The sequence below is a fragment of the Bradyrhizobium sp. Rc3b genome (assembly GCF_900114915.1).
Taxonomy (GTDB): domain Bacteria; phylum Pseudomonadota; class Alphaproteobacteria; order Rhizobiales; family Xanthobacteraceae; genus Bradyrhizobium.
The window spans coordinates 113196-170866 of sequence record NZ_FOUS01000016.1; the positions used below are offsets into that span (position 1 = coordinate 113196).

Genomic DNA, 57671 nt, shown 5'->3' on the forward strand with positions numbered 1-57671 from the left:
CCATTCCTCTTTCAGCCGCTCGTCGAAGCGGCGGCGATTGGCAAGGCCGGTGAGGCTATCCTCGATCGCAAGCGTCTCGAGCCTGGTTTCCAGCTTCTTGTGCTCGGTGATGTCGCGGGAGATCGCGACCACGCCGTCGACGCGGCCATTGTCCTTGCGCGTCACCCGCATGGTCGATTCCAGCCAGACTTCACCGTTCTGCCGGTGCGAGTTGCGGTAGGTGAGACGCGCCTCCTCCCGCTCGCCACGCTTCATGGCGTCGACGATCGCCTGGACCTCCGGCAGATCCTCCGGATTGATGCCCGCCAGCGCCGGCGTGCCGATCAATTGATTGGCGCGCCAGCCGACGACGCGCGCGGACGAGGGCGAGACATAGCGCAGCCGCTCGTCGAGCCCGATGCGGGTCACCATGTCGCTGGAGCCTTCGGCGAGCAGGCGGAAATGCGCCTCTTTCTCGACCAGGGCCGCGGCCATGCGCTGGCCCCGCTGCAACTGCCGCACCAGCACGGCGCCGATGACCGCAATCAGCATCACTAGCGCGGTGACGTAGAGCATGCGGGAGATTGCCGCGGCGCGCCAGGGCGCGAGCAACTCGTCCTTGTCGACTGTGGCAAGCAGAAGGAGCGGGAAACGGCCGCTGCGCTTGAAGAAGCTGACGCGCTCGGCGCCGTCCAGGGGAGACTTGAAATAATAGGCCCCGCTCGGCCGTTGCAGGCTCGCGTCGCGGAATAACGGCTTGTCGGAAACGCTGCGTCCGACAAATGTCTCGTTGCTGGGGTTGCGAGCGATGATCAGGCCATCGCCATGCGTGAGCGACACCGAGCTGTTGCGGCCGATCTCGAACTGCTCGTAGAAATGCGAAAGATATTTTGAGCTGATGGTCGCGAGCACTACCCCGCCGAAGCTGCCGTCGGGCTTGTTGAAGCGGCGCGACAGGGTGACGACCCATTCGCCGTCCAGGAGGCTCTTTACGGGACGGCCGACATAGGGCTCTCGTTTCGGGGAGAGCTGATGATAACGGAAAAACGCATCGTCGCTGAGCGTTGAGCCGATCGTGCCGGGCGCGGTCAGCCAGTTGCCTTGGTCGTCGATGATGGCGAGGCTGTGAACGCGCTCGATGGCCTTTTTGCGTACTTCCAGCAGGGTGCGCAGTTTGGCGATCGTGGCCGGTGCAGTGCCGTCCATCTCGAGCCGGCTGACGACGCCGACGACGCCGGAATCCAGCAGATCGAGGCTGTCCTCGGCATGCTGGGTCAGCGAGCGGGCGACGTTCGCCATCTCGGTCTCGGCACCCCTGAGCACCGCGTCGCGCGCAGCCCATTCGCGCCAGCCACTGACGCCGAGGATGGTCGCGCAGGTCAGCACGACGAACGCCGCCGCGCGCAGCGGCAGGCGGCTCCATCCGGCTCTTTGGGTCGCAAGGCTCATGCGGCAGAATTCTCCGATCGTCGGAAACTCTGCTGCTTCTATTATTGAACTCTGAAATCACTACTGGAATACGCGGCCATCTCCCCGGTTTCCAGTAGTCCTACGGACACCGCGATCAGCACATCGCTAACAAGGTATTAGCAAGCCGATCGGAATCGGGCCTCGCCTGCCCTTAGCTGAATATCGCCTTGACCTTGTCCCAGAGCGAGGGGCTGTCGGCTTCCGCATCAGCCTTCGTGGGTGTTGGCTGGGTGGCGCTTACGGGATCAGACGCTGGGAACGTGTCCTTTAGCCCGGCGTCGAGCTTGGATTGCCGATCAGCGGCGAGCGCCTCGTGCGGATCGACGGCGTGCTTGTCGTGCGGGGCGGGATTGAATCTCTCAGCCATGATCTCCTCCATCGGCTGGATCAACGCGGCCCTCTTGCGCTGGTTCCCCTGTTCCGCTGAGGGCCGGAGCGGTGTATCAGAGGCCATAACCTTGCTCAGGACCATTCGTGCCCCAATCTGCGACGAAACCTTTCATCGACGTGCTCTCCGGCCAGCGCCAGAGCATCCCGCCCATGTGGATGATGCGGCAGGCCGGCCGCTATCTGCCGGAATATCGCGAGGTCCGCGCCAAGGCCGGCGGCTTCCTCGACCTGTGCTTCAACCCGGAGCTTGCGGCCGAGGTGACGCTGCAACCGATCCGCAGGTTCGGCTTCGATGCGGCGATCATCTTCTCGGACATTCTCGTGATCCCCTACGCGCTCGGACGCTCGGTGCGGTTCGAGGTCGGCGAGGGCCCGCGGCTGGATCCGCTGGATGATCCTGCGAAGGTCGCAACGCTTGCCGCGCGCGCCGACTTTGGCAAGCTCGAGCCGGTGTTCGAGGCGCTCAGGATCGTGCGCGGCACGCTCGATCAAAAGGTCGCGCTGATCGGCTTCTGCGGCGCGCCGTGGACTGTCGCGACCTACATGGTCGCGGGCCAGGGCACGCCCGACCAGGCGCCGGCGCGGATGATGGCCTACCGGCATCCGGAGGCGTTCGCTGAAATCATCGACGTGCTGGTCGAGAACTCGATTCAATATCTGCTGGCGCAGCTCGCCGCCGGCGCCAATGCCTTGCAGATCTTCGACACCTGGGCCGGCGTGCTGCCGTCGGCCGAGTTCGCGCGCTGGTCGGTCGAGCCGACGCGCCGCATCGTCGAGGGCGTGCGGGCCAAGGTGCCGGATGCGAAGATCATCGGCTTCCCCCGCGGCGCCGGTGCGCAATTGCCGGGCTATGTCGAGGCGACCGGCGTCAATGCGGTCAGCATCGACTGGACCGCGGAGCCCGGTTTCATTCGCGAACGCGTGCAAAGCAAGGTCGCCGTGCAGGGCAATCTCGATCCGCTGGTGCTGATCACGGGCGGCGCCGCGCTCGACCGCGCGGTCGACAACACGCTGGCCAATTTTGCCCAAGGACGGCTGATCTTCAACCTCGGGCACGGCATCCAGCCGGAAACGCCGATCGCCCATGTCGAGCGGATGATCAAGCGCGTGCGGGGCTAGTTCGCCCGCCCCCAACGGGGCGGAAACAAAAAACGCGAAAACAACCCCATGCACAGTAGACAAGTCATTGAAAAAGCTGGGCCGGCAAGATCCGACTCACCAGCCGCGTTTGACACGTCGGGCAAAACAGGCGCACGGCCGCATGATCTCGTGATCGCGGCAGCCTAGCGCGGCCGGCTGCGCTCGATGATCTCGGCGGCCCCCTTCGTCAGCAGATCCAGACCCACGGCACGGCCGAGCTCGCGCGGGCGATTGGCGGGGCCTGCGCGCGAAGCCTCGATAATGATGTTGCCGGAAAGATCGAGCACGGATGCGGTGAGCGACATCTGATCGCCCGTGATGGTCGAGAAGCCCGCCACCGGCGAATTGCAGTGGCCGTTCAGCACCCACAGCACCTCGCGCTCGGCGTCCGCGCTGGCGTGCGCGGCGGGATCGTCGATCGACGACAGGATCTGCCGCGTTTGCCAGTCCTGCGCGGCGCATTCGACCGCAACGATGCCCTGCCCCGCCGCGGGCAGCATCTCGGCCGCGGTGAACTCATAGGCGATGCGGCCGGCGAGGCCGACACGGTCGAGCCCCGAACGCGCCATGATCAGCGCATCGGCCGGTCCCACCGTGCCGCCATCCGGCAGGCGCTGCTTCTCGCCATTGTCGAGCTTTCGCACGCGCGTGTCGGCGGCGCCGCGGAAGTGGATCACGTCTACATCCGGAAACAGGCGTCGCGCGTAAGCGGCGCGACGGACCGCATTGGTGCCGATTTTGAAACCCTTGCCGCGGGACTGGCGCAGCGCCTCCAGCGTCACGCCGTCGCGCAGCACCAGCGCGTCGCTCGGCGGATCGCGGGACAGCGTGGCGCCGATGACGAGGCCGGGCGTGTCCTCATTGCCCGGCATGTCCTTCAGCGAGTGCATCGCCGCCTGCAATTCGCCCGACAGCACGGCGGCGCGGATCTGCGCCACAAAGGCGCCGCCCTTGCCGCCATGGGGCAGCAGCTTGCTGGTCTGATCGAGATCGCCCGTGGTGTCGAACTTGACGATCTCGACGTCGAGACCGGGCACGGCGGCGGTCAGGCGGCGCGCGATCTCTTCCGTCTGTGCCAGCGCCATTGTGCTCTTGCGTGTGCCGATCCGAAATCGAGTAGCCAAGTCCAAACCCTCTCAAGACGCGAATTTATCGCGCATCCTCCAATATCATGTCGGAGGCCTTTTCGGCGATCATGATGATCGGCGCGTTGGTGTTCCCCGAGACGAGGTCCGGCATGACCGAGCCGTCGACGACGCGAAGGCCTTCGAGCCCCCTCACCTTCAGCCGCTGGTCGACCACCGCGAGCGCATCATTGCCCATACGACAGGTCGAGGTCGGATGGTAGATGGTGCTGCCGCGCTCGCGGCAATATTCCAGCAGCTCGGCGTCCGTGGATACCTTCGCCCCGGGATCGTACTCATTGACCACGAATGGCTTCAGCGCCGGCGCATTCAAGATCTTGCGCAGGATCTTCAGACCTTCGACGTTGGTGGTGCGGTCGGTCTCGGTCGACATGTAGTTGATGCGGATCTCCGGCGGCACCGTCGGATCGGGGCTTCGGATGCGCAAGGTCCCGCGGCTTTCAGGACGGAGCTGGCACACAGAGGCGGTGAAGCCGGAGAAATCGTGCAGCTTCTCGCCCATCTTGTCGGTCGAGAACGGCAGGAAGTGCACCTGGATGTCGGGCGAGGCCAGCCGCGGGCTGGTCTTGAAGAACGCGCCCGCCGTGCCTGCCGCAATCGTCAGCCACCCCTTGCGAAACAGCGCATAGCGCGCGCCGGCCATGGTGCGCCGGAGCGGATGATTGACGGTGTCGTTGAGCGTGATCTTCTGCGAGCAGCGCATCACGATGCGGACCTGCATGTGGTCCTGGAGGTCGTGACCGACGCCCGGCGCGTCCAGCACGACATCAATGCCGTGCTTGCGCAGGAGATCGCCAGGGCCGACGCCGGAGAGCTGCAGCAGTTGCGGCGAGTTGTAGGCGCCGCTCGACAGCACGATCTCTCTTCGCGCGCGGGCCCGGCGCAGAGCTGCGCCTTGCCGATATTCGACGCCGACGGCGCGGCGGCCCTCGAACAGCACGCGCTGGCCGAGCGCGGAGGTTTCCACCTTGAGATTGCTGCGGGTCCTTGCCGGGCCGAGATAGGCCACCGAAGTCGAGGCGCGCCGGCCGTTGCGCGTCGTGGTCTGGAACAGGCCGACGCCTTCCTGCGTGGCGCCGTTGAAATCAGGATTGTAGGGCAGACCGGTCTCGACCCCGGCGTCGATGAAGGCCTTTGACAGTGGATCGGTCACGACCATGTTGGAGACAGGCAGGGGCCCGCCGCTGCCATGATATTGGTCGGCCCCCCGCGACTGATTTTCGGCCTTCTTGAAATAGGGCAGCACGTCGTCGTAGCCCCAGCCGGTGTTGCCGAGCTGGCGCCAGCGGTCGTAGTCTTCGTGCTGACCGCGGACGTAGAGCAGGCCGTTGATCGAGCTCGATCCGCCCAGCGTCTTACCGCGCGGCTGGAACACCTGGCGTCCCTTCAGCTCGGGCTCCGGCTCGGTCTGGTACATCCAGTTGACAGACTTCTCCTTGAACAGCTTGCCGTAGCCGAGCGGCACGTGGATCCAGATGTTGGAATCCTTCGGGCCGGCCTCGAGCAGCAGCACGCTGTGCTTGCCGTTCGCCGAGAGCCTGTCGGCGAGCACGCAGCCGGCGGAGCCGGCGCCGACGATGATGTAGTCGAATTCGGGATCGGACGGCGCGAGGGAGGAGTTTAGGGTCATGTCTTGTCAGTCTTCTTGTTGGTTGGGGCGTTTCCGTCTGCGTGGCTTAGCACAATCATTCCCGCAGGCGCAGCGCCTCGACCAGCGACTTGAACGCACGGGCATATTCCGCGCCTGCCCTTGCGATATCAGCGCGTCCGGCGCAGGCGACCGCGGCCTCCGTCACCGCGCCGAGCAATAGCCGCGCCAGCGGCTCGACCGGTTGCTTTGCGATCAGGCCAGCCTCCATCGCCGCCGCAATCGCGCGCGGCAGCTTGCCGCCAAAATGCTGCGCGTCGATCTCGCGCCAGCGCTCCCAGCCGAGCACGGCCGGGCCGTCGCGCAGGATGATCTGGCCGGTCGGGCCCTTGGCGGTCGCCGCGAAATAATGCTGCGTGCCGGCGACCATCGCTGCGAGCACGTCCTTCTCGGCGCGAGCCGTGCCATCGATCTCGACGACGAGGTCGCGCGAGACCTGGTCGAACACGGCTTCGAACACCGCCTCCTTGGTCTTGAAGTGATGATAGACCGCGCCCTTGGCGACGTGGGCTGCTTCCGCGATCTCGTCCATGGTGGTAGCGGCAAAGCCTTGCGTCCCGAACAGGCGGCGCGCCGCCGACAAGATCGCTTCCGATGTCGCCGCCCGCCGCTCCGCCTGTTTCGCCATGAGTCTCGTCTAGTCGAATTCGGCAGGGGCGGCCAGTTGACTTTTTGACCCTCGGTCGGTATTTACCGACTATCAGTCGGTTTTAATCGCGAGGTTTGCCATGCCGAGCCGTGACGTCATCGAAGCTTTTGCGCAGCGGTTGGAGGCCGGGGATTTCATCGGCGCAATCGAGCAGTTCTGCACGCCCGACGCCGCGACCTATGAGAACAACGGCGCCCCGACGATCGGCCGTGACAAGCTCGTCGCCAAGGAGCGTGCCGTGCTGGCGGCCTCGAAAGAGGTCAGGGCCGTCCGCATCGGACCGAGCCTGATCGACGGCGACCATGTGGCGACGCGCTGGACGTTCAGCTTCACCAACGCAGAGGGTGTCTCACGGACGCTGGACGAGATCGCGTGGCAAACCTGGCGCGGCGACCAGCTCATCGAAGAGCGGTTCTACTACGATCCGAAGCAGCTGGGGCGGTGACGACGTCTCTCCACACAGGTGTCATCGCCCGGCTTGACCGGGCGATCGAGTATTCCAGAAACGGTTGGGATTCCTCGATAGGCCGCGGCGTACTGGATGCCCCGGTCAAGCCGGGGCATGACGGCGAGCTAGTGGGGAGCCCCTGCTCTCATTACAGCCGTAATCCGAAGTCTGCATTTGTATCGATTTGTTATCGATATCACGTCACGAACACGCAGAAGTGGTCGCGGCGAGCGCCGCAGTCAGGGATAATTCATAGTTCGTCAAAGGTTTGCGGCGAATTTCCCTGAAGGAGCCGACCAACGGCCCGTCCTGCTAGGCTCTGAAATGCGGACTCAAACGACCAGCTATGTCGCGCGGCTGTTCGCGGGCGATTTATCGGCCTTTGGCGGTCCCGCAACCGACGAAGCCGTGGCCGGCCATATCCGCGCCGAGCAGATGTCGATGGTGCTCGGCTATTCAGTCGGCATCATGCTCGCCAATGCCTGCAACGCCATCGTGCTCGCCATTGCGCTTTGGCAATCGCCGGACAGGATAGCCGCCCTCATCTGGGCCGCCGCCGTCGCCAGCGCAGCGATCGCATTCGGCCTGCAATCCCGCGCGGCCCGCCGCATCACCAAGCCGCAATTCGTCTCGCGCCGCGCCATGCACCGGCTGGTGCGCAACGCCTTCGTCCTCGGCACCGCCTGGGGCATCGTCCCCGTCGCCTTCTTCGACAATGCTTCGACCGGCGGCCAGCTCGTCATCACCTGCCTGTGCTCGGGCATGCTGGCCGGCGGCGCGCTCGCCTTCGCCACCATCCCGATCGCAGCGATCGCCTTCACCGCCCCGATCTTCGTCGGGATCGCGATCTGCCTCGGCAGGAACGGCGATCTGGCCTTTCTGCTGATCGCCTTCCTCGTCGTGGTCTATGGCAGCGTGCTGATCCGCGGCGTGTTCGTCAATTCCTTCTCGTTCGCGCGGCGCGTGATGCGGCAGATCGAGGCGGAGCGCACGGTGCGGCTGGATCCTCTGACCCACCTGCCCAACCGCGTCGCCTTCAACGAGACGCTCGAGGCCGCGCTCAAGCGACTGGCATTGTCCGGCGAGGAGTTTGCGGTGCTGCTGCTCGATCTCGATCGCTTCAAGGAGGTCAACGACAAGTTCGGCCATCCCGCCGGCGACGAATTCCTGGTCCAGGTCGCAAGCCGCCTGCGACGCTGCACGCGCGCCGCCGAGCATGTCGCGCGCATCGGCGGCGACGAGTTCGCGCTGGTGATGGCCAATCTGGCGCGTCCCGAGGATGCCCTCGAAATCGCCGAACGCTTCGTCGCGGCCTTCACTGAACCGTTCCGCATCGAGGGCCGCCAGATCGGGGGCGCGACCAGCGTCGGCATCGTGCTGGCGCCGCGCGACGGCACTACACCGCTTGACGTCATGAAGAATGCCGATGCCGCACTCTACCGCGCCAAGAAGGTGGGACCTGGCACGATCCGCTTCTTTGACGCCAGCGACGACAGGGTGTCACGCGATCGCAAGGCGCTGCAATCCGACCTCGAGGGCGCGATCGCGCGAGACGAGCTGTTGCTCGTGTTCCAGCCGTTCCTCGATCTCGACCAAAGCCGGATCACCGGTTTCGAGGCGCTGCTGCGCTGGCAACATCCTGAGCGCGGACTGGTGCCGCCGAGCGAATTCATCCCGATTGCGGAAGAGACCGGGCTGATCCACGAGATCGGCGAATGGGTCGTCCGCCGCGCCTGCGCGACGGTTGCCGAGTGGCCGGACGAGATCAGGGTCGCCGTCAACTTCTCGGCCGCGCAGTTTCATAACGCCGGCATCCTCCAGATCATCGTGCAGGCGCTGGCGGACGCGAAGATCGCGCCGCACCGGCTCGAGATCGAGATCACGGAATCGATGCTGCTGTCGAAATACGGCTCGGCCGAGCCGGTTCTGAACGCGCTGCTGCAGCTCGGCGTCACGGTCGCGCTGGACGATTTCGGGACGGGTTTCTCGTCCCTCACCTATTTGCGCAAGTTGCCGTTCAGCCGCATCAAGATCGACCAGTCCTTCATCCGCGACATGCTGGTGCAGCCGGACTGTGCCGCCATCGTCAAGTCGGTGATCTCGCTCGCGCGCGACCTGCGCATCGCCGTCGTCGCAGAAGGCGTCGAGACTGCCGACCAGCTCGACTATCTCAGGCAGATCAGTTGCGACGAGGTCCAGGGCTATCTGATCAGCCGGCCGGTGTCGGTGGATGGCGTGCTGGCGCTGCTGGACAGGAAGAAGCTTCGGGCGACGTTTGCGGCGTAGTTTGCGGTAGATCCTGAGTGCAGGCAATGAGGGAGGTGAGCCCCCTCCCCCGCAAGCGGGAGAGGTTGGGGAGCCTGCCGCCCGACTTCCCTAAGCCATTCCCTCAGATCGCATCCGCCCGCAGCAACGTATCCACCGTGATCGTGCCCCGCGCGCGGGAGACGCAGGCGCAGATCTTCTGGTTGCTTTGCTTCTGATGGTCGCTGAAGAAGACGTCGCGATGGTCGATCTCGCCGTCGACCTCGACCACGTCGATGGCGCACAGGCCGCATTCGCCGCGCTTGCAGTCGTACATCACGTCGTGACCGCTGGCGTTGAGCACGTCCAGCATCGAGCGCTCGCGCGGGATTTCGAGCTCGACATCGGAGCCCTTCAGGCGCACGCGAAACGTCTCGGTCGGCAGCGTGCCGCTGGAGCCGAAGGTCTCGTAGCGGAGATCGGGCAGCGGATGGCCCGCGCCGATCCAGGCGTGGCGTGCGGCATCGAGCATGCGCATCGGGCCGCAGAACAGCGACAGCGTGCCTTGCGGCAATGACGCGAACACCGCATCGAGGTCGAGCCGTTTGCCTTCATCGCTGGCATGAACGACCAGGCGATCGCCGAGAATTCCGGCGAGATCGTCGAGATAGGCAGCCTCGCCGCGCGAGCGCACCGCATAATGCAGCGTGACGTCAGCCCCGCGCCGCGCCAGCGCCTGCGCGGCGCCGAGGATCGGCGTGATGCCGATGCCGCCGGCGATCAGGCAATAATTTTCACGGGACCAGTCCACCGCAAGCAGCGAAGCGGGCTGCGTGATGTCGAGCCGCGCGCCCGGCGCGAGCTGCCACATGTAGCGCGAGCCGCCGCGGGAATCATCGGCACGGCGCACCGCGATCTTGAAGCCGGTCGAGATGGCTTCGCCGACCAGCGAATAGGACCGCGTCTCCGGCAGGCCGTCGATGGTCACGCTGACATTGATGTGGCTGCCGACCGGATAGGCGGCGGCGTCGAACTGATCCGGCCGGATCAGGAATTCGCGGATGCCGGGGGCAAGATCGCGCGTCGAAACGAGCGTTGCCGGAATCCAGGTTTCGATGAAGCGCATGATGATTGCCCTCAATCGGTTGTGGTCTTGATCAGTGCGAGCGCCGGCAAGAGGTCGAGATGGGTGCGGTTGCGCAGCGCGAGGCGCAGATTGCGCACCGCCAGCCGCGCATGCTCGCGCATGACGGCTTCGGCACGCGCGCCTTCGCGGTTCTCGATGGCGTCGATCACGACACGGTGGTGCTCCTGCCCGATGATCAGGATCTGCTGCGCCTCGGGCAGCGCCGATTGCGCCATCACGAAGCCGCTTGGGGATGCGAACGGCAGCGCCGAGGCGCGGTCGATCTGGCGGATCAAGGGTGGGCTGCGCGACAATTCCGTGAGCAGGGCGTGAAAGCGCGCGTTCAGCGTGACATAGGACGAGAACGCTTCGATCGAGATCGGCACCTGCCGCAGCAGTTCGTCGATCGCGGCAAGGCACTCCTTGAGCGGCTCCAGCTCGCGCGCGGAGACGCCGCGCTCGGCGGCGAAGCGCGCAGCGAGCCCTTCCAGCGTGCCGCGCAGCTCGATGGAATCGGAGATGTCGCGCTCCGAAAACGCCTTCACCATGAAGCCGCCGGACGGGATCGCCTCCAGCAGGCCTTCCTCCTCCAGTCGCACCAGCGCCATGCGCACGGGGGTGCGCGAGGCCCCGGTGGTCTCTACCGCCTGGAGCTCGGAGATGCGCTCGCCCGGACGTAGGGAGCCGGACAGGATCTGGTCGCGCAGCGCAAGCTGCGCCTTGACGGTCTGCGAGACGGAGCGGTCGACCTCACGTTCGGCCATGATCTACTCCGCCGCCTGAAGGTGCTGCGGCCCGTTTTCCTTGGCCACCATCCTGTCGATCAGCTTGCGCGTCCACATCGCGCCGGCGTCGATGTTGAGGTTATAGAAGATGCGATCGGGGTTCTCGTCCATGGCGCGCTGCTGCGCCTCGAGGATCAGCTCGTCCTCGTGGAAGATGCCGGAAACGCCCTCGCGGATCTCGGAGGTGATGCGCTGCTCACCGAGCTGATAGTTGCGCACGAAGGCCCAGAAATAATGGCAGGTCTTCTCGGTCTCCGGCGTGATGGTGTTGAGCACGAAGCCGTTGACGCCCTGCGAGCGGTCGCCTTCCGGCGCGCCGGTGCCTGTGGGCGCCACGCCGACGTCGATCGCGATGGTGCAGGGAGCCTCGAAACGGATGATCTGCCAGCGATCGACGGGACCGGACTTGCCGAGTTGTTTCGCCCAGAACGGCGGCGGCTCGATGTTCCGCATCCAGCGCGTCACCGTGACCGTCTTCTCACCATGGGTGACGTCGAACGGCGCCTCCGCCACCGCCTCGTTGCCGATGGAGGAGCCGTGCACGAAGGTCTCGTGGGTGAGATCCATGAGATTGTCGAGCACGAGGCGATAGTCGCATTTGACGTGGATGGTCTTGCCGTCGCCGGCCCAGGCCGGATCGTGATTCCAGTGCATGTCGGGGACGAGCGCGGGATCGGCCAGCGCGGGATCGCCCATCCAGAGCCAGATGTAGCGGTGGCGCTCGACCACGGGATAGGCGCGGACGCAGGCCGACGGATTGATGGTCTCCTGCGAGGGCATGAAGGTGCAGCGTCCCTGTGCATTGTATTTCAGGCCGTGGTAGCCGCAGACGACGGTGTCGCCTTCGAGCCGGCCCTTGGACAGCGGCACCAGGCGGTGCCAGCAGGCATCCTCCAGCGCGGCGACCGAACCGTCGGCCTTGCGATACATCACGACATGCTTGCCGCAGATCGTCCGCGGCATCAGCGCAGCTTTCACGTCCGCGTCCCAGGCCGCGGCGTACCAGGCGTTCATCGGGAAGGGCTTTGTCATTGTCTCACTCCCACGGCTTGTGAATACGTTATGTATACAATAGCGGAGGCAAAGAAAGGTTCAAGTGGCAATTTAGCTGTACTATAATACCTTTATGTATTTTGATGTATACACACCAAGGTGGCGGGTCATTCCCCGCGAAAGCGGGGAATCCAGTACTCCGCAGCGGGCATGAGACTCACACAACTGGAGCCGCGGCGTACTGGATCACCCGCTTTCGCGGGTGATGACAGCGGTGGATGCGGCAAGCGGTCCGCTTCTGAGCGGCAGAGGTATCCCTGCGGGCAGCAGCGAGAGCCGTAAGCGTTCGGACCCTTAAGCCCCGAATACCTTGGCCAGGCCTGCCTTGGCCTCTTCCTGAATCCGCGTCAGGTGCTCGGTACTGCGGAAACTCTCGGCGTAGATCTTGTAGACATCCTCGGTCCCTGACGGCCGCGCGGCGAACCAGCCGTAGTCAGTCTCGACCTTGATGCCGCCAAACGGCTGGCCGTTGCCGGGCGCCTTGCTCAGCGTTGAGCGGACGGGGTCGCCGGCGAGATCCTTCAGGCCGAGCTGCTCGGGCGTGACGGACTTCAAGATATTCTTCTGCGGCCCGGTCGCGGCGACGTCGATACGCGCGTAATGCGGAACGCCGAACTCGGCGGTGAGATCATTGAAGAGCTGGCTGGGATCGCGGCCGGTCTTGGCCATGATCTCCGCTGCGAGCAGGCCAAGGATGACGCCGTCCTTGTCGGTGGTCCACACCCCGCCATCGCGGCGCAGGAACGAGGCCCCTGCACTCTCCTCGCCGCCGAAGCCGAAGCCGCCGGTGAGGAGGCCGTCGACGAACCATTTGAAGCCGACCGGCGTCTCGACCAGCTTGCGGCCGAGCTTCTTGGCGACGCGGTCGATGATCGAGCTCGACACCACGGTCTTGCCGATCGCGGCATCCCGGCTCCAGTTCGGGCGGTGCGCGAACAGATAGGAGATCGCGGTCGCCAGATAATGGTTCGGATTCATCAGGCCGCCGGTGCGCGTCACGATGCCGTGGCGATCGGCGTCGGTGTCGTTGGCAAAGGCGACGTCGAAGCGGTCGCGCATCCCTATCAGGCTCGCCATCGCATAAGGCGATGAGCAGTCCATGCGGATCTTGCCATCCCAGTCCACCGTCATGAAACGGAAGGTCGGGTCGATCGCCTCGTTCACCACGGTGGCCTTCAGGCCGTAGCGCTCGATGATCGGATGCCAGTAATGCACGGCGGCGCCGCCGAGCGGATCGATGCCGATCTTGATGCCGGCGGATTTGACGAGGTCGAGATCGACGACATTGCCGAGATCGGCGACGTAGGGCGTGACGAAGTCATAGGCATGGACGTTCGAAGACTTCAGCGCCTTGGCATAGTCGATGCGCTTCACGCCCTTGAGGCCGTCGGCGAGATAGGCATTGGCGCGCTTCTCGACGACACCAGTCACATCGGTGTCGGCCGGGCCGCCATGCGGCGGATTGTATTTGTAGCCGCCATCCTCCGGCGGATTGTGCGAGGGCGTGATGACGACGCCGTCGGCGAGACCGCTGGTACGGCCCTTGTTGTAGGTGAGGATCGCGTGAGAGATGACCGGCGTCGGCGTGTAGCCGCCGTCCTTATCGATCATGATGTCGATGCCGTTGGCGGCGAACACCTCGACGGCGCTGACCAGTGCCGGCTCGGCCAGCGCGTGAGTGTCGATGCCGATGAACAGCGGTCCGGTCAGCCCCTTTTCCCGCCTGTAGTCGCAGATCGCCTGCGTGGTCGCGAGGATGTGGCCCTCGTTGAAAGTGTTCTTGAACGAGGTGCCGCGATGGCCGGAGGTGCCGAACGCTACGCGCTGCGCGGGATCTGTGACATCGGGCTTGCCGGCAAAATAGGCCGTCACCAGCCGCGGAATATTGGTGAGCGCGTCCGGCGAAGCCTGCTTGCCCGCCGCGGGATGAACATCAGCCACTGAACTATCCTCGTCGTTGTCAAATTGAGGCCCTGCCGCACCATAGCATTGGGCTTGCACACGCCAACTCAAAAGCCATCGGCCGACGCCGGCAACAAATGGCCGCATTTGGGTCCATGAATGGGGACATGACCATTCTCGCAACGGCCCTGCTGCTCGCCAGTTCCTTGGTGCTATCGTCTCCCGGATACGTCGAGCAAACCGGCGTCGAACGCAACCCGATGCTGCGCAACGCAGCCGTGGATCATGACCTCGCCAAGGTGAGGCGCCGGTTCGAGCGGGAGCTCCGTAGCGACACCACGGACACCTCTGGCGCATCCACCGGGCGCTAGCGCCGCGCGTCGTGCACGTAGGCACCGCAATGCAAATTGCGGGATCGTGCTATGGTCGAGGCCTTCCGGCTGTTCGAATCGCCTCATGGCTGTCCTGCGCAAGCTGCTCCCTCTGCTGATCGCCTGGCTGATCCCGGCGGACGGGCCGTCGTCTGCGGTGGCCGCGGAGTTCTACACCGAGGATCTCCGCATCCCCATGGCGGAGGCCGGGCCGCAGGGGCTCGAGGCCTTCCTGGTCCGCCCGGCCGGGACGAAGCGCTATCCGCTGGCGCTGCTCAGCCACGGCTCGCCGCGCAGCTTCGACGACCGCGCGACGATGTCCGCGCACAAATATTACGGCATTGCGCTGGAATATGCCCGGCGCGGCTTTGCCGCGCTGATCGTGATGCGGCGCGGCTACGGCAGCTCGCCCGGCGGACGCGTCGACAGCGTCGGCGGCTGCGCGAAAGCCGCTTATCTGCCCGCAGTCGCGGTCGCGGTTGCCGACTTACGGGCCGCGATCGATGCGATGGCGCGCCGCCCTGACGTCACAACGACGGGCATGATCGCGGCCGGCCATTCCGCCGGCGGGCTCGCCACGATCGCGCTCTCTGCGCAGGCGCCGTCCGGTCTCGTCGCCGCGATCAACTTCGCCGGCGGCCGCGGCTCGCGCGACGACGACGACGTCTGCAATCCCGATGGGCTGGTGCAGGCCTTCGCCACCTTCGGCAAGACCTCGCGCGTACCGACGCTGTGGGTCTATGCGACCAACGATTCCTATTTCGGCCCCGACCTCGCGCGCCGCCTCCATGACGGATTTCGCACCAGTGGCGGCAATGCAAAATTCATTGCGGCGCCGCCGTTCGGTGACGACGGCCACTACATCTATGCGGTGGCGAGCCGTGCGCAATGGACGCCCTATGTCGACGCTTTCCTGCGCGAGCGCGGCCTCGTCAGCCGCGACATCCTGAGCCCGCCCGATCCGCTGCCGCCGCCGCGCCAGCTCAATGAGGCCGCGCGGGCCGAGTTCGCGCGCTATCTCGCCAGCATGCTGCCGCACAAGGCGTTCGCGGTGTCGCCGAATGGCGGCTACGGCTGGCGCTCGGGGCACATCACGGCCGACGACGCCCGGCGCGAGTCACTGGCGGCCTGCATGAAATGGTCGCCGACCTGCACGCTCTATGCGATCGACGACCGGCTGGCTGAACCTGCGCAAGCGACGTCCACCGATCAGAGCGCCCGCGCGCGCTAGTTGCCGCAGCGGAGGCCGGTTTATTAACTCCGGAGCTCTATGACGGACCGATGCTGTGGGATCGGGCAGGCTTCAATCTCGGCGCGACGTGGAGACACCTGGCGGTCGTCCTGCTGTTGTCGGCCCCGATCTGCGCGCACGCCGGAGACGCCGAGATGGACGGGCCGCACGCGACGTCGGCGATCTCCACCGGCAGGACGGAGCTCGGCGCCGGCGAAACGCCGTCATCCCGGGCCATGATCCGGAAGATCATCGAGCGAGAAACCGCAAACACCAATTTACCGGCCGATGTCGCCGAAGCGGTCGTGTTCGTCGAAAGCGGCTACAATTCGGCCGTCATCGGCAGCGTCGGCGAGATCGGCCTGATGCAGGTGCGGCCCGAGACGGCGGCGATGCTGGGCTTCCGGGGCAGCGATGCGGAACTCACCGAACCCGACATCAACATCCATTACGGGGTGCTTTATCTCAGCCGGGCCTGGCGCCTCGCCGGCGGGGATCTCTGCCGGGCCCTCATGAAGTATCGGGCAGGCCATGGCGAAGAAGATATGACCGCGCGGTCGCAGGTCTATTGCAATCGGGCCCGCAACCGTCTTGCCGCCATGAATTCGAAGGCTCTTGAGACCGAGGTTGCGGCCGCTCCGAATCCGGCGCCCCGGCCCACTCCCGCAGCACCTACGGCAGCTCCGGCAAATCCGGCGAGCCGCCCGAAGATGGCTGCGCAACCCAAAGCCGTCTATGCCCGCTATCGTCAAGGCACCGCGGCCGCCAGCCGCGCCTATTGGGCCGCGCACGAGGCCAGGGTCAGCCAGATCAAGGCTCGCATCGCAGCGCGATGGAAGCGCGTCGCATCGCGCTGACGACAAGTGCCCTAGAGCCGCTCGCTGAGCGCGAGCTTGTAGCCGACGCCGGTGACGGTCGCGATCACGGGCGTGCCGCTGCCGACGAGCTTGCGGCGCAGCCGCGCCACCAGCGCATCGACCGTGCGGATGTCGACCTCGGCCTGGCGGTTGCTGACGACCTCGATCAGATAGTCGCGGCTGAGCGGCCGTCCGTCGGCACCGACCAGCGCCGCGAGCAGGTCGAATTCGGCGCGCGTCAGCGCCACCGGCTTGCCGTCGCTGCCGAGCAATTCACGCCGGGTGAGGTCGATGATCCAGTCGCCGAAGGCGATCGAATTGTGGTTGCGCGCCGCCTTGCGGTCGAGCGAGCGCCGCCGCAGCACGCTGCGTGCGCGCGCCAGCAGGTCGCGCAGATTGATCGGCTTGGTGACGTAGTGGTCGCCGGCGATCTCGAGGCCGAGGATGCGATCGACGTCGGTGTCGCGGCGCGTCACGAAGATGATGCCCGCGTTGCTGGTCGCCTGGATCTCCTTGGCGAGCTCGAAGCCGTCACCATCGGGCAGTTGCACATCGAGGAAAATGAGATCGGTTCGGGCGCGCAACGCCTGGCGGCACTCCGCGCAGGAGCTGGCGCCGACCACGTCGAAATTGTTCTCGCTGAAATAGCCGACCAGCATGGTCCGCGTCACCGAATCGTCCTCGACGACGATCAGCCGCTCGCGGCCGGCGGGACGCAATTCCTTAAGTGCGGGATCAACCACTGTCTTGGATGTCCTGTGTGCCTGGGACCCGACCTGGAAATTCAAGTCACCGCGCAATGCGCTGTCATGTGAACGGACATTCACGACTTGTTCGAGCCCCCGAAATTGCTTGCTGGAATATTAGGCGCGTTGCGACGCGCAAACAATATTGCTCATGGTCTCCAGGGATTAAGTATGAATTGGCCCACAATTCTCATTCCGCGCATCGTACCGCAGGATGGCCCCTGGGAGGCCTTACGCCGGCCCCGGGGCCGGCGACCCCACACATTCAGCTTTGGACTCAACCGGCGGTTAACGTAAAGACAGCCTTCGGCTTCGGAAAGCCCACCTGCGCCTCTATTGTCCCGCCTGCACAATACGAAACCACGGAGCAGGCGTGATGCAGGGGCAGGCCCGGTTGGCTGCCGGTCGAATCGAGCAAGGCATAGCGCCGTTCGGCCGCTCGCACACGCTCGATGTCCTGCGCGGCCTGGCCATCGCCGGCGTGATGGCCATCCACGTCTCGCAGTCGTTTCCATCAAATATCCACGCCGTCGATTACGCCTTCATGTGCGGCTGGACCGGCGTCAACGTCTTCTACTTCGTCAGCGCCATGACGATGTGCCTGATGTGGACGCAGCGTGTCGAAACCAGTCCGACGCGCAAGTTCTACATCCGCCGCTTCCTGCGCATCGCGCCGCTGTTCTGGCTCGCGATCCCGATCTACCTCGTCATCAACGGCACCGGCCCGAGCGCCAATGCGCCTGGCGGCATCGGGCCAGCTCAAGTGATCCTCACCGCGACGTTCCTGCACGGCTTCTGGCCGGACAGCGTCAACAGCGTCGTGCCCGGCGACTGGTCGATCGCGGCCGAGATGACCTTCTATCTCGTCTTCCCGCTTCTGATCACCGCGTTCGGTTCGCGCCGCCATCTCTATCTCGCGCTGGCGATCGTGCTGCATCTCGTCAATGTCTGCCTGTTCAAGCCGTGGGCTTTCGCGCTGTTCTCCGCCTATTACGGCCCCGGTCACGAGGCATTCGTTTGGACCACGCTGCACATCAGCTTCCTGAACCAGCTTCCGGTCTTCCTGGTGGGATGCGCGCTGTTCTTCGCGCTGCGCGACAGATTTGCCAAGTCGGACGCTGCGATCTACGCGGTCTTCATTGCGCTGTCCTTCGCCGCCGACCGCGTCACCGGCTCGCACGAATTCAACTATCTCATGATCAACCTCGTGCTCGGCGCGCTGGTTACAGGTTGCATCAAGCTTGCCATCCGCTTCCAGCCGCTCGAGGCGCTCGGCCGCAATTCCTATTCGATGTACCTGTCGCACTTCGCGGTGATCTACGGCCTGCATCAGCTCTGGCCGCTCGCCGATGGACTGGTCTCGCTGCTCATTGCCTACGTCGTCACTGCCGTGCTGAGCTATCTCGTCGCGCGCGCGACCTGGCATCTGGTCGAACGGCACGCGCAGGATCTGGCGCATCGCCTAACGAAGGCAGGACCGGACCGGTCAAGCCTCCGGCCAGCCGTCGCCGCCACCGCGGCCAGCATCCCCTAAGTCCCCCGCTGCATGCTCCGGGCCTGATGCGGCTTGCCTCGCTGCCGCCTCCGAATCTACTGTGGAGACTCTTCACGCTGGAGAAGGCTCCATGGAGGTCATACTGCTCGGCACCGGCGGCCCGCGGCCGGACCCGCGCCGCATGGCGACGACCACCCTGATCAGGCTCGGCGACGAGAACATCCTGTTCGACGCCGGCCGCGGCGTCGTGGTGCAGCTCAGCAAGGCCGGCGTTCCGCTCGGCTCCATCAACACGGTCTTCCTCACCCATCACCATTTCGACCACATCGGCGATCTCTACGATGTGATGCTGAATTCATGGATGCATGGTCGCAAGGACGATCTGCGCATCTATGGACCGCCGGACACCGAACGGCTTGTCAACACGCTGGTCACGCAGGTCTACGACAAGGACATCGCCTGGCGCGATCAGGGCGAGCCGACCTTCGGCGGCTGGAAACCGGTCGTGGCGACGGACATCATTCCCGGACCCGTGCTCGACACCGCCCGCTGGAAGATCAGCGCCGAGCTCGTCTCGCACGGCGACGGCCTCGACATGTCGCCGGCGTTCCTGGCGCGCTGGATGTGTCTCGGCTACCGCTTCGAGGCGGAGGGGAAGGTCATCGCGATCTCCGGCGACACGGTCCCCTGCCCCGGTCTCGAGCGGCTGGCCGAGGGCGCCGATTTGCTTGTCCAGTGCTGTTTTCTCGCAACGCCGGAGATCAACAACGAGCACCTCCGCCGCCTTGCGAAATTCACGATCGCCTGCGGCGACACCGTCGGCAAGGTTGCGGCCAAGGCCGGCGTCAAAAAGCTCGCGCTGACTCATCACCGGCCGCGCGCCGACGATGCCATGCTGAAAGCGCTGCTTGCGGATGTCAGGCAGGATTATGCGGGGCCGGTCGTGCTCGGCGAGGATCTCACGCGCATCGAGATCTGAGGGCCGACGCTCGGCTCGCCCTTCGGCTTCAGGACGATCCGACCTCGATCCGGAACGACAAGCGCTCTTCCGCACCCGGCGCGATATGCATCAGCCCCGGCTTGTCCGCGAATTCGCCGTCAAAGCCGGCGGGACTGGCATAGCCGCGCCAGGGCTCGATGCAGAGGAACGGCGCGCCCGACGGTTTCGACCAGACGCCGAGTTCGCGAAAGCCGCGCCAGGACATTTTGAGCCAGGGGCCGCTGGACGCGGCATAGCGGACCGCGTCGCTTTCGATTCGGTCGAAGATGACGGCGTCATCGACGAACAGGGATTCCGACAGGGGGAGCGCGGCACCTTTGACTGGGCTCGGCTCCGTTGCCGGGCGCAGCAGCCCGCCATCGAGTCGGCGGACGGGAGAGGATTCCACCTTCGCAAAAGCCAGCGCGTAGTCCTCTTTCGCGCTTCCGAGCCGGAGCGGCCAGTTGAAGGCGGGATGACCGCCGATCGAGGCCGGCAAAGTCTCCTTGCCGGTGTTGGCGATCGTGAGCGTCAGGTCGAGGCCGGCCTCATCGAGGACATACGCGGCCGTCAGACGGAACGCGAACGGATAGAGCGCGCGGGTCGTCTCGCTGTCTTCGAGCACCAGCGTGCAGCGGCTCTCGCCGCGCTCCGCCCATGCAAAGCGGCTGTCTCGCGCAAAGCCGTGCTGGGTCATCCGGTATGTCTTGCCCCGGTGCCGCAATTCGTCCCCGGCGAGGCGCCCCACGATCGGAAACAGCAGCGGCGCATGGCGCGGCCATTCTGGCCCGGCCTGCCAGACGAATTCGGTGACATTGTCCTTCAACGAGCACAGCTCGGCGCCGTGCGCCTTGATGGTCGCGGTGAGCCCCCCGCTGCGGAGGGAGTGGGTGTCGTCACTCATGGCGGACATCTACACCGCGACCTCACACGCAGCAAGGCAACGTCAGCCATGCAGGCGGAACGTCTCCACCGTGCAGGGCTACGTCATATTTCTGTACCTAACGGTTGCTCCTTTGCGGTTCGTCCCCCGCCAGCTTGCTGCAGGGCGGCCCGGACTCCGATCAACACTATGGTAGCCAATTGAAATTCTTCATCAACGGTCGTTTTCTGTCGCAAAAGCTCACCGGCGTTCAGCGTTATGCCGCCGAGATCGTCAAGGCGATCGACGTGCTTTTGGCGTCGGAGCAAACTCCCGCCTCGCTGCGGAACGCAGACTGGCAGTTGCTGACGCCCGTGGATGCAAGCGAGCAGCTCCAGCTGGAGCGAATCAAGATTCGCGCCGTCGGCCGCTTGCGCGGGCACGCCTGGGATCAAATCGACCTGGCGCGCGCCGCTGCGGGTGGCCGCTTGATCAGTCTCGCCAATTCCGGCCCCGTGTTCCATCGCGACCACATTGTGGTGATCCATGACGCACAGGTCTTTCGCAGGCCCGACTTCTTCAACTGGCGCTATCTGGCAGTTCACCGAACCATGGGCCGGCTGCTCGCCCGGCACGCAAGCATCGCAACCGTATCGGCCTTTTCGCGCAAAGAGCTTGCCGAGGTGCTGAATCTGTCAGCAACGGCGATCCCGGTTTTCCCCAATAGCGCCGAACACTTTGCCAGGACGAAGCCGGATCCCGACATCATTGCCCGGCTCGGCGTTCAGCCGCAAAAGTTCTTCCTCTTCGTGGGCTCAAAGACCAAGAACAAGAATCTCTCCATCGCGATCCGCGCTGTCCAGCTGCTCGATCGAGCCGACGTTCCCCTGGTCATCGTCGGAGGGGATAATAGCAAGGTCTTTCAAGACAATTCGGGCGACGGGGTTTCCGGCCTGCTGCTCGCCGGGCGTCTGACGGACGGCGAGATCGCCGCTCTCTACGCGCATGCATCGGCATTCGTGTTTCCCTCGCTGTACGAGGGCTTCGGCGTGCCGCCACTCGAAGCCATGATCTTCGGTTGCCCAGTCATTGCCTCGACGGCCGATGCGGTCGTGGAGACGTGTGCCGACGCCGCTGCGTATTTTGACGCCAATGATGCCGAATCGTTGAAGCAGCTGATGCTCGAAAGATTGGCAATCGGCGCCATCTCCGATCAGGAACGGCGGCGGCAGCAGGAACGCGTTGCGTTCTTTTCGTGGCAAAAGTCGGCGAAGTCGTTGCTCGATCATCTCGCACCATCGGCAAACGTTGCCAGCGCTGCTTGAAGTTCGATGCACTTCGCTTATCCCGCGCATCGGTTTTCGCACAAACAATTTGCAACTGGCTGCAACTCGCACACCTGCGCATGGTTCCACGAAAAGTTTTCGTTCTTCCCATGACAATCACGCGCACAAAGAGCTTGGCGCAACATCACCACATCGCTGCCCCAATATCGCTACGTATTCGAGGAACTGTCTCTCGCACTAGCGAACACTAGCGAACTCAGAACAGGGATACAGGATGTCCGGCTCTCCAACGCGGCCCTACGGAAGGCAAACGATGAAAGTGCTGCACATCGCCGAGACGATCCGGGGCGGGATTGCCAGCTACCTGAACGAGTTGCACCCACAGCAACAGGCGAGCTTCGGCACCGGGAACGTGCACTACGTCGTGCCGTCGGATCATCGCCGCGATCTTCCGGCGATCAATGACAACCAGATTACGACGTTCGAACGATCCGGTCGCGGCATCTCTGGGCTATTCCAGATGCTGCGCGCAAGCATGCAGGCGCTGGATGCCTTTCGCCCTGATGTCGTTCACCTGCATTCCTCGTTTGCGGGCCTGGTGCTGCGCCCGGCGCTGGCGGCCCGCTCCGACGGTCCGCGCGTCGTCTATTGCCCGCACGGCTGGGCGTTTTCACGCGAGACCGGCCGCCTCAGTCATCTCGTGACGAAAGCGGCGGAGAACCTCCTTGCCCGCACGTCGGACCGAATCATCTGCATCTCGAGCGACGAGTTCAACGAAGCCGTCCGCGCCGGGATTCCCGCCGAGCGCCTCACCCTCGTCCATAACGGCATCTCGAAGAGCCGCACACCGCAGCCTGTCGCGGCCGACTGGACGTCCGAAAAGGTCAAGGTCCTGTTCATCGGACGGCTGGACCGCCAGAAGGGCTTTGATCTCCTGATCGAAGCGGCACGCTCGCTCGAGGACGTGCTGGAGATCCGCATGATCGGCGCCTCCGTCGTCAACAAGTACGAAGGCCCGAGCGTCCCGTCCAACGTGTCCCTGCTGGGCTGGCTCGATCGCCCGACCATTGAGACCCAACTCGAGGCCGCCGACCTCGTCGTGATCCCGTCACGATGGGAAGCCTTCGGCCTCGTTGCCCTGGAAGCGATGCGCGCGGCCAAACCCATCCTGGCGTTCCGCAGCGGAGCATTGCCCGAGATCGTCGTCGATGGCGTGACCGGCGTGCTTTGCGAGCCCGTCGCGGTCCAGCCACTCGTCGACGGTTTCCGGCGAGCACTCGATCTCGACCTCAAGGTGCTCGGACAGCGCGGTTACGACCGGTTCAAGCAGTTTTATGACGTTCAGAAGACGCATGGGCAATTGCAGCAGGTCTATGCCGAGCTGCTCCATGACGACCGGACACCGATCGACGCGAAGGCGGGGCTGCAGTCGGACCTCTCCAAGAATTTCTGATGGCTCGACGTTCACACTTGCCCTCGCAGATGCAGGAGATCGCGATGGCGATGTCATGGACCGGACTGGGTGTCACCGCGAACGCAGCACGCGCGAGCATGAACTAGCCGATGATATTCTCACGCACCTTGGTTCGCGGCAGCTTCCGCCTCGCGGGCATCATGGCATCGATTTTTCTGCCGGTCTCCGTCTGCGCACAGCAGGCGCAACCGCTCGATGCCCGATTCCTGCTGGGCGTCGGCACCCATCAGGGGCTGGGTGGCCCGGTGAGCGCGCGCGGATACGTTCCTTCGGAAAACGTCGCGCAGATCAAGCAGCTCGGCCTCAACGCCTTCCGCGATGACTTTCCCTGGTCCGATTTCGAGGTCGGGGGACGCCGGATGGGCTTCACGCCCAGGCTCGGCCGGCTCGAAGCGCAAGTCAAATCCGGCGTCGCGCGCCCCCTCCTGATCCTCGCCTTCGGCCATCATCTGGTTCCGAATTCCTCACCGCCGACAACCGATGAGGCCCGGCAGCGGTTCGCCGATTATGCCGCGGCGGCGGCGCAATCGGTCGTGGCGCAGCATCCGGTCTTCGAACTCTGGAACGAATGGAATCTGGCGGCGAAGAAGGATCCGGCGTTCTCACCGGAGAACTATCTGGCGCTCGCGCAAGTCGCGCGGCCGGCGGTCAAGCGCGTTGCACCGCATGCGCCTTTCCTGGTCGGAGCTCTCGGCGACGATCCGGGCTGGACATGGACGGAGAAGATGCTGCGAACCGGCATTCTTCAGCATGCGGACGGTGCTTCGATCCATCTCTACAATTTCTGCATGGGCCCGAGCAAACGCACGTCGGCCGAGATCATCGACCGGCTCACGGCGTTTCACCGTCTCGTCGGCCAGGCCAGCGGAAATCCTGACTTCCCGATCTACGTCACCGAGACGGGCTGGACCACGGCCACCAACAAGTGCGGCGTCAGCGAGCAGGCCCAGGCCGACAATACGGCTCAGCTCATCCTGTGGGCGTCGACCGCGACACGCTGGCTCAAGGGCATGTGGCTCTACGAGCTCAAGGACAGCGGAAAGAACCCGTCGGAGCTGGAGGATAATTTCGGGCTCTATCGTTTCGATAATTCGCCAAAGCCGGTTGCCTGCGCGGCCCAGGGGGCCTGGGCCTTCATTCGCCCCAGCCTGAGTGCCGAGCGCCGCGAACTCGCTAGCGGTGTCGTGTCGATCAATGCATCGACGGCTTCCGGCGGCAGAGTTGCAGTCTGGTCCGAGGCCCCGGACCGACGTTACGAGATCCGGCTCAAGGGCGATCAACAAGGCGCAAGCTTTGCGATGCCGTGCGACCAGGCGGCAAGGCCTGCGTCCGGGGTCTGGATCCCGGTTTCGAGCACACCGGTTTTGATTGCAGCCAATGACAGTGCCGTTCCCGCCCTGGAGATAAGGCCGGCGCGGTAGACGCGATTTTGCAGATATGAGGTTGATGCGATGAAAGTTCTTTTGACGTCCACGCTTTATCCGACGCCTCAGGCCCCAAAGATCGTCGGCGGCGCGGAGATTTTCGCCCGTCGTTTCGCCGAAGGTCTGGTGCAGCGCGGTGATGAGGTGGAAGTGATCCGGGCCGCATCCACGCCTCATCAGGCTCCGGAAACCTGCGACGGCATCAACGTCTACTCCGCTCCGGTGCGGAACGTGTATCTGCCCTTCACGGAGCAGAAGAACGTCGCGCTCCGCAGCATCTGGCACGCGGTGGACGACTGGCAGATGCAGGCCCCCCTGATCGCGGAGCGCATCCGGGCCTTCAAGCCGGACGTGCTGCACTCCAACAATCTGTCGGGCCTCACCACCGCGATCTGGCGCGTTGCCGCCCAGCTCGGCGTTCCCGTGCTCCATACGCTTCACGACTATTATCTGACTTGCCCGCGCTGCTCCCGCTTCAACAATGGGCGATCCTGCGAGCACACCTGCACGAGCTGCGGAATTCTGAGCTTTCATCGCAAGCGCGCCACGCATTGGCTCAGCGCCGTGGTCGGCGTGAGCGAGCGCGTCCTGTCCATTCATACCGACATGGGCATGTTCTCGGAGACGCCGATCCGCACCGTGATCCGCAACGCCTCGACCGAGCCGCCGCGCGAGCCCTACCCTCGGCCGGTCTGCACCACGGAAGTGACGTTCGGGTTCATCGGCCGCCTCACGGAGGAAAAGGGCATCGACAATTTGATGCAGGCCCTTGCTCAGCTGCCCCGTGATCGGATTCGAATGATGATCGCCGGACGGGTCAGCGAGGAGGAGCAACGGCGCCTCAGGGCGCTCGCGCCCGATGCGCGAATCGAGTTCATGGGCTTCGTGGTGCCGGACGATTTCTACAAGCAGGTCGACGTCGTGATCGCGCCCTCCATCTGGCACGACCCCGGTCCGCTCGTCGTCGCAGATGCCAAGGCTGCGGGCAGGCCGCTGCTCGGCACGCGCTTTGGCGGCATGCCCGAGGTCATCGAGCACGGCGTGACCGGCTGGCTGACCGAAGCCGATCCGCAATCCCTGGCCAGGAGCATGCTCGCGGTCGCAGCCGATCCGCACAAGATCGACGAGATCAGCCGGCGCCTGATCGCAGATACCAACAAATGGATATTCTCCGACGTGCTGTCTTCATACAAGAACCTGTATGAACAATTGCGCGAGCAGCGGATGTCGCACGTGCGCGCAGCAACGGCCGAAGCGTCGCAGGGGCCATCGATCGTCGGCAAGGAGCGCCTCATTCCGCGATGACACGCCTCCTCGCGATGGCGGGCTACGTCTATCAGAGCGCCGCGGCGATCATCCTGATCTTCGCGATCAGCCATCTGTTGCCCGCCGCCGACTACACCAACTTTTCCCTCGCGCTGGCCTCGAGCCAATTGCTCTGCGTCCTGATGTTCGAGTGGCTGCAGCTGGCCGGACTGCGGTTTCTGGCGGCAGCCAAGGAAAACGAGGCGGCGCGGCTGAGGTGGTCGCTATTTGCCGCCGGCCTGTCGAGCGCAGCCGCGCTCGTCGTGGTCGGGAGCTGCGCGTCTGTGGCCAGCGTGCTCCCGACCGGGATCGTCGCGTTGGGTCTCGGCATATCCGTGCTCCAGGGCTTGACGGATCTTTACTTCCTGTCGGTCCGCCTGTCCGACCGGCTGGGCATCGCATCCTTTCTGCTCGCGCTGCGTGCCACCGCCCTTCTGATTGGAGCCGCCGCGGGCGCGATGATCTCGGGGACGGCCGAAGCGGCGCTGCTCGGCATTGCCTTGGGTCACGCCCTCGGCCTCCTCGCCGGCCTTGTCGCCTATCGCACGCCGATGGAGCGCGTGTCGCCGCAAACGATGCTGGCCGACTGGAAGGAGTTCTCCCGCTACGGCATGCTCGCGGCAGGCGCGTCCGTCATCCATCTGTCGGTGCCGGTGCTGCTCCGTGTCATCGTCGTCGGCCAGCTGGGTGCGACCGGGGCCGGGGCTGGATTTTCGATTGCGCTCGACCTCCTGCAACGTCCCTTCTGGGTTCTCAATGCGGCGATCCACACCGTGAGCTATCCGGAAGTGGTCAACGACTTCGAACACGGAGGCAGCGCAAAGTCAGTGCAGTCGGCGCGGCGGATGTTCGAATTCATGATCTGCACGACCCTCGTGCTGCTCGGTGGTCTGATTGGATTCATTCCAGATGCCGCCCGTATCCTGGTGCCGCAGGCGAGCCTGGATGGCTTTCTCGAGACGGCACCAACGGTCGCCGCCTTCTATTTCCTGCACACCCATCTGCAGGCGACGATCGCGGTCGTTCCCCACCTCGAGAAGCTGGCGACCAGGCTCGTCGTCGTCGCGGCCTGCCAGCTCGCCATCGTTGTGTCCCTCTCCCTGGTCGCGGTATCGGCCGGCCTGTCGCCGCGGGGGGCGGTCGGCTGCGCTGCGGTCGCCACGCTCGCGACGATCCTGGTCGCACTCGGTCCCACGCTGCGGTTCGAGGCGTTCCCGCGCTGGCCGTTGGTCATGCAGGCGGTCGTGGCCGCAATCCTGATCGGATCGCTCGGTTCGATACCGACGGAGCCCGCGGCATGGCTGGCCGGCAAGATCGCGGTCGCCGCGATGGCAACGGCGGTCATCGGATGGCGCGGAGACTTTCTGATGCTGGCCCGGCGCAGCTGATTGGCTGCATCAGCGGTGTGCGAAGCAGATCTGGTTCCGATACGGAACCGGGTCTTCATCAGCGGTTTCCGCGGCGAAAGCTGCACCATCCCTGAGCAGCCACAACCATTGCGAGTAAATCGATTGGTTTAACCGCCCATGGAAGCGGCATCTGCGAACTTCCCGTGCAGGAAGGCGCGAGTAGCGCGAAGGAATGAGACGAAGATGCTTTGATCCACGGCCAGCGAGAAAATGTCTTGCTGCTCCTTGCCGACCTCGCGCGCCGCGCGCGCGCCAACCGCTCTTTCAAAATCTGTCATATAAAATCCAATTCGCGCGATCTGCGCATACATTCAGCAGTGCAAATCACGAAAATCTTGAAAGCGCCTTCCTCACGCCATGCTGCCCGGGCATCGCATGAATATTCTGCTGCAACACAGAGCAAGTCTGTTCCTGCACAAGGAACCTCGTTTCGCTCGCGATTTGTAGCTTCCATTTTTATCTGAAATTCACACTCGACAGAGAAGCTTGAACGCAATCCCTGCGAGCAATTTCGTTCGCGCTGAAACTCGAGTGTGAAATGTCCGATCAAACCATCCTATCCGCCAGCGGCTTCATCGACTCTATCGGCGTCAACACGCACGCCGGCTTCGGCTGGACCGGCTACAACAATCTCGCGCTGATGGTCGATGACCTCGAGTATCTCGGCGTCACCCATCTCCGCGACGCCATGGGGACCAGCCCGGCCGCGCAACCCGTCGTCGACGGTCTGGCCGCTGCCGGCTACAAGTTCGACTTCCTGGTGTCATCCGCGCTGCCCCAGACCGGCACAACCGGGCTGCAGAACTACATCGCCTCGCTCCAGAAGTTCGTGACGAGCCACCCGGGCAGCATCAGCGCCATCGAAGGGCTCAACGAGGCCAATCACCAGCCCTTCAGCTACAACGGCAGCTCGAGCCTTACCGCCGCAGCTCAGTTCCAGAGCGCGCTCTATCAGGCCGTGAACGCCAACGCCGCGCTCGGGAGCATCCCCGTCTACAATCTGTCACTGGCCTACAACGATCCGCAAGGCTACAGCCAGCTCGGCGACATGTCGGGCTCGGTCGACTACGCCAACGCCCACGCCTATGTCAGCACCAGCCTGACGACCGGCAGCTCGATTTCGGCAACGCTGAGCGCCGTCATGGCCGCGGCACCGGGCAAGCCTGTCGTCATCACCGAGACCGGCTACACCACGCAAGCCAACACCCAATATCTCGGCGTCAACGAGACGGTGCAGGCCAAATCGATCCTGAACACCCTGGTCGATGCCTACAAGGCCGGCGTGAGCGCGACTTATCTCTACGAGCTGTTCGACCGCGATTCTTCCGCCGGCAATACCAATCCCGAGGCCAATTTCGGACTGTTCAATTCCGACGGGACGCCGAAGCTCGCCGCCACCGCCATTCACAATTTGACGACCATTCTGGCCGACGACGGCAAGGGCGGCCTGCAGCCGACTGATCCGTTGAACTACACCCTGAGCAACATGCCAGCCACAGGCAACAGCATGGTGCTCGGCAAGAGCAACGGCGCTTACGAGCTCGTCGTTTGGGCGGAGCCGAAGCTCTGGAAGGACTCGAACGACACCGAGATTTCCAATCCGACCGAGACCGTCACGGTGAACCTGGGCGGCGTGCATCATTCGGTGAAGGTGTACGACACGCTGACAGGGACCACGGCGATCGCCAGCTACACCGACGTCAGCACGATCACGATCCCGGTCAGCGATCACCCGCTGATCATCGAGATCGACGCGCCTCCGACCACCACGACTCCGCCGGACACAAGGACCACTGTCAGCGGCACCGCCGCCGAGATCGTGCCGCAACTGTCCGACCTCAGCGACTCCACGGCCCTGCAGACCATCACGCTGACCGATTCGCACGTCCTGCCGGTCGCCTCGAAGGCGACCATGGACTACATGATCGCCCACTACGGCAGCGCCCTCTCCAAGATCCAGGGCGGTTACTCGTTCTCGGTGACGAACTCGGCTGCGACCTGGAGCAGCACGAAGACCTATAATTCCAGCGGAACGCTTGTGTCGAAGTCGGACACCGGCCTGAATGCAAGCGGACAGCCGACCTCGACCACCGTCGCCTACACCGACGGTTCCAAGGACCTGATCAGCTACACCGGCGGCGTGAAGACGAAGTTCGTTCATGTCGGCACCGACGCAACCAGGACGACCGACACCTACAACACGGCCGGAACCCTTCTGAGCGAAGTCGTCCAGAAGTCGGACGGCTATTACTCCACCACGCTCTACACGAGCGGCGTGAAGACGGCCGCCTACGTCAAGAATGCCGACGGCTCGCAGGACAATTACACCTACGGCATCACGGGTAAGAGCTTCACGACCCAGGTTCAGCATCTCGATGCATCCGGAAAGGTCACCTCGGTGACCCGCAGCCATGCCGACGGCTCGCTGGACTCGACGCAGGTCTACAACGCCGACGGCAGCAGCGTGATCACCACCTACAGCGCCACCGGCGTCAAGCTGGTCGAGACCGCCTATCATGCCGATCACAGCAAGGATGTCTGGACCTACAACATCACAGGCCAGAACTACACGACCGAGCACGACGTCTACAATTCGACCGGCTTCCTCACCAGCCTGACGCGGCTGCACAGCGACGGCAGCCTCGCCTTCAAGCTTACTCAGACGACCGACGGCACCAAGACGACCGATTGGTACAATGCCGCCGGCAGCCTCACCAGCGAGGTGGTCCAGAAGGCCGACGGCTTCTCCTCGACCACGCTCTACAGCAACGGGGTCAAGACCAACGCCTATGTGAAGAATGCCGACGGCAGCCAGGATAATTATGCCTACGGCATCACCGGCCAGAGCTACACCACGCTGATCCAGCACGTTGATCCCACGGGCAAGGTCACCGCCGTGACCCGCAAGCATGCCGACGGCACGCTCGACTATACCCAGGTGATCAACAGCGACGGCAGCAGCGTCGTCACCAATTATGATGCCGCGGGAACGCGAACCAAGGAAACCGACTATCACGCCGACGGCAGCAAGGACGTTTTCCTCTTCAACATCACCGGCCAGACCTACACGACCGAACACGACATCTACGACGCGACCGGCTTCCTCACCACGCTGATTCGCAAGCATGCCGACGGCAGCATGGCGTTCAAGCTGGTGCAGAGCGCCGATGGGGCCAAGACCACGGACTGGTACGACGCCAGCGGCGTGCTGACCAGCGAGGTGGTCCAGAAGCCGAGCGGTTACAGCTCGACCACGGTGTACGCCAATGGCGTGAAGACCGCGGCGTACATCACCAACGCGGACATGAGTCACGACAACTACAGCTACAACATCACCGGGCAGAGCTATACCACGCAGTACCAGCACCTCGATCCATCCGGCCAGACCACCGAGGTGACCCGCTGGCATGCCGACAACTCGCTCGACTACACCCAGATCGTCAACAGCGACGGCAGCAGCGTGGTGACCAACTACGATGCATCAGGTGTCAAGAAGACCGAAACCGACTACCACGCCGACGGGTCGAAGGACGTCTTCCAGTTCAACGTCGTCGGCCAGAACTACACGAACGAGCACGACAGCTACGATTCGACCGGCTTCCTCACCAACATCGTGCGCACCCATGCCGACGACAGCCTGGCCTTCACGCTGGTGCAGAGCGCCGACGGCACCAAGACCTCCGACTGGTACGATGCCAACGGCGTCATCACCAGCGAAGTGACAACCAAGAGCGATGGTTACAGCTCCACGACCGTCTATACCGGCGGCGTGAAGAGCGCTGCCTACATCAAGAACGCCGATGGCACATCCGACAACTGGAATTACAACATCACCGGGCAGTCCTACACCACCCAGCATCAGCACCTCGATGCCTCGGGCAAGTTGGTCGAGCTCACCCGGACCCACGCCGACGGCACCCTGGACTATACCCAGGTCATCCATGACGACGGCAGCAAGCTGACCGACATCTATAACAGCTCCGGGACCAAGACCCAGGAGATCGCCAACAACGTTGACGGCTCGAAGGACGTCTTCCTGTTCAACTTCAACGGACAGACCGGTACGACGCAGCACGAGAACTACAACTCCGCCAGCGCGCTGCAATTCTTCGATCAAACCAAGGCCGACGGCACCCACAATGTCACAGCCGTCGCCGGCGGCGTGACGATCCAGGGCGGGGCCGGCAATGACGTGTTCTCGGCCGCGCCAAACTCGACCACGGTTGCCTACGATCACGGCCAGGACCAGATCCTCAACTTCCAGGCTGGTGACGGCACAACCCACGACGTCGTCCAGATCTCGAAGCTCCTGGCCGCGGACTACAGTCACCTGCAGATCACGCAATCCGGGACGAATGCGCTCATCACGTTCTCGGCCAATGATTCGATCCTGCTGAAGAACGTGTATGTCAGCAGCCTGACGAGCCACGATTTCTTGTTCGTCTGAGCAAGGCGAGCTGACGACAAGTCCGCATCAACGTTGACACGGGCCGGGACCAGCCAAGGTCCCGGCCCGCTCGTTAGGCGTCTGCCTCATCAGAAGGCAGAGTTGGGACGATGAAGACGTTCACTTCCCCGGCAAGATGGTTTCGAGGAACTCGAGGCCGACCGATCCGCGATCACGCCACCTTCCCCGCTCCATCCAGCGAACTTGCGTCACAATTCGTCTCTAGAAGCGAGACGAAACCGCGCAAGGACTCTGAGGCCCGATGGAAGCCAGTGAAGCAAGACGTTTTGTCGTTCTCGACTTCTACCGCTTCGTCGCTGCGCTCGGGGTCTTCATCTTTCACCTGAAGCTGATCGACACGGGCATTTCGCCGACCTGGAACGGATCCTACGGCCTGTTCGTGGACATGTTCTTCATCCTGTCCGGCTTCGTGATCTCCTATTCCTACCCGTCCGACGCACGTGGCGTGGCGGCCTATTCCCGGTTCATGATCCGTCGCATCGCGCGGATCTATCCGCTGCATCTGTTGAGCTTGCTCATCTTCGTGGTGCTCATCGGCGTCGGCCTGGAGCGCACGGCCCGCTCGACCTCGCTGGACTTCCTGTACAATCTTCTGCTGCTCCAGGCCTGGGGCGTCACCGACCATCTCAGCTTCAACTCGCCGTCCTGGTCGATCAGCGCGGAGTTCTTCTGCTATCTGATCTTTCCGCTGCTGATGCTGCTTGCACGCAAGGTGCAACCGTTCGTGCTCGGCGCGATCGTGGCCGCGCTCTATCTGGTCCTTGCTCACGGCCATTTGCCGATCTGGCAGGAACGGTCGCAGATGTATGGCGCCAATTTCGACTACGGGATGCTCCGCGCGCTGCCGAGCTTTTTGAACGGTATCCTGCTCGCCATTCTATTCCGGATGTCCCATCCCTACCGGCACAAGCGGATGATCTTCGCCGGCATCGGCATGTTCGGCCTCTCCGTGCTCGTCCTCAACGTCTTCGCCAAGCCGGACCTCGCCATCCTGCTGTTCTCATGCGCCATCCTGCTCACAGCGGTCGGCGAGAGCGCCTTCAAGGAGTTTCCGGGCGCCCGCCTGCTCGGACGGCTCGGCAACACCTCATATGCGATCTACATGCTGCACGATGCCATTCTCATTGCCGTGTTCAAGCCGCTGTGGATTTGGCTCGGACTGCGTCCTGATCAGTTCGGCCTGTTCGCTCTGGCGTGCTGCGTGGTCCTGACCATCGCCGCGGACCGCACCTACGCCTATTTCGAAAATCCGGCGCGGCGCTTCATCAACCGCTGGGCCGACATTGGTGCCACGTCCTCGCGCAAGCCGGCCGCAGCCGACACCTCCGTGCGCTTTGACAACACCGAGCGGGCGGTCAACTGACGCCTGCCGGCGATGCGAGGGCGTTCAGGCGACCTTGCCGCCGGCCTGCTGCACCGTCCGCATCGCGCTCTCTCCCAATAACGGTGCGATGTTGGCGCGGGACAGCTCCATGACATCCGGCAGCATCTGTCGTACCTTCTCACCGACGGCTTCGTGTGCGCCAAGGAACTGCAGCACAAACTTCTCAAAGCTGTCGTCGACCAGGAACTGGGCCGGCGACAGCAACAACGATTCGCTGACGCCAAAGTGCGCGAACAGGCCCTGGAACTTGTCCTGATAGGTAATCGCCGCGACGGGCGTTCCCTGCCCCAGCGCCGCGATCGCCAGATGCATGCGGCCGGTGATCACACCGTCGACCAGACCGACAACGGCCTTGATCTCGCCCGCCGACAGCGCCTGATCGACATGATGCACGTGATCGCCGAGCGTGGGCTTCAGGCGGTCGGCCAGCGGCCGAAGGCAATTGTCGTCGGCGATCTCGGGGCGGTAGTCATGAGCGAGCAATAACCAGCTTGCATTGTGCTCGCGAGACAGCCGCTCCATGGCGCCGGCGGCGAGCTCTATCATTTGCCGCAGCTTGGCCGGCTCCGGCTTCCTGAACAACATCGGATGAATGTTGAAGACGAAGACCTTGCGACCCTGTTCGCGCTGTCGCGCGATCGTGGCCGCGATCTGCTTCACTGCGGCCGTATCCGCCCGCGGGGTCAGCATGAACGCCGCGTCGGCGACCAAATGGGCACGTTTCCGCGCGAAATCGTCGAAACGCTGAAGAGATATTGTATCGCGCAGATTCAGCACCACGCCCGGGTCCAGCAGCCGGAACACCTCGCGTAACGCCTTCGCCGGGCGGGAGTTGAAACTGAAGCCGAGCACGCTGACCTTGGCGCCGAACGCAGCCATCAGATCGGCCACGAGCAGCATGCGCGCGGCATCCACCGGCGAATAGTAGCCATCGAGCACGTCGGCGCCCAGAACCAGCCCGAAATCCGGCCTGGTGAGCGACAGCTCCTGCGCGACCGTCTCGTATGAGAACGGCTGTCTCCAGAGTTCGAGGGGCTTGAAACCCATCGCGCGCACGTCCGCGCTGGCCGTTGGCGTCGCGGTGACAATGTAGACCTCAAGGTTCGGATAGGTCTTCTTCACCTCCCCAGTGGCCGCTTCGATCATCGCCTCATCGCCGCGCGATTGACGAACGCTCCAGGGATCGGAGGGGAGCACGACGAGCCGGCGCGGAGTGTTGCGCGGCGCGGCGTTGACGCCGACGTCCCTCCTGGCGATCTGCCATCTGCGCAGCTCGAGCAGGTCGAGCGCCAACGGCGTATTCTTCGCGCTGTTGAGCCAGCCTCGGAGCTGCCTGCGTACGGGCACCGGGATCAGTTGCTTCACGACATCCTCCTCGTCTTCATCAAGCGGTCGCACCGCGCTTCACGACGAAATCAATCAGGGAAAGGAGCTGCTTCCGCCAGAACAGCAAAATGCCCGTCAGATAAGTCGCGCCAAAACAGGACGACAGCAGTCCAATCCGCAAATAGGGATTCATGCCCGGCGTCGCCTCCCGGCACAGCACGACTGCGCCGTAGGCCAGAGCGATGGCGCAAAGGCATCCCGCAATGGGGCGCAGAAACTGGCTCCAGCTCAAGCCGAGCAGCCGGAGCGCCAGCGTAAACGTGACGGGGGTCACCACGAGCTGCGAGAACGCGAAGATCGTGGCCAGCTGACCAATGTCGCGCGAGGGAAGCAGGAACATTGCCGGCACGACCGTACAGAATTTGAGGATGTTGAGCAGAAAGACGTAGTTCGGCTTGCCCAGAGCACCAAAATAGGCGCTGTTGACGAACTGCACCGTCTGGACCGCGCCAATCAGCATCAGCGGCCGCATCACCGCCTCGCTGCCACCCCACTTCGCACCGAACAGCAGCAGCGAGAACTCCGGCGCGATCGCCGCGAGGAGCACGAAGACCGGAGATCCGATCAGTGCGCCGAGACTGACGCTGCGCAAATATGCACCTGCGATGCGATCCCGCTCGTGCGCGATTTTGGACAAGGCGCTCAGCGCCACGTCCATGACCGCCTGCGTGAGCAACTGCATCAGGATGATATAGACCCTCGCCCCGACCGTATAAATGCCAAGCGCGGCGACGCCATAGAGCGACAGGATGATCATGTCGATCGTCCGAACGATGGCGAAGTCCAGCAGCCTGTTCAGCATGACGTGGATGCTGTAGCCGGAGAGCTCGCGAAAGCTCTTCAGATCGTAGCCGCGCATCGGCAACCATCGCGGCTGGCTCCAGAGCCACAAGCCGCTGATCGCGCTCTGAACGACCACCTGGATCACCAGGCTGAGGGCGCCGAACCCTGCATAGGCACAGGCGATCCCCACGACGCCGGAGATGGCTGTCGCCACCATGGTCCTGACCGCGAGCACCCGAAAATCCATCTGGCGCTTGTAGAGCGCCTCCTGGAACAGCGTCGCGGTGCCGATCGGAAGCGAGAGACTGGCGGCCGTCAGCAGCGGCGCCAGCCCCTTCACGTCGAACCAATGCTCGATATGTGTCGCGAGCAATGCGATCAGAACGGCCAGGAGCGCTGAGGCGGCAAACGAGCAGAAGAACGGCAGCGTCACATCGGCGGGCTCGAGCGTCCGCCGCTGGATCAACGCATCACCGAAGCCGAATTCCGCGATGGAGCTCAAAAGCAGCAGGATAAAGGCGACCAGCGCCGCAAGACCGAAATCGGCGGGATCGAGCAGCCGTGCCAGCACCAGGAACAGCACGAACGACAATGCGCGGCCGCCCCAATTCTGCGCGAGCGACCAGAACAGCGCCACCACGACCTGATGTTGCCTGCCTCGAGTGACGTTCATCAAGAATTCGACCCAATTCCGATCCAGACGACGCGGCAATGATGAGGACACGCCACCGCTTGTCGCCGCTCACAACGGCGACTGATTGCTCGCTACAATACGACGGAGTGATGGCAATCAGATGAGCGCCATCACGATTCCGATTTAGAGTGGAAGTGAGTTCAAATCGTGGACTACACTCCCATCGCTCTCTGCGATGTGATGCAAAATGGATGCCTTGATGAATTCGCCGGCCCCGCGTTCTTTTCCCAATTCCAGGCGCTTGCGCGTGGCGATCTACGCCCCGCATTTTGCGGAATATTCCTATCGGCTCGCTTCGGGATTGGCTCACCATTGCGACGTCAGGCTCGTGCTCAACCGCAAGGACGCCAACCAGCAATGGGAACTTGCCGACATCGCCGTGGCGGCTTCCTTCGAGACCCGAATTCGCGATTTGAGCCTGCGCCGCGGCGGCGTGATCGGTATCCCGGCTTCTTTTCTCGACATAATTTCGTTTCGTCCGGACGTCGTTCATTGTCACGAAGTTCCGGAGATCTATACGTCCAAGTTGATCCAGTTCCTTCGTCCACTCGGCATTCCCCTGGTGCTGACCGTTCACGATGCTATCCCGCATTCGGAAGGCGGCTCCGGCACCTCGCCACGTGAAGACGGTTGGCGCGGGCACATGCGTGCCGCCGCGTCGATCGTCACGACGCATGGCGAGAGCTGTATTGCCGATTTTCGTCGCGCCTCGCCAGACTTCAAGGGCGGAACGGTCTCCAGCATGCACGGCGTGCTCATGGTTCCACCGAACCGAGATGCGGTCACCGCGCCCGAAGCCGCACGCATCCTGTTTTTTGGACGAATGTGGGCCTACAAGGGCCTCGACGTCTTCATCGACGCGATCGACATGTTGGCCCGGCGCGGTGTGGCGCATGAGGCGATCGTCGCCGGGCGCGGCCCCGAGATGACACGGCTCGGCGCGCGGATGGAAGCGATGCCGACGGTCAAGACCATCAACGCCTACATTTCGCCTGCGGACACCGGACAGCTGTTTCAATCCGCCACCGTGGTCGCCTTGCCCTACAAGGATGCAACACAGAGCGGCGTGCTTGCCTCCGCTTACGGCAATGCTCGTCCCGTCGTTGCCAGCGCCACCGGCGGCATTCCCGATGTCGTCACCGACGGAGTTAACGGGCTGCTGGTTCCTCCAGGGGATGCCACTGCACTGGCCGATGCACTCGAACGCGTGCTGACCTCCAAGCCGCTCGCCGCGACATTGACGGATGGCGCGCGGCAGACCGCGGCCGGCATTTTGAACTGGGACCACATCGCCGAACAGCTGCTGGGGTCCTATCACAAGCTCGCCGGCCGTACCGTGAGCTGACCGCGACAGAGACGCGGCCGCTCAAACCGATTGCCCGACCTTCAGCGGTCGAAAGAACGTGCCGCGGATCGCGCCGTCCAGCAGGCGCCTGAGCCTGACCTCGATCAGCTCATAACTGATCGCGCTTGCGACCAATGACATCACCAGCCCGAGCACGATGAAGGCGGCCCACAGCAGCCAGCGGTCGACGCCGGCGGCGACCAGCTTCAGGCCGATCACCTGCAACGGAAAGAGCACAAAGGGATGCACGAGATAGAGGCTGTAGCTGATCTTGCCGACATATTGCAGGGCCGGGGCACTCAGAGCCCTGCCAAGGCCGGATTCCGGGGCAAGCACCATGCCGAACAGCAGGAATCCGGGAAGGAGCCCCACGAACGGGTGAAACAGCACGAGGCTCGCATACAGCGCGGCTCCGCAGGCGAGGCCCGCGAGCAGGCCGACCCGTCCGGGGATGGAGATGCGAAACCCGGTGGCGCTGAACAGCATGCCGATGCAGAAGAACGCCGTGATCGGCCAGTGCATCAGGCAGGCCAGACCCAGCAGGATCAGGGGCGCCGCCAGCAGCTTGCCCCCGCCGCGCCACATCGAGAATGTCAACGCAAACCAGATGTAGAACGCCCACTCATAGGTCAGTGTCCAGGCATTCTGCTGGGCAATGGGCAAGCCAAGCGCGTCCTGCACGAAGAACAGATTGGCCGCGAAAATCCCGAGATAGCTCGTCAGATCGATCCCACGGAAGAACTTGTAGCCGACGATCGGACCTATCGCGAACAGCGCAAGATGCAGCATGACGAACACCGGCATGATGCGCAGGACGCGGTCGAAGAAGAACCGCGGCAGCGAGCCGTGCCGCACCAGGCTCGCCGGAATCAGGAAGCCGCTGATCATGAAGAACAGCTCGACGCCATGCCCGCCGACATTGATCACCGATTGCAGCCAGAGCCAGAGCGGCGGCAGGAAGCCGGGATCCGGGATGTCGTACATGCCTCCCTTTGGCATGTCGTAGAAATGATCCATCAGCACGCTCAGCGCCGCAATTCCCCGAAGCCCCTGGACCGAGGGAACGAACGATCCGTCGTAGGCGGCGCCCGGCTGGTGCAGCGCGCCACTCACTCTGCAGCACCCTGAGTACTGAGGGCGGGCTCGAGAACGACCTTCTTTCTCCGTGCCGAACGGAACCTTTGTCCGAAGGCGATGCTGGGCTTCTCGACGAATGTAAACGTCATCCAGCTGACAAGGATCGACAACGCCAGGATCAGGGCCATGAAGATCGACCATCCGAGCGGCCCGTCGCCGAACCAGACGAGGCGGTGGATGAAGACGAGCACGAACGGCGACATCAGGTAGACCGAATAGCTGATCACGCCGACGAACGCCATCGGGCGCCACGCCATTCTCTCACCGAACACGGCAAAGCCGATGAAGACGATCGCCGCGCAGACATAGGCCGATGCGATCGAATAGCTGTAGAAGAAGTTCTCGTGGTAAACGCCTCCGAACCGCCGGTCGGCCAGGGTGATGGCGAAGATCGCATACAAGAGCGTGCAGACCGCCACGTGGGACCATCGCAGCTTTCCGCCGATGACGGTGTCGCGGATGATCTTGCCCAGGAACATCGCCGACAGGTTCAGCCCGACCTCCATCACCGAGGAAACCGCCCTGTTCTCCACCAGGAGCGCGGCGGTGGTGCCGACCAGCGCGGCCGCAACGACGATCGTCACCGCCGTGAAGCGCCGATTCAGCAGCCCCATCGCAAACAGAATGGTGCATCCGACATAGAACAACAGCTCGATCGCCAGCGTCCAATAGAACACCCAGAGATTCGGGACGTTCACGAAGGTCTGCAACATCGTCACGTTCGCGGCGATCTGTCCGAGCGGATAGATCTTCGAATCCAGCAGCTGCATCGTCACGAGCCCGACCACGAGCGAGGTCCAGTAGGCCGGGTAGAGCCGGAAGAAGCGGCTGATCGAAAAATCCCGCACGGGCGTGGCGCTGTCCGGGAAGCTGAACGGAATGACGAAGCCGCTGACGAAGAAGAACAGCACCACGCCGAACCGGCCAAAGTTCATGTAGTAGCCGAACAAATCGTGGATGGGCCAGTAATAGGCGCCCGTCGGGTGCTTCTCGACGATCACCTCGAACACATGCTGGACCAGGACCGACAACACGGCAATGCCGCGCAGCGTGTCGATGAATGCGAGCCGTTTATGCATTATTCGTTCTCACCTGCTTCCGCTCGCCGCCGGCACGTCCGGGCGGAAGCCTTCCAATGACGGCATCGGCGGCCGCATGACAATCGGCACGGCGTCGCCCGCCCGTGCAGAGGCCGCGCGGCGCGAAAACACGTCGCTGAAGCTCAATGCGATGATCAGGAGGCCGGACGCCGGGCCGTAGTTCAACACCGTGATCGTGAACAGGTTGACGACGAAGATCAGCGTCAGCTTGTACACGTCGGTCGCGCCGAATGTCGCCCTGAATACCATCACCATGAACGCCACGAACGGCAGACCGAACATCAGGTAGGTCCCGATGTAGAAATTGTCGACGGGCACCCAGAAGTGCGCGAGCGGCGAGAACAGCTTCTGCGGATAGTTGAAGCAGCCCGCGCCGCAGCCCGTCACCAGACCGATCGGCATGAGCTGATTCATGTAGACGAACGGCAACTGCCAGCTGTTGTTGATGCGATCGACGATGCTGAACAGGGTCGAGTGCGGGACGGCGGCGGTGCCGGAAGCGATCACGATCATGAAGAACGGAACGAAGATCGCGGCAAAGGACCATTGCGCAATGCCCCTGATTGCGGGAAAGCGCGACTTCTCCGGCAGCATACGCACGAACACGAGCAGGAGCAGATAGAGCACGAGGACGATCATCGTCGTCTTGCTCGTGGTCAGCTTGATGACATAGACCGCGAGCGAGCCGAACAGAAGGCACCACGTCGTGCTCTTGCGAATCGAGGTGATCGCAAACGACACGAGAATGAAGAAGGCGGCCATGGTGTTGTCGGCCGCAAAACCCATGAGGCGCTGGTCGTCGCCGCCATAGGCCCACCACAGCCGGCCCGCCTCTCGAACTGCGCCGAAGGACTCGTATTTATACCCGACCCAGGGCATGAGGTAGAACTTCGTCAGCAGCACCCCGATGACCGAGAGGTAGAAGGTCACGGCGATGACCGACAGCAGCTTTTTGTACGAGCCGAGACTCGAATCACAGAAGCAGAAGCCGACGAACACCGGCAGCATCATCTTGAAGGACGAGATCGCCGCGTTTGCCGTTCCCATCATGAAATAGCCAAGCACGAGCGACAGCATGATCTGGACCAACACCAACAGGGCCAGGGTGCTGCGATTGCGCAGGATGCAATGCACGATGAACTGGATCAGGCACGCAAGCGCGACCGCATCGGGCAGATACCAGAGCGCATCCATGTGATAGATGCTGGTATAATAGCGGATCACGCCGCCAAAGGCGTCGCGGACCAGATAGACCCCGAGCGCGATCGCCTCGATGCTGAGGCTGATCAGGATCAGACGCGGCCGTTGCATTGCGAGGATGCTCATGCCCGACTCAGTTCGTCAGCCGCGCCGACGGCGCGGGGGATGGCGCGAAATCCCGACGGCTTCCCAGCACATTTCGCATGAACTTGCCGCCGGGAATTTCGATGTAGAGATAAGTGAAGTGCGAGACCGCTAGCACGGCGGCCAGCGAAACGACGAGATTCAGCGTCGCCGGCAGGCCTGCCCAGACCGAATCCAGGGCGGCGATCCGCCCCGCCCCCACTGCCCGCACGAAATATTCAGCGAGCAGCACCACGAGCGCGTGCACCATGTAGATGGAGTAGGAACGTTTCCCGAGCCAGACCAGCGGCCCCGCCACCAGCATCCGCGGCACCAGCAGCGCATCTGGAAAGGCCAGCAAGCTGCCGAGGAAGATCGCGAACGTCACCGGCGCGAGGAAGGTTGCCGCGGGATTGGTCTCCGCCAGGGACACCAGAACGATGCTGGCGATCATGGCGGCGAACTGCAGTACGCCCTGCGCGGCAGGGCCCGGCTTGGCCGGCAGGCGATCGACGATCCTGACCGTCAGCACGCCGAGAAAGAAGCTCACGAAGCAGCGCAGGATGCCGAAGTCGGTCTGAAGCCCGAGGCTCCTCTTGTCGAGCACGAAAATGATGACGACCAGACTTCCCACCGCGAGCAGCCCGCAGAGAACGTAGAACCACAACAGGGAACGCATGCGCTGGGCCAGCAGCACGATCAGGCCAAATACCAGATATGTGTAGAACTCGACGCTGATGCTCCAGCTCGGCGCATTCCAGCTGAGATAGTCGATGAATCCCATCGAATGCAGCAGCAGGACGTTGAGACCGAAGGAATAGACATTGTTCACTTCGAACGCCGCCGGCGCGGCCACCACGACACCGGCCATGACCAGACCGATCCGCAGGAGGCGAAACAGAAGATTTGCCATCAGCATGACGATGTGCAGCGGATAGACCCGCGCCAGGCGCCGCACCATGAACTCGCGCAGCGAGAAGCGCCCGAAGTCGCTCTCGACGTAGCTGAGCGACATGACGATCCCGCTGAGAACGAAGAACAAGTCGACCAGCAGCCAGGAGCTTCTGAAGAACGAGCAATTGATCCACGCATTGTGCGGGAACGCCGCGAGGAAAGTCGGCATCAGCAGGAGATGGTGAATCACCACCGACGTCGCGGCGATCCCCCGAATGCTATCGAGCGGCAGGACATGCGCCTTCTCACGATGAACCATCTCCGTCACATCAACATTCCGTAGCTATTGCACCGCAGCAGTGTGTATCAGGTCTTGCGCGTGTTCAATCTCTGCGATCGCGGACTCGCATTCGACGCATGAGGGTCGACGATAATTTCAACGCTCGCAGATCATTCGGACATGCGAGCGCCAAGATCACGCCACTTTTTGCCTGAGATCGACATGCGTCGGCGCGCAAATCAATTCGGTCGTGATGATTGCGAGTATTTGCGTGGAAAGTGTGCGCGAAATTCGGCGCTGTTGCGATCAAGCCGACCGCGAAGACGTCGATCTCTTCGCATGCAGGATGCCGCACATATCGCACTGATAATTTTTCGCAAGCGGGGAACAATGAGTCGCGTGACGACTTGTGTCGGTTTTGCGACGCATGCTCGCGACACTTCGACGTTCAACGCCTCTTATGTTTTCAGTTTGCAACATTCCTAGGCGCCAGCGTGCCGATCTCGCAGGCATTGCATATCTTCATTTTGCAACCGACCGGGAAACAGACAATGCACGCGTTGTCTCGCCGAGTACTCGCACGCAGCTTTTGCATCGCACAAAAATTGACACAGTTGCATGCGAGGTTTCGCGTGTTCTCCTATTGCAACAGGGAGCAAGGGACACGGATGGGTTGCGGACTAACACGTCGACTTGCGAGATCGCGATGGCTACCGATCATCTTGGCAGGTTCTGTCTTGATGGTGTCGAGCATCGATGCTTGCCGCGCCCAGTGCGTCGAATTTACGGATCGTGCCTCGCAGCTCCAACTCGACACGTTCGTAAAATCGCCCTCCTCGCTTCTGGAGCAGCTGCGCAATGACAAGGAGAAGCTGAGATATCGGCTCGCCACTTTTATCGCCACGAACCCGTCGGTGTTGCCGTCCGTGCAGACCCTCATCTCGGCGTCGACTTCAACCGACCGTTCAGCCATTGGCGCCGCGTTGAGGATCGCCGAAGGGCGGTGCACGTCGACGAAGCCAGACGCTGCGCGCAAGATCAGGGATTTCACGCAGCGGATCGGCGATCTCAACGTGCAAGCAGGTTATTCCGCCGCCGGAGAGGACGCCTCCGGCGCCCAGGCCCAATCGCAAGACAAGGGCCGTGCGCAACCGCCCCAAGGCGGGGCGCTGCTCGACGGCGAGTGGAAGACCAAGCTGGCCAACCCGTTCAAACCCGTCCCCCTTCCGAATTGATCAGCGATCGTCAAAAGGCAGCGAATTAACAGATGTATCAGCCTAGAGAACATTTCCCGTCGGGCCACAGATTCGGCATCGAATTCGGCGGAGCGGTCCTGAGCTTCGAACGCGTAGCCGATGTCCTGCGCCGGCAATGGCCGATCATCGCGGTGTGCACCGGCGCTTCGCTGGCGCTGGTGATCGTCTATCTGATCATGGCGCAACCCATGTACACGGCGAATGCCCGCATCATGATGGATACCCGTCAGGCGCAGGTGCTGGACAAGGACAGCAACGCCAACAGCGCCCTCATCGATACCGGATACGTCGATAGCCAGGTCGAGGTCATCAACTCGGACGACCTGATCCTCTCGGTCGTCCGCCGCCTGAAGCTGACGGACGATCCGGAGTTCAATGGCTCCAATCCGGGTTTGCTCTCCATCGTCCTCGGCAAGTTCATGGCGTTGTTCAGCTCCGGAGAACCGGCGTCGCAGGAACGACTCGAGCACGCCGTGGTCGAGCAGGTTCAGAAGAACCTGAGGACGGAACGCGTCCTGACGACCTATGTCTTGTCGCTGAACTATCGCTCGCGAAGCCCTGACAAGGCCGCCAAGATCGTCAACGCCATCGCCAGCGCCTACCTTGTCGGCGCCCTGGAAGCCAAATATCAGTCCACCAAGCGGGCGACCGAATGGCTTCAGCAGCGCAGCATCGAGCTGAGCGAGCAGGCAACGGCCAGCGACCGCGCCGTGCAGACCTTCAAGGCCGAAAACAACATCGTCGGAACCAGCCGCGGCCTGATGTCCGAACAGCAATTGTCGGACCTCAACACCCAGCTGGTTCAAGCGCGGGCGTCGACGGCCGAAGCCAAGGCCCGGCTCGACCGGATCACCGCGATTTCGGACCAGGACGTCGCACAATCGACGGTGACCGATGCTCTCAACAACTCGGTCATCACCCGCCTGCGCGCGCAATATCTGGACCTCCAGGCCCAGTATGCCGACTGGTCGAGGCGCTATGGCAAGCAACATCTTGCTGCGGTCAATCTGGCCAACAAGATGGAGGAGCTGCGCAAGAACATCGCCGACGAGCTGCATCGGATCGGCGACGCCTATCGCAGCGACTATGAAATCGCAAAGAGCCGGGAAGCCTCGCTCGAGAAGAACGTAAAGGAACTCGTCGCCCAGGCCGGCGATACCGGCCAGGCTGCAGTCAAGCTGCGCGATCTCGAAAGCGCCGCCGACACCTACCGCAACCTCTACAACAACTTCCTCGAGAAGCTGCAGAGCGCGACGCAAAATCAGAGCTTTCCGCTCAGCGAGGCGCGCCTCATCAGCACCGCCACCAAGCCGGATCGCAAGAGCTCGCCGCGCACGGTCCTGGCGCTGGTGGGAGGCCTGGTGGGCGGCCTGTGCCTCGGCTTCGGCGCCGCCTTTGCCCGTGAGCTGCTCAGCGACGTGTTGCGGACCCCTGGCGAGGTCGAGGACGAGCTCGGCGTGAAGTGCCTCGGGGTCCTGCCGGACATTCGTCCGCCGACGAAGACTGGCGCGTTGCTTTCGACGTCCGCGAAGACAGGTCCACCCGATCTGTCCCGCTACGTCGTCGATCATCCATTCTCGCGGTTTGCCGAGACGTTGCGCAACATCAAGGTATCGATCGACGTTGCGCGCCTGACCCGCGAGATCAAGGTGATTGGCATCGTCTCGTCCCTTCCTAAGGAAGGAAAGACGACGGTGGCGGCCAACTTCGCCCAGTTGATCGCCCTCACCGGACATCGCACGGTGCTGATCGACGGCGATCTGCACACGCGTTCGCTCACGCGAGAGCTCGCGCCGAACGCCAAGAGCGGACTGGTAGAGGCGCTCAGCGATCCAGCCAGCCTCGGCTACCATGTGCAGCGAAGCAAGGAGACAGGGCTGGATTTCCTGCCGTCCGTCGTGGCCTCCCGCATGGTCAATTCGGCAGACGTCATTGGATCGAAGGCGATGGCCGATCTGCTCAAGGTGCTGAAGGAGCACTACGAGTATATCGTGATCGATCTTGCCCCGGTGATGCCGGTGGCGGATTCAAAGGCCGTCAGCTTCCTGATCGATGCCATGGTCTATGTAATCGAGTGGGGGCAGACGACACGAAGCGCCCTTCAGGAGTCGGTTTCCGGGTCGGAAGTCCTGCAGAAGAAATTGCTCGGCGCCGTGCTCAACCGCGCCAATCCGAAGATGCTCAAGCGCATCGAGGCGTACAAGGGCAAGCACCACAACAGCTATTACGTCGAGCATGCCTAAAAGGCAGAGGCGCGGCGCCGCGCCCAGCCGAATTGTAAAGACGTCGGGCCCGCTGCCATTTGGCAGCGGGCCTTTTTTTCGCGTCTTGCGCAACTGTCGCCTGAAGAGGAACGAGCGCGCCTTCGCACCACGAGACGGAAGATTGCGCCGAGCCCACCTCCGACTGCTGAGGCCTCCGTATTCGTCCGGAATCCACAACTTGCAGTTATTGCTCTAGCCAAAAGCAAGGATTGACGAAGGCGACGATGGCGAGGACAGTGCGCCAATTGGCAATCATTCATCGGTAATGCGAGACAATCCGGTCCTCGATGCTTCAAACTGCTGAAACTTTGGGCATCTTTCTTTCTGGGTTCCCTGAGGCTAACCTCGGCTGATATTGTCGTTCATTTCCGGCGGGCTCGGAATGCTGATCGTCCTGACGATTTTGACTATTTGGGTTCTGCTCAACATCCTGTTCGTGTTGATCGTGGTTCCCCCCCGTAAACCGCGTCCCCAGCCGATGGCGACGACACTCTCACCCGCGCCCATCGACCCGAGTCAAAGGGAAATCGAGCAGGACGAACCCTTCTCGATCCGCCATGTCATCGTTTCCGTCGCGATGGGAGCTTTCTTCGTGCTGGTGCCGCCGTTGCTTGCCTTGCGCGACGCGATCATGCGGCTCTTCAGCAGGTCGTCGAGAGACGGAACCTGATCCCTCGAGGATCCGGTTCCGGACAGTGAAGAAATTGAACGACTAATATGCTTCCTGGAACATCACTGCGGACGCCGTCCGGGCCATAATCTTCAGGTCGAGCCAGATACTCCAGTTGCTGACGTACCAGACGTCATATTCGACCCGCTTCTCCATCAGATCGATCGTCGGCGTTTCCCCCCTGAACCCGTTCACCTGGGCCCAGCCGGTCAGGCCCGGCTTCATGTGATGCCGGTAGACGTACTTGCTGATGATCTCGTCATAGTAATTGTCATGGGCCAGCGCGTGGGGGCGCGGCCCAACCAGCGACATATCCCCGCGCAGCACGTTCCAGAGCTGCGGCAGTTCGTCGATGCTCGTCATGCGAAGGAAGCGCCCGATCTTGGTGACCCGAGCATCCCTCTTGGTCGCCTGGGCAATCGTTTCGCCGTTCTCGCAGACTGTCATGCTCCGGAACTTCCAGATCTCGAACGGCCTGCCATTGAAGCCGCGGCGCGACTGGCGAAATATGACGGCTCCCGGGGAGTCCAGCTTGATCAGCACGGCAACGGTGAGCAGCAGCGGCGTCAAGACTACGAGCGCGAACAGGGCCACGCCGACGTCGAGACAGCGCTTTTGCAGCCGCTCGAGAATGGTGAGAGGCGGCCGCTGGATTTCGACCGCTACGGTTCCACTGACCGGCAGGAAAGGACGAGCCACCAGATCCGCGACCGGATCGTCCGGCAGCAGGCGTATCGGCTGCGGGACCGCGCGCAGATATGGCCCGAGCTTGCGGAGCATCGGCAATTCGTTCCAGTCGATCGCAAGCAGATATTCATCGACGTCGGCCGAGCGCGACTGACGGATCACGTCGCGAATCTGCCGCTCCCAATGGCCGTCATCCCGGTCGTCGCCAAGCACGAAATGGCGCATGACGTCGAAGCCATTTCTCCGCAGGTCCTTGAAGCGGCTGGAGGTGAAGTCGAGCGGCTTGAGGCTGAGCAGGATCACCTTGCGATCGACCAATCGGCTTCGCGCAAAGCTCGTACCGAACACCGCCTGCCAGACGAAGCGGAGGCTGACCAAACCAAGTCCGCCGATCACGGCAAATACGATGACGGTGCCGCGGGAGAGGTTGTCGGTTGATTTCAGCAGGAAGGCCGCAACGGCAAGGATCGTCAGCGACGTCAGCCAGATAAACACCGCCTTTCGAAGCTGCCAGACGATGTTGAGCAAGCGGTGGGTGGCGTAGACATCCCGGAAATAGGCGACTGCGACGAACACCACGCCGACAAACAACCCCGCTCCCACCGAAGCGCCGTCGGCGGGTGAAGCGACGGCCGCGCCGTACAGCGAAGCCCCGGCGGCATAGCTCAACAAGATCAGCAAAAAGTCAGCCGCCATGACGACGATCTGAAATGGCCTCTGAAGAGCGCTGCCGCGCATCGACGACAGCGTGTGAGTGTTTTCAGAACCATAAGTTGCAACAGCCATTCGTACCTCTGTCTATCGAGAGAGTGTCTGACGCTCATCGTGATGCTGAAGACTCGTCACTTCCCCGCACGGAAAGTGTTGAGTGATCGCAGCGACATTGTGGCGCTGCACGCAAAACTTTTGCGGCGCACGGATCATGCGTCGTGTTGAAATGCGCAGCGAAATTCGACGCGCTGAAAATGTCGTCACAGTGATGACATATGAGCGAACGCGTTGCCCTATTTTGAATCAAGTTCCACGTCCACCGCGATGCTTTGCCGTCGTGTGAGCGACTCCTCGCTCATCTTTCAGGCGATGGAATCCCTCGGCGAAGCACAATGAGTCATTTGCGAGAATTTCGATGATTTTCTATCTGGGCGTGCGATGCGAAATTGCGCCAAGGCATGCATCTTTGCTGCACTCTCGCCTTGAGCGATGCAATCCTGCGGACCGACCATTCGCACCGCCGGTCGCATACCCCAGGTGGGCAAAAAATGCCGCGCCCTTCTTTTGGCGTGATCGAGCCGGAGAACAAGGACGCTCCCTCGCCAATTTCACGTCGTTCGTGTTGGATGGAAGCTCTCCGGTGCCGGCGACTTGGGGAAATTTTTTCGACCACCCGATCGATTGAGCGCCATGATATCTCTCGCCCGACCACGCCCGCCTATGCCCAAACCGCAATTGCCGGAGGGAGTCCGCATCTATGCGATCTCGGACATTCATGGATGCGCACATCTCCTCCAGCCGATGTTGCGGGTGATCGACGCCGACATCGCCTGCAGCCGGCCGCGCTACGCGATCGAGGTCTTCATGGGCGATTACATCGATCGCGGCCCGGATACGCGCTCCACCCTCGACGTCCTCGTCGAACGGAGCCGCCGGGGCAACGCGGTCTTCCTCAAAGGGAATCACGAGGCATTTCTGGTGAGGGTGTTCGAAGACCCTTCACTGTTCGAGGATTGGATTGCCGTCGGCGGGACCCAGACGCTGATGTCCTACGGGCTCGCGCCGCCGGACCTGAAGCGCGACGAGCCGGCATCGATCATGCGCGATCTGATTCGGGCGATGCCCACCGAGCATCTGGAATTCCTGGACAATCTGCGGCTGAGCTTCAGTTGCGGAGACTTCTTCTTCGTTCACGCCGGCGTTCGCCCCGGCGTTCCATTGGCCGAGCAGACGGAGCGCGATCTACTCTGGATTCGCGAAGAATTCCTGCGCAGCGAGGAGCAGTTCGGCAAGTACATCGTGCATGGCCATACGCCGGTCCGCAGCGCCGAATTCATGGCGAACCGCGTCAACATCGACACCGGCGCCTATGCGACCGGCAACCTCACCCTGATGAGCATCCAGGGCAGCCGCATGCTCGCGGTATGACGCGGAGCCTTGGTTCGCGACGGCTAGCCCACCGGACCATGGCATCGACCTCGACCGGATCTAGTTGAGCAAGCGGGGCTTTTCCAGCCGCGCGCGTGTTTCGGCCATCCAATCGTTCCAAGCTCGCTCGTGCTTGACGTAAAGCTCCAGCCAGCGCTCCCCATGTCTGTCCTGTCGGACACGGCGCGTCTCGACAAGCAAATCGGCCCCGGGGCGGGAGCTCGGATTATCCAGCGCTTCGAACTCGACCGTCTCCGAGATCGTCAGCCCGACAAGCACGCGTTGTCCGGCGCCATCAACGATGTAACGCCGCGGCGCATCCTTCTTGGGTTCGCTCATCTCGTCATGCCCCATCGTACCAGTGAGATCCCGCCAGCGAATCGGACGTTGCCTAAAAGGCTCGTCGAGGGTGGCCGAACGTCGAGGTGGGAGTCGGTCCGGTCATTCGGCGCGAGGCGCCGCGGGACGGGTTCGCAGGGCTTCGTTGCACGCGCCAAGCGCGTAGCGCGTATCCCAAGGTGAGGCCAGCGCCGAAAATGAAAGCGGAGAGGAATGTAGAAGTCATGGGAGTCGCCCTAGATAGTCCGGGACTCATCAAGAGCGAGCAGTGTGTCGACATCATGGTTCTTGCCGACTTCGGGCGCCGAAAGATTGTTCATACCTGACCTCTTACGTGCATGCAGCACAATCCCGTGCATTGATCGCTGCGATCAAGATCACTCATTAGAGTCACTCCATATAAAGAGATGTCCTCGCGATCCCGATCTGTCCGAAGGCTGCTGCCGTCGAACGGACCTGGCACGCCCTCCCACGAACAGGAAATTTCGGGCCAACCGGCCAATCCATGCCCTTGCAACCAGTCGGGACCCGTCGCATTATTTCGCATCTCATATTACGAGGGATTCAATCCAATGAACGTCCGCGCCCTTATTCCATCCATTGCCCTGTCCGCTCTCGGTCTCGCTTTGACAGCATCCGTAGCACCGGCCGCCGAGCTGGCGGTTGCTCCAGCACATCAGCGCGCGGCCTACGCGCAAACCGGGGTCGTGCTGTGGGATGACGTTTATCCGCCCGCGATCTACGGCCCGCAACTTCGCTCCGTCGAAGAAGTCGCAGCCATGAAGGCGCAGGCGCGTCCGGTGTCCCAGCGCTGGTGGGGCTATTGGTACGTTCGGTGAGCGCGGGAGCGCTTAGCTAGGAGCCACCTTCGACCCAGCGACCTTCGACCACAGACCGCCGATCCACCGGATAGCTGGTGGCGGCGGTTTTTGTGTGGGCTCGCGCGCCGATTGCCGGACGGCGGCTCCGGAGACAGGCCGGCAGGCGGCCAACGCCTTCTCCGAAGCCGGTTCCCTCTCAGCTCAACAGGAAGTTGCTGTTGTGCAGCGTGCCGCTCGCATTCTGCAGGCTCACATCCATATCACTCGTTCCGTCGCCATCGATATCGATCTGAAGATAGTCGTTACCCGGCCCGAAGTTCTGCAGATGAGCCGAGGCATGATTGCCGCCGAGCAACGCCGCATTCTCCACGTACTCGATGTGACCGCCGGCGACGCTGATGCCTGAGAACGTAAAGCTGTCATTGTCGGCATCGAAACTGTGAATGGTATCCGCGGAACCGGCGGCGGAATCCGCCGTGCTGACGAAGCGGAAGTTGTCATGGCCCGCACTGGCGAAGATCTCATCCGCACCGGCGCCGGCAGTGATCGTGGTGTTACCCGACGCATTGCCGATCGTGATCCTGTCGAAATTCGCGGCGGCATTGACGGTTTCGACATTGGTCACCGTGATGTCATAGACATTCGCGTTGAAGTTCAGAGTGTCGTCGCCGCCGCCGAGATCGATCGCGTTCGCCGGGCTGCCCTGCAACGTCAGAATGTCGTCCGACGAGCTCCCGTTGAGCAGATTCACGTTCCACAGATTGTCGAACGAATTGCTGCCTGCGGCGAGATTCAGGACGTTGGCCGTCCCTTCACCGAGATTGACCGACACTCCGGACACGGTGTTCAGAAGCGTGACCATATCGTCCGACGGGTTGAGATTTCCGGTAAAATCACTGCCGTTGAGGTTTTCGACACCAGTGATGCTGACCGAATTCACCCCATTGGCGAGCGACACCAGATCGTTTCCACCGCCCATGTCGATGACGATGCCGTCGACGGTATTCGTCAAGCTGACTGAATTATCGCCGGAATTGCCGTTGATGTGCTCGACGCTGAGCGCGGCGAATGCCGCGAAGTTTCCGTTGAGAACGATCGTATCCTCGCCATCGCCGAGGTCGACCGCGACGCCGTTGGCCGCGGCGATCGCACCGGTCACGGTCAAGGTGTCGTCGCTCGCGGTTCCGTGCACGTGGTTGACGTCGTAGATGTTCACGAACGAGTTCGCGCCGGCTGCGAGATTCATCGTATTGTCGCCGTTGCCGAGGCTGATGTTCAGGCCTGTGACAATCGTCGATAAGGTGAGCACGTCGTTGACGCCGGGCGTCACGCCGAAATCGGACCCGCCGACTCCCTCGACACCGATCAGGCTGAGCGTGTTGGCGCCGCCCGCGAGACTGAGCTGATCATTGCCACCCCCGAGGTCAACGACCAGTCCGTTGGCGGTCGTCGTGAGGTTGACGAACTCGTCGTTGCCGTTGCCGACAAGGTTTTCGACACCCGAGAGATTGAGCGTGTAACCGTTACCGAAGGTGCCGTTGAGCAGGACGGTATCGCCCGTCCCGGCTCCCAGATTGATCCCGTGTCCGAAGATGTTGGCTCCGACGCGAAGATAATCATCTCCAGCCGTTCCGATCACGGGTGCCGTGTTAGAGAACTGTTGCGTCGAGAGGTCGATCGGACTGCCCGAAGCTCCCGACGACAACAGCACGATGGCGTCGCTGAACTGCAGCGCTTCGACATTGGTCAGACTGTCGGTGCCGTCGCGATTCACGACATTGTCTTGAACCTGGATGGTTCCCGCCGTCGTGACGGTGTATTGCGATTGCGTACCCGAGAAGATCACCATGTCGGTGCCGGCGCCGCCGTCGATCGTATCGTTGCCGCCCTGGCCGGTGATGCCGTCGTTGCCGCCGCCTGCGTTGATCGTGTCGCCACTACCGCCGCCGAAGAAGAACTCGTTATTCGAGCCGCCGACGAGCGTGTCGGCCTGGTTCGACCCCTGGACGCTGTTGACGCCTCCCGTGATGAAGTCTGCGCCGGCCGCACCGCTCACAATTCCCGTCGAAAGATCGACGGAAACTCCGCCCCCGCTCGCCTGAGAATACGAGACCCGCGTATTGCCGTTGCCGGTGATGGTGTCGTTACCGAGCAGGCCTTCGAACAGGTTGAAGGTGCCGAACGATCCGGCCGAAGTCACGCCGGTGAAGCCCGCGGCATTGTAGGTGTCGTTCAGGTTGCTGCCGGTCGCGCTGTTGACGCCCACATAGGTATCCGTGCCGATGGAGCCGCCGCCGGTCGCAGTTCCCGCCTGCAGGTTGACCGTCACCGCATCGGTCGCGCTGGAATAGATGATGCGGGTGTTGCCATTGCCGGTGATCCCATCGTTGCCGGCCAGACCTTCGAACTGGTTGAAGTTGCCGTTGTTGCCGACGTTGTTGGTTGCGGCGTTCTGGAAACCAACGGCGCCGAAATTCGTGGCCGTGAAGACGTCGTTGAACGTGGTGCCCTGGGCACCCTCGATTCGGCGGAACGTATCATTGCCGATCGAACCGTCACCGGTCGCGGTGCCTGCCGTGAAGTCGATGGTGACCGGGCCGGTGGAGAAGTAGATGTTATTATAGCTGATGACATCGAAGCCACCGCGGCCGTCGATGAAGTCGTCACCGGCAAGTCCGGTGAAGGTCTCCGTGGCCGTGGTGATATCGCTGCCGCTGATGGTGTCGTTGAACATCGAGGCCATCACGGCGTTGACGCCGCCGAACGTATCGTTGCCCGTGGATAAGTCACCGCTTGCAGTACCTGCCAGCAGATCGACCGTCACCGCGCCGGTGGCGTTGGTGAATGCAACGCGCGTGTTGCCGTTACCGGTGATGCTGTCGTTACCTCCCATGCCGATGAATTCGTTGAAGGTGAGGTTGGAACCGGCATTTTGACTGCCCCCGCTGAAGCCAACGGCGTTGAAGACGTCCGCAGCGTTCGAGCCGCGCACTGACTCGACCGATCGCAGCGTGTCGGTGCCGACCGTCGCGGCGTCGCCTGTCACGGTTCCCGAGGCCAGTTGAACGTTGATCCCGCCCACTGCGGCCGGGTCGAGCGCGTAGTCCGCCCGATCGAAGCCAGCCCGGCCGTCGATGAAGTCATCGCCGGCGCGGCCTTCGAAGATTTCCACGGTTCCGGCGCCGTTGGTGCTGCCGAGCAGTTGGTCGCCAAACCCAGAGCCGACAACTCCCCCAAAGCCCGAGCCCACCAGGATATCGGTACCGACCGAAGCATCTCCCGTCGCCGAATGGGCCGCCAAATCGACGGTCACGCCGCCCGTTGCGTTGGCATACGAGATGCGCGTCAGGAGCGCACCCAGGCTGTTCATCGCGCCCGTGATGCTGTCGTTCCCGCCGCGGCCTTCGAAGTCGTTGAAGCCCACATTGGTCCCGGCAATACCGGTATCGCCCGCAAAACCGGTCGCGTTGAACGTGTCGGCATAGTCGCTGCCCACGATCCCCTCAACATTCACCAGCGTGTCAGTGCCGACCCCTGGACCTGTCACGGACCCTGCCGCGAGATTTGCGGTAACGCCTCCCATTGCAGCGACATAGTCGGCGCGGTCGAAGCCGAGGCCGCCATCGAGCAGATCATTGCCATCGAGGCCCTTGAGGCGATCGTTGCCGCCGAGGCCGCTCAGGCTGTCGGCATAGGCGGTGCCGACCAGCGTATTTGCGCCAGCGTCGCCGACGAGATTCACGCCTTGCCCCAGGATGAAGTCGGCAGCCGTGAGGTTCGACAGCGTCACGTTCAGCAGCGTGAGGGTGTCGCCATTGCCGAAGTTGATGACCGTGTTCGGCCCTTGTTGTGTAGAGAGCGCCTGAATGTCGGCAAGGGTCGAGACACCAGGGATCCCCGTGAGGTCGATCTTGTCGGCGTCCGTCTGCAGGAAGTCGCCGATGGTATCGGCGCCGCCGCCGGCAGCGTAGACAAAGGTGTCTGCACCGATGCCGCCGTTCATGCCGTCGTTGCCGGCACCACCGCTGAGCAGATCGTTGCCGCCGTTGCCGAACAGCTGGTCGTTGCCGCCAGAACCGGTGATCGTGTCGTTGAAGTTCGAGCCCGCAACGCTGGTCACCCCTCCAATGATGGTGTCATGACCTACCGAACTATCGCCGTCCACAGTACCGCTTGCGAGGTTAACGGTCACGCCGCCGGTCGCGTTGGCGAACAGCAGCTGCGTGCTGCCGTTGCCGGTGATGAGGTCGTTGCCGGCGAGGCCCTGGAAGGAATTGAAGCCGATGAAGCCGGTCGCGTCGTAAGTGTCGGCGAAATTGCTGCCATAGACGCTGTTGACGCCCGTGAAGGTGTCGTGCCCGACCGACACGTCGCCCGCGACCGAGCCAGCGTTCAGGCCGACGGTGACGCCGCCGGTGGCATTCGTGTAGAGCAGTCGCGTGCTGCCGTTGCCGGTGACCTGGTCGTCACCGCCGAGGCCCTCGAACTGGTTGAAGGTGCCGTTGTTGCCGATATTGAGCGCACCGGCCTGGCCGTAGCCCGTCGCCACATAGGCGTCGGCGTAGCCCGTGCCTTGAATGCCCTCGATCGAACGCAGGGTGTCGGTTCCGATCGACCCGTCGCCGGTTGCCGTGCCCGCCGCCATGTCGATCGCGACGCCACCCGTGACCGTGCTGAGGCTGTTGTAGATGGCAACGTCGAAGCCGGCGCGGCCGTCGATATAATCGTCGCCGCCAAGACCGGTGAAGTTGTTGTTGAAGCTGCTGCCCAGCAGCGTATCGGCGAAGGTGGAGCCCTGCACCGCATTGACGCCGGTGAAGCTGTCGGTGCCCTCGGTCGCACCTGTGGCGCTGCCGGCAACCGTAACCGCATTCGTGGTCCCGACGACGCTGGTCTCGAGGTCGACGCTGACGCTGGAGGCCGCGATCTGGTAGTTCAGGCGGGTGGAGCCGTTGCCGATGATGGTGTCGTTGCCGCCGGCGCCGGCGAAGTCGTTGAAGGTGCCGGAGGAGCCGACATTGGTCGCCCCGACCTGACCGAAGCCGGTCGCATCGAACGTGTCGTCAAAATTGGTGCCGCGCGCGGCTTCGACGTTGCGGATCGTATCGGTGCCGACCGTCGCATCGCCGTTCACGGTGCCCGCGGCGAGGTGAACATAGATGCCCGAGGTGGTCGTCGTATCCGAATTGTAGGTGACCTGATCGTAGCCGCCGCGGCCGTCGATATAGTCGTCGCCGCCGCGACCTTCATAAGTCTCGTAGGTGAAGGCCGCATTGTCGCTGCCGTAGAACGTGTCGTTGGAGGCCGAGCCCCAGATCGTCGAGACGTTGGAGAAGGTGTCGTGGCCCACCGAAGCATCGCCATCGGCGGTCCCTGCCCCGATGTCGACCGTGACCGCGCTGGATGCGCTCAGATAGGACAGTCGCGTCACTGCCTGCCCCAGGGTGTTGAGATCGCCGACGACGCTATCGTCGCCGCCGCGCCCTTCAAACTCGCTCTGGCCGGCGGCTACGCCGGGCAGACCGGTCGAGCCGGTAAACCCGGCCGCGTTGAACGTGTCGGCATAGTTGCTGCCGACCACGCCTTCGATGTTGACCAGCGTGTCCTTCCCGACGCCGGGTCCCGAGACGGTGCCGGCCGCGAGGTTGGCGGCGATGCCGCCGGTCGCATCGGTATAGATGGCGCGGTCGAAGCCGGAGCCGCCGTCCAGGAGATCGCTGCCGCCGAGGCCCTGGAGGCGGTCGTTGCCGCCGAGACCGCTGATGGATTCGGCATTGGCGCTGCCGACGAGGTCGTTGGCGTTGTCGTCGCCGACGATCGGCGCGGCCGGCGTGCCGAACAGGAAATCGCTCGCCGTCAAGCTGTTCAGATCGACGTTCTGAAGCGTGAGGCCGTCGTTCGAATTGAACGTGATGACCGTGTTGGGACCGTTCTGCACCGCATGCGCTTGCAGATCGGAGAGACTAAAGATGCCGTAGACGCCGGTCAGATCGAGCTTGTCCTGGCCATGGACGAAATCCTGGATGAAGTCGAAGCCGCCGCCGCTCGAATAGACGAAAGTGTCCACACCGGCGCCGCCACTGAGGAAGTCGTTGCCGGATCGACCATCCAGGGTGTCGTTGCCGTTGCTGCCGGAGAGGCCATCGTTGCTGGCGCTGCCGACGATGGTGTCGTTGAAGTTGGACCCCAGAACGTTGAACACGCCACCGGTGATGATGTCGTGGCCGACCGAGCCGTCGCCATCGGCCGTGCCCGCGGTGAGGTTGATGCTCACACCGCCGGTCGCGTTGCCATACTGGATCTGGGTATTGCCATTGCCGGAGATGGTGTCGTTTCCGGCATTGCCCTGGAATGTGTTGAAGTTCGCGTTGGCGCCGGTGAAACCCGTTGCGTCGTAAACGTCATCAAGACTGCTGCCCACGGCGCTGTTGACGCCGGTGAACGTGTCGTGACCGGTCGAGCCGTCACCGGTGGCGGTGCCACCCGCGAGATTGACGGTCACCCCGCCGGTCGCGTTGGCGAAAATCAGACGCGTGTTGCCATTACCGGTGATGACGTCGTCACCACTCAGCCCTTCGAACTGGTTGAAGGTCCCGTTGTTGCCGATATTGGCCCCACTCGCGCCGTAACCGGTCGCGTCGTAGGTGTCGTCGAAGTTGGTGCCCTGAATGCCCTCGATCGATCGAAGTGTATCGATGCCGTTCGATGCATCGCCGGTGACGATGCCGGCCGCCATGTCGACGGTGATGCTTCCCGTGATGAAGAAGATGTTGTTGTAGGACGAGACGTCAAAGCCGCTGCGACCGTCGATATAATCGTTGCCGGCAAGGCCGGTGAATGTGTCGTTGGTCGCCCCGCCCAGCAGCGTGTCGTCAAACATCGATGCCTGAACGGCGTTGACGCCGCTGAATTGGTCGGTTCCGACGGATGAATCGCCGGTGGCAAAGCCAGTGACGAAGTCGACCTGGACGCCAGCCGTCGCGTTGTTGAAACCGAGCCGCGTGAAGCCGTTGCCGGTGACGATGTCGTCACCGCCATTACCGGTGAACTCATTGAACGTCCCGTTCGAGCCGGCATTGACGCTGCCCGAGCCGAAACCGACGGCATTGTAGGTATCGGCGAAGTTGGTGCCGCGGATCGCCTCGATCCCGCGCAACGTATCGGTTCCGATGGTCGAATCGCCGGTCACGGATCCGGCGGCGAGATTGACCGTAATTCCCGTCGTGGTGTTCGGATCGACATTGTAGTCGACGCGGTCATAGCCACCGCGGCCGTCGATGTAG

General features: G+C 63.0%; 42 protein-coding genes (2 of these 42 cut by a window edge). 21 read left to right on the forward strand and 21 right to left on the reverse strand.

Annotation, left to right across the window (positions count from 1 at the left end; genetic code table 11):
• Both BM190_RS31780 and BM190_RS31785 read right to left on the reverse strand, forming a co-directional pair.
• On the reverse strand, positions 1–1428 hold the 5' portion of the coding sequence (locus BM190_RS31780) for a sensor domain-containing diguanylate cyclase (protein ID WP_092261591.1). It extends 477 nt beyond the left edge of the window; the window shows 1428 of its 1905 coding nt (coding positions 1–1428); its start codon is at positions 1426–1428; its stop codon lies off the left edge, out of view.
• A 172-nt stretch (positions 1429–1600) separates the two neighbouring features.
• Entirely contained in the window at positions 1601–1816 is a 216-nt protein-coding gene (locus BM190_RS31785) for a hypothetical protein (RefSeq protein ID WP_177237414.1), read from the reverse strand.
• Positions 1817–1923: 107 nt separating this feature from the next.
• Here BM190_RS31785 and hemE point away from each other — a divergent pair, with 107 nt between their 5' ends.
• Entirely contained in the window at positions 1924–2958 is a 1035-nt protein-coding gene (gene hemE / locus BM190_RS31790; RefSeq protein ID WP_092261592.1) for a uroporphyrinogen decarboxylase, read from the forward strand.
• 164 nt (positions 2959–3122) lie between these two features.
• Here hemE and hemC read toward each other — a convergent pair whose 3' ends face one another.
• Genes hemC through BM190_RS31805 form a run of 3 tightly spaced genes read right to left on the reverse strand, consistent with a single transcriptional unit; the run spans position 3123 to position 6400 of the window.
• On the reverse strand, positions 3123–4103 hold the full coding sequence (gene hemC, locus BM190_RS31795) for a hydroxymethylbilane synthase (RefSeq protein WP_092261593.1): 981 nt from the start codon (positions 4101–4103) through the stop codon (positions 3123–3125).
• Between the two features lie 25 nt (positions 4104–4128).
• Positions 4129–5754, reverse strand: a complete 1626-nt coding sequence (locus tag BM190_RS31800) for a GMC family oxidoreductase (RefSeq protein ID WP_092261594.1) — start codon at positions 5752–5754, stop codon at positions 4129–4131.
• Between the two features lie 55 nt (positions 5755–5809).
• Positions 5810–6400 (reverse strand): TetR/AcrR family transcriptional regulator, encoded by a 591-nt coding sequence (locus BM190_RS31805; RefSeq protein ID WP_092261595.1) that lies wholly within the window; start codon positions 6398–6400, stop codon positions 5810–5812.
• A gap of 100 nt (positions 6401–6500) precedes the next feature.
• On the opposite strand from BM190_RS31805, the gene BM190_RS31810 reads away from it, so the two are divergent.
• Together BM190_RS31810 and BM190_RS31815 are read left to right on the forward strand one after the other, a co-directional pair.
• Positions 6501–6866, forward strand: coding sequence for a nuclear transport factor 2 family protein (locus BM190_RS31810; RefSeq protein WP_092261596.1), 366 nt, complete (start codon positions 6501–6503; stop codon positions 6864–6866).
• 327 nt (positions 6867–7193) lie between these two features.
• Positions 7194–9155, forward strand: a complete 1962-nt coding sequence (locus BM190_RS31815) for a putative bifunctional diguanylate cyclase/phosphodiesterase (RefSeq protein ID WP_092261597.1) — start codon at positions 7194–7196, stop codon at positions 9153–9155.
• A 103-nt stretch (positions 9156–9258) separates the two neighbouring features.
• Here BM190_RS31815 and BM190_RS31820 read toward each other — a convergent pair whose 3' ends face one another.
• The 4 genes from BM190_RS31820 to pgm form a co-directional block, all read right to left on the reverse strand.
• On the reverse strand, positions 9259–10239 hold the full coding sequence (locus BM190_RS31820; protein WP_018323222.1) for a PDR/VanB family oxidoreductase: 981 nt from the start codon (positions 10237–10239) through the stop codon (positions 9259–9261).
• An 11-nt stretch (positions 10240–10250) separates the two neighbouring features.
• Positions 10251–11003 (reverse strand): GntR family transcriptional regulator, encoded by a 753-nt coding sequence (locus tag BM190_RS31825; protein WP_092261598.1) that lies wholly within the window; start codon positions 11001–11003, stop codon positions 10251–10253.
• 3 nt (positions 11004–11006) lie between these two features.
• Positions 11007–12056, reverse strand: a complete 1050-nt coding sequence (locus tag BM190_RS31830) for an aromatic ring-hydroxylating dioxygenase subunit alpha (RefSeq protein ID WP_092261599.1) — start codon at positions 12054–12056, stop codon at positions 11007–11009.
• A gap of 315 nt (positions 12057–12371) precedes the next feature.
• Positions 12372–14018 carry a phosphoglucomutase (alpha-D-glucose-1,6-bisphosphate-dependent) gene (pgm, locus tag BM190_RS31835; RefSeq protein WP_092261600.1) on the reverse strand — a complete coding sequence of 549 codons (1647 nt, stop codon included), beginning with the start codon at positions 14016–14018 and terminating at the stop codon, positions 12372–12374.
• Positions 14019–14146: 128 nt separating this feature from the next.
• Here pgm and BM190_RS31840 point away from each other — a divergent pair, with 128 nt between their 5' ends.
• From BM190_RS31840 to BM190_RS31850, 3 genes are all read left to right on the forward strand, one after another.
• The gene (locus BM190_RS31840; protein WP_143109112.1) at positions 14147–14350 is read left to right on the forward strand and encodes a hypothetical protein; all 204 of its coding nucleotides are present in this window, start codon (positions 14147–14149) and stop codon (positions 14348–14350) included.
• 85 nt (positions 14351–14435) lie between these two features.
• The gene (locus BM190_RS31845; protein WP_092261601.1) at positions 14436–15581 is read left to right on the forward strand and encodes an alpha/beta hydrolase family protein; all 1146 of its coding nucleotides are present in this window, start codon (positions 14436–14438) and stop codon (positions 15579–15581) included.
• Between the two features lie 50 nt (positions 15582–15631).
• On the forward strand, positions 15632–16438 hold the full coding sequence (locus BM190_RS31850; protein WP_177237415.1) for a lytic transglycosylase domain-containing protein: 807 nt from the start codon (positions 15632–15634) through the stop codon (positions 16436–16438).
• 11 nt (positions 16439–16449) lie between these two features.
• On the opposite strand, the gene BM190_RS31855 is transcribed toward BM190_RS31850, so the two are convergent.
• Positions 16450–17265, reverse strand: coding sequence for a response regulator transcription factor (locus BM190_RS31855; protein WP_092261602.1), 816 nt, complete (start codon positions 17263–17265; stop codon positions 16450–16452).
• 295 nt (positions 17266–17560) lie between these two features.
• Here BM190_RS31855 and BM190_RS31860 point away from each other — a divergent pair, with 295 nt between their 5' ends.
• Together BM190_RS31860 and BM190_RS31865 are read left to right on the forward strand one after the other, a co-directional pair.
• Positions 17561–18718, forward strand: a complete 1158-nt coding sequence (locus BM190_RS31860) for an acyltransferase family protein (RefSeq protein ID WP_092261628.1) — start codon at positions 17561–17563, stop codon at positions 18716–18718.
• Positions 18719–18809: 91 nt separating this feature from the next.
• Positions 18810–19658, forward strand: a complete 849-nt coding sequence (locus BM190_RS31865; RefSeq protein WP_092261603.1) for an MBL fold metallo-hydrolase — start codon at positions 18810–18812, stop codon at positions 19656–19658.
• A 28-nt stretch (positions 19659–19686) separates the two neighbouring features.
• Here BM190_RS31865 and BM190_RS31870 read toward each other — a convergent pair whose 3' ends face one another.
• Positions 19687–20562 (reverse strand): aldose 1-epimerase family protein, encoded by an 876-nt coding sequence (locus tag BM190_RS31870; RefSeq protein ID WP_092261629.1) that lies wholly within the window; start codon positions 20560–20562, stop codon positions 19687–19689.
• 179 nt (positions 20563–20741) lie between these two features.
• Between BM190_RS31870 and BM190_RS31875 the strand changes: the two genes are divergently transcribed.
• The 5 genes from BM190_RS31875 to BM190_RS31895 all read left to right on the forward strand — a co-directional run bounded on the left by BM190_RS31875 (position 20742) and on the right by BM190_RS31895 (position 27397).
• Complete coding sequence (locus tag BM190_RS31875; protein ID WP_092261630.1) at positions 20742–21845, forward strand: glycosyltransferase family 4 protein; 1104 nt, start codon at positions 20742–20744, stop codon at positions 21843–21845.
• A 274-nt stretch (positions 21846–22119) separates the two neighbouring features.
• Positions 22120–23259, forward strand: coding sequence for a glycosyltransferase (locus tag BM190_RS31880; protein WP_092261604.1), 1140 nt, complete (start codon positions 22120–22122; stop codon positions 23257–23259).
• Positions 23260–23420: 161 nt separating this feature from the next.
• Positions 23421–24701, forward strand: a complete 1281-nt coding sequence (locus tag BM190_RS31885; protein WP_244550778.1) for a hypothetical protein — start codon at positions 23421–23423, stop codon at positions 24699–24701.
• A gap of 30 nt (positions 24702–24731) precedes the next feature.
• The gene (locus BM190_RS31890; RefSeq protein ID WP_018323207.1) at positions 24732–26009 is read left to right on the forward strand and encodes a glycosyltransferase family 4 protein; all 1278 of its coding nucleotides are present in this window, start codon (positions 24732–24734) and stop codon (positions 26007–26009) included.
• Positions 26006–27397 carry a hypothetical protein gene (locus tag BM190_RS31895; protein WP_092261606.1) on the forward strand — a complete coding sequence of 464 codons (1392 nt, stop codon included), beginning with the start codon at positions 26006–26008 and terminating at the stop codon, positions 27395–27397. Before BM190_RS31890 ends, BM190_RS31895 begins: the two co-directional genes overlap by 4 nt.
• A 128-nt stretch (positions 27398–27525) precedes the next feature.
• On the opposite strand, the gene BM190_RS31900 is transcribed toward BM190_RS31895, so the two are convergent.
• Positions 27526–27729, reverse strand: a complete 204-nt coding sequence (locus BM190_RS31900; RefSeq protein ID WP_092261607.1) for a hypothetical protein — start codon at positions 27727–27729, stop codon at positions 27526–27528.
• A gap of 227 nt (positions 27730–27956) precedes the next feature.
• Between BM190_RS31900 and BM190_RS31905 the strand changes: the two genes are divergently transcribed.
• Both BM190_RS31905 and BM190_RS31910 read left to right on the forward strand, forming a co-directional pair.
• Positions 27957–31865, forward strand: a complete 3909-nt coding sequence (locus tag BM190_RS31905) for an RHS repeat domain-containing protein (protein WP_092261608.1) — start codon at positions 27957–27959, stop codon at positions 31863–31865.
• Between the two features lie 262 nt (positions 31866–32127).
• A complete protein-coding gene (locus BM190_RS31910) occupies positions 32128–33249 on the forward strand; it encodes an acyltransferase family protein (protein ID WP_092261609.1) in 1122 nt (373 codons plus the stop codon).
• Between the two features lie 24 nt (positions 33250–33273).
• Here BM190_RS31910 and BM190_RS31915 read toward each other — a convergent pair whose 3' ends face one another.
• Both BM190_RS31915 and BM190_RS31920 read right to left on the reverse strand, forming a co-directional pair.
• Positions 33274–34635 carry a polysaccharide pyruvyl transferase family protein gene (locus tag BM190_RS31915; protein WP_244550779.1) on the reverse strand — a complete coding sequence of 454 codons (1362 nt, stop codon included), beginning with the start codon at positions 34633–34635 and terminating at the stop codon, positions 33274–33276.
• Positions 34636–34654: 19 nt separating this feature from the next.
• Positions 34655–36112, reverse strand: coding sequence for a lipopolysaccharide biosynthesis protein (locus BM190_RS31920; RefSeq protein ID WP_018323201.1), 1458 nt, complete (start codon positions 36110–36112; stop codon positions 34655–34657).
• Between the two features lie 268 nt (positions 36113–36380).
• Here BM190_RS31920 and BM190_RS31925 point away from each other — a divergent pair, with 268 nt between their 5' ends.
• Complete coding sequence (locus BM190_RS31925) at positions 36381–37478, forward strand: glycosyltransferase family 4 protein (protein ID WP_244550780.1); 1098 nt, start codon at positions 36381–36383, stop codon at positions 37476–37478.
• Positions 37479–37499: 21 nt separating this feature from the next.
• Here BM190_RS31925 and BM190_RS31930 read toward each other — a convergent pair whose 3' ends face one another.
• The 4 genes from BM190_RS31930 to BM190_RS31945 are packed head-to-tail and all read right to left on the reverse strand — an operon-like array spanning position 37500 to position 42251.
• Positions 37500–38591, reverse strand: coding sequence for an acyltransferase family protein (locus BM190_RS31930; protein ID WP_092261612.1), 1092 nt, complete (start codon positions 38589–38591; stop codon positions 37500–37502).
• On the reverse strand, positions 38588–39694 hold the full coding sequence (locus BM190_RS31935) for an acyltransferase family protein (protein WP_092261613.1): 1107 nt from the start codon (positions 39692–39694) through the stop codon (positions 38588–38590). Before BM190_RS31935 ends, BM190_RS31930 begins: the two co-directional genes overlap by 4 nt.
• Positions 39695–39703: 9 nt before the next feature.
• A complete protein-coding gene (locus BM190_RS31940; protein ID WP_092261614.1) occupies positions 39704–41041 on the reverse strand; it encodes a hypothetical protein in 1338 nt (445 codons plus the stop codon).
• A gap of 7 nt (positions 41042–41048) precedes the next feature.
• Positions 41049–42251 (reverse strand): acyltransferase family protein, encoded by a 1203-nt coding sequence (locus tag BM190_RS31945; RefSeq protein ID WP_092261615.1) that lies wholly within the window; start codon positions 42249–42251, stop codon positions 41049–41051.
• Between the two features lie 701 nt (positions 42252–42952).
• Here BM190_RS31945 and BM190_RS31950 point away from each other — a divergent pair.
• The 3 genes from BM190_RS31950 to BM190_RS31960 all read left to right on the forward strand — a co-directional run bounded on the left by BM190_RS31950 (position 42953) and on the right by BM190_RS31960 (position 46402).
• Positions 42953–43447, forward strand: coding sequence for a hypothetical protein (locus tag BM190_RS31950; protein ID WP_092261616.1), 495 nt, complete (start codon positions 42953–42955; stop codon positions 43445–43447).
• Positions 43448–43479: 32 nt separating this feature from the next.
• Positions 43480–45711: a Wzz/FepE/Etk N-terminal domain-containing protein gene (locus BM190_RS31955; protein WP_092261617.1), complete on the forward strand. Its 2232-nt coding sequence runs from the start codon at positions 43480–43482 to the stop codon at positions 45709–45711.
• 403 nt (positions 45712–46114) lie between these two features.
• Positions 46115–46402, forward strand: a complete 288-nt coding sequence (locus BM190_RS31960) for a hypothetical protein (protein WP_028141809.1) — start codon at positions 46115–46117, stop codon at positions 46400–46402.
• Between the two features lie 42 nt (positions 46403–46444).
• Here the strand turns inward: BM190_RS31960 and BM190_RS31965 are convergent, their stop codons facing one another.
• Positions 46445–47875 (reverse strand): undecaprenyl-phosphate glucose phosphotransferase, encoded by a 1431-nt coding sequence (locus BM190_RS31965; protein ID WP_018323192.1) that lies wholly within the window; start codon positions 47873–47875, stop codon positions 46445–46447.
• A gap of 615 nt (positions 47876–48490) precedes the next feature.
• Here BM190_RS31965 and BM190_RS31970 point away from each other — a divergent pair.
• Positions 48491–49228 carry a metallophosphoesterase family protein gene (locus BM190_RS31970; protein ID WP_092261618.1) on the forward strand — a complete coding sequence of 246 codons (738 nt, stop codon included), beginning with the start codon at positions 48491–48493 and terminating at the stop codon, positions 49226–49228.
• A 60-nt stretch (positions 49229–49288) separates the two neighbouring features.
• Here the strand turns inward: BM190_RS31970 and BM190_RS31975 are convergent, their stop codons facing one another.
• The gene (locus tag BM190_RS31975; RefSeq protein ID WP_177237416.1) at positions 49289–49567 is read right to left on the reverse strand and encodes a hypothetical protein; all 279 of its coding nucleotides are present in this window, start codon (positions 49565–49567) and stop codon (positions 49289–49291) included.
• A gap of 572 nt (positions 49568–50139) precedes the next feature.
• On the opposite strand from BM190_RS31975, the gene BM190_RS31980 reads away from it, so the two are divergent.
• Positions 50140–50406, forward strand: coding sequence for a hypothetical protein (locus BM190_RS31980; RefSeq protein ID WP_092261620.1), 267 nt, complete (start codon positions 50140–50142; stop codon positions 50404–50406).
• A 178-nt stretch (positions 50407–50584) separates the two neighbouring features.
• On the opposite strand, the gene BM190_RS41660 is transcribed toward BM190_RS31980, so the two are convergent.
• On the reverse strand, positions 50585–57671 hold the 3' portion of the coding sequence (locus BM190_RS41660) for a VCBS domain-containing protein (RefSeq protein WP_092261621.1). Its footprint extends 4316 nt past the window's final position; the window shows 7087 of its 11403 coding nt (coding positions 4317–11403); its start codon lies off the right edge, out of view; the stop codon is at positions 50585–50587.

Excerpts from the sequence above, each read along its gene's own strand:
- BM190_RS31955 (WP_092261617.1), top strand. The coding sequence starts at position 43,480 with ATGTATCAGCCTAGAGAACATTTCCCGTCGGGCCACAGATTCGGCATC.
- BM190_RS31805 (WP_092261595.1), bottom strand. The coding sequence starts at position 6,400 with ATGGCGAAACAGGCGGAGCGGCGGGCGGCGACATCGGAAGCGATCTTG.
- BM190_RS31905 (WP_092261608.1), top strand. The coding sequence starts at position 27,957 with ATGTCCGATCAAACCATCCTATCCGCCAGCGGCTTCATCGACTCTATC.
- BM190_RS31975 (WP_177237416.1), bottom strand. The coding sequence starts at position 49,567 with ATGAGCGAACCCAAGAAGGATGCGCCGCGGCGTTACATCGTTGATGGC.
- BM190_RS31945 (WP_092261615.1), bottom strand. The coding sequence starts at position 42,251 with ATGGTTCATCGTGAGAAGGCGCATGTCCTGCCGCTCGATAGCATTCGG.
- BM190_RS31920 (WP_018323201.1), bottom strand. The coding sequence starts at position 36,112 with ATGAACGTCACTCGAGGCAGGCAACATCAGGTCGTGGTGGCGCTGTTC.
- BM190_RS31895 (WP_092261606.1), top strand. The coding sequence starts at position 26,006 with ATGACACGCCTCCTCGCGATGGCGGGCTACGTCTATCAGAGCGCCGCG.
- BM190_RS31850 (WP_177237415.1), top strand. The coding sequence starts at position 15,632 with ATGCTGTGGGATCGGGCAGGCTTCAATCTCGGCGCGACGTGGAGACAC.
- BM190_RS31810 (WP_092261596.1), top strand. The coding sequence starts at position 6,501 with ATGCCGAGCCGTGACGTCATCGAAGCTTTTGCGCAGCGGTTGGAGGCC.
- BM190_RS31825 (WP_092261598.1), bottom strand. The coding sequence starts at position 11,003 with ATGGCCGAACGTGAGGTCGACCGCTCCGTCTCGCAGACCGTCAAGGCG.
- BM190_RS31785 (WP_177237414.1), bottom strand. The coding sequence starts at position 1,816 with ATGGCTGAGAGATTCAATCCCGCCCCGCACGACAAGCACGCCGTCGAT.
- BM190_RS31910 (WP_092261609.1), top strand. The coding sequence starts at position 32,128 with ATGGAAGCCAGTGAAGCAAGACGTTTTGTCGTTCTCGACTTCTACCGC.
- BM190_RS31935 (WP_092261613.1), bottom strand. The coding sequence starts at position 39,694 with ATGCATAAACGGCTCGCATTCATCGACACGCTGCGCGGCATTGCCGTG.
- BM190_RS31840 (WP_143109112.1), top strand. The coding sequence starts at position 14,147 with ATGACCATTCTCGCAACGGCCCTGCTGCTCGCCAGTTCCTTGGTGCTA.
- BM190_RS31830 (WP_092261599.1), bottom strand. The coding sequence starts at position 12,056 with ATGACAAAGCCCTTCCCGATGAACGCCTGGTACGCCGCGGCCTGGGAC.
- BM190_RS31940 (WP_092261614.1), bottom strand. The coding sequence starts at position 41,041 with ATGAGCATCCTCGCAATGCAACGGCCGCGTCTGATCCTGATCAGCCTC.
- BM190_RS31815 (WP_092261597.1), top strand. The coding sequence starts at position 7,194 with ATGCGGACTCAAACGACCAGCTATGTCGCGCGGCTGTTCGCGGGCGAT.
- BM190_RS31950 (WP_092261616.1), top strand. The coding sequence starts at position 42,953 with ATGGTGTCGAGCATCGATGCTTGCCGCGCCCAGTGCGTCGAATTTACG.
- BM190_RS31880 (WP_092261604.1), top strand. The coding sequence starts at position 22,120 with ATGAAAGTGCTGCACATCGCCGAGACGATCCGGGGCGGGATTGCCAGC.
- BM190_RS31970 (WP_092261618.1), top strand. The coding sequence starts at position 48,491 with ATGATATCTCTCGCCCGACCACGCCCGCCTATGCCCAAACCGCAATTG.
- BM190_RS31870 (WP_092261629.1), bottom strand. The coding sequence starts at position 20,562 with ATGAGTGACGACACCCACTCCCTCCGCAGCGGGGGGCTCACCGCGACC.
- BM190_RS31885 (WP_244550778.1), top strand. The coding sequence starts at position 23,421 with ATGGCATCGATTTTTCTGCCGGTCTCCGTCTGCGCACAGCAGGCGCAA.
- BM190_RS31820 (WP_018323222.1), bottom strand. The coding sequence starts at position 10,239 with ATGCGCTTCATCGAAACCTGGATTCCGGCAACGCTCGTTTCGACGCGC.
- BM190_RS31980 (WP_092261620.1), top strand. The coding sequence starts at position 50,140 with ATGAACGTCCGCGCCCTTATTCCATCCATTGCCCTGTCCGCTCTCGGT.
- BM190_RS31860 (WP_092261628.1), top strand. The coding sequence starts at position 17,561 with ATGCAGGGGCAGGCCCGGTTGGCTGCCGGTCGAATCGAGCAAGGCATA.
- BM190_RS31865 (WP_092261603.1), top strand. The coding sequence starts at position 18,810 with ATGGAGGTCATACTGCTCGGCACCGGCGGCCCGCGGCCGGACCCGCGC.
- BM190_RS31965 (WP_018323192.1), bottom strand. The coding sequence starts at position 47,875 with ATGGCTGTTGCAACTTATGGTTCTGAAAACACTCACACGCTGTCGTCG.
- BM190_RS31890 (WP_018323207.1), top strand. The coding sequence starts at position 24,732 with ATGAAAGTTCTTTTGACGTCCACGCTTTATCCGACGCCTCAGGCCCCA.
- BM190_RS31845 (WP_092261601.1), top strand. The coding sequence starts at position 14,436 with ATGGCTGTCCTGCGCAAGCTGCTCCCTCTGCTGATCGCCTGGCTGATC.
- BM190_RS31960 (WP_028141809.1), top strand. The coding sequence starts at position 46,115 with ATGCTGATCGTCCTGACGATTTTGACTATTTGGGTTCTGCTCAACATC.
- BM190_RS31900 (WP_092261607.1), bottom strand. The coding sequence starts at position 27,729 with ATGTATGCGCAGATCGCGCGAATTGGATTTTATATGACAGATTTTGAA.
- BM190_RS31800 (WP_092261594.1), bottom strand. The coding sequence starts at position 5,754 with ATGACCCTAAACTCCTCCCTCGCGCCGTCCGATCCCGAATTCGACTAC.